Origin of the sequence: Streptomyces sp. NPDC052079, assembly GCF_040680275.1 — a bacterium.
Classification (GTDB): Bacteria; Actinomycetota; Actinomycetes; order Streptomycetales; family Streptomycetaceae; genus Streptomyces.
Map to the genome: position 1 here is coordinate 1 of NZ_JBFAWL010000015.1, position 56,705 is coordinate 56,705.

The following is a 56,705-nucleotide window of genomic DNA, read 5'->3' on the forward strand; positions in this document are numbered from 1 at the left end:
CTCCCGTCCGGGACTGGACTGGACGATTCTGCGCCCGGGGTGGCTGACCGACGACCCCGGTAGCGGCCGCGTCACGCTCGCCGAGCACACCGGCCGCGGCCAGGTGCCGCGCGATGACGTGGCTGCGGTGCTCGCCGCTCTGCTCCACGAGCCCAGGACCGCCGGGCGCATCCTCGAACTGATCAGCGGATCCACCCCGGTCGACGAGGCGGTACGCGCCGTGGCCGGCGGCTGACGCCGCACTCCGCTGCCCGGTCGGCCGTCGACTGGGCACGCCAGTTCGGAAAGCCACGGTGCGCCGCGTCGATCGCGCGCCCTACGTCCTCCGCGCTCAGCGCCGGGAACTCACGAACCCTTTCACCGGTGTACGGGTTGACCGTGGTGATGGGGCTTGACTGGGCAGTGACATGGGCGTCCATGACGCCTCCCTGAAGTCGGGGCAGCTTGGGTTTCCGCGCCAGGACCCGCTCACACGTGCTGATTCGTCCCTTGCCACGGCCTGCCACGGCAAGCTGTGGCACTGGGGTCCTCGGTGGTTCGCGTCACATGCGCGGAGTTGCCGCCCGAGCTCTGCTGCATCGGCGCTCTCCTGGCGTGGCTCCCGGCGAGCTCTCGGCGCAGTCCGCCCGTCCCTCCTGACCGTTCTGCGGCGCATGCGAGACCGGCTGTCTGGGAGGCGCGGACCTGGGCACCCGGTGCGGTGCGCGTGACATGGATCCGCGGCAGGCGGGAGGCCCGAGATGTCTGCGGAATCGGCCGGAACGATTGCTCTGCCCGCCGGTGAGGAGATCGCGGCACTCGGGCAGGGCACCTGGTACCTGGGCGAGGACCCGGCCCGGCGTGAACAGGAGATCGCCGCGCTGCGGCTGGGCGTGGACCTGGGCATGACCGTCGTCGACACGGCGGAGATGTACGGCGACGGCGCAGCCGAGGAGCTCCTCGGGGAGGCCCTCCGGGGGCGGCGGGAGGAGGTCTTCCTCGTCAGCAAGGTGCTGCCCCGCCACGCCGACCGGAGGGGCACCGTCGCCGCCTGCGAGGGCAGCCTGCGGCGGCTCCGTACGGAACGGCTGGACCTCTACCTGCTGCACTGGCGGGGACGGTGGCCGCTCGAGGAGACGCTTGCGGGATTCACCGACCTGATGGAGGCGGGGAAGATCCGTTACTGGGGCGTGAGCAATCTCGACGTCCCCGACATGGCCGAGCTCATGGCCCTGCCCGGTGGCGACGCCGTGGCCGTCGACCAGGTGCTGTACAACCTCTCCCGGCGCGGCATCGAGTGGGATCTTCTCCCCTGGTGCCGTGAGGCCGGGGTGACGGTCATGGCCTACTCCCCGATCGAGCAGGGGCGGATCCTGAAGGTCGAGGCTTTGAGTGCCGTGGCCCGGGCGCTCGGAGCGACGCCGGCCCAAGTGGCACTCGCCTGGGTGCTGGAACAGGGGGTGGCCGCGATCCCGCGTTCCGGATCACCCGACCACGTGCGGGAGAACCGCGGCGCGCTGGACCTCCACCTCCCCACCGAGGCGCTCGACGCCCTCGACGAGGCGTTCCCGCCACCCAGCGGGCCCACGCCCCTGGAGATGCTCTGAGGGAGTTGACAGGATGACGCGCCCGCTCGTCGTCGGAATGGGAGGTTCGCTGCGCACTCCGTCGACCAGCCTCACCGCACTGCGCGTGGCGGTCGAGGGGGCGGCCGATGCGGGTGCCGACACCCGGGTGCTCGACCTCAAGCGGCTGCGTCTGCCGTTCTACACGTCCCAGCACGGGATCCCTCCGTCCGCCCGCCGGCTCGCGGACACCGTTCAGGCCGCCGACGCCCTGCTGTGGAGCAGCCCGACATACCACGGGTCGGTCAGCGGTGCGTTCAAGAACGCGGTGGACTGGCTCGCCCTTCTCGCCGACCACGACCCGCCCTACCTCAGCAACAAACCCGTCGGGATGCTGACGACCGCCGGCGGAGTGCAGGGCCTGCAGGCGATCAACGCGATGGAGTTCATCGTGCGGTCGCTGCGCGGCTGGGCCGTGCCGCTGGTGTTCGCGGTCCCGCGGTCCTCCCGGGTCTTCGACGGCGACGGACGCCTCACCGACCAGGCGGTCGCGGACCAGTTGTGCGGCCTCGGCGCGGAGGTGACCAGGGCGGCCCTGCAGTTCTGGGCGGAGGGCACGTGCGACTACGCGCAGGAGCGGCCGTCCGGTGCCATCCGGGACTGAGCCCGGCCCTGTCACGCAGGGGGCGCCGGTGTCGTGCTTCCTCAGGGCCCGGTCCGCTCCACCGGCCGCTGCTCGCCGCGCGCTTCAAAGCGTCCGGGCGGGAAGTGCGGCAGCACGTGTTCGGCCAGTTCGTCGATCACTTCGGCGACCGGACGGCGGCTGTGCTTGAAGTTGATCATCAGCTGGTCGATGCCGATGTCCTGCCAGGCCCGCATCATCGCCAGGAACGACACCCGGCCCACCGAGAAGCCCTGGTGGATGTGCCGGGGCAGGGCCAGCGGATCCTCGGCCAGATCCAGATAGGTGGCCTGCGCGTACGGCTTGAACCCACCGTCATCGCCCCGAGTCAGCTCCCGCCACCGCTTGATGTTCTCGGCCTGCTGCTGGAGCGGCGGGGTGTAGTACAGCCAGCCGTCCGTGTTGTCGGCGATCCACCGGACGTCCTGCCTGCCGCGTCCCGTCATCAGTACCGGGATCCGCCGGTACACCGGCTTGGGCAGCAGATCGGTGCCGCGCATGTGGCCGAGCTGCGACTCCACGTGCGGAAAACGGTGCTCGAGGACGACACGGAAGTACTCCAGCGACTGACGGAACCTCTCGGCCCGGCCGCCCGGATCCTGACCGAAGGCCGGGAACTCCACGGGCCGGTCACCGGTGGCCACCCCGAGCAGGAGCCGTCCGCCTGACAGCTGGTCCACCGAGGCGGCCGCCTTGGCGGTGTGCAACGGATGCCGTAGCGGCATGACGATGCTGGCGGTCCCCAGTGTGATCGAGGTGGTACGGGCACTGAGCTGCCCCAGGTACACCCACGGGTCGAAGACCTGCCCGGCGTCCCCGAAGCTCGGGTCCAGCAGCGGCACATCACGGACCCACACCGAGGCGAAACCGGCCCGCTCGGCCTGCTGGATCCGCTCGATGTGCCCCGCGAGGGACGGCACGGGCCCTTCGAAGCCCTCCAGGGGCGTGATGGCGCCAACGGTCATCCTGCCGCCGGGATACGCCCTAGCCATGGCCGCGTGCTCGGGGAACGGCCGTTGTGCCTCGCCTTGGACGTCCACGGGGACATCGGCTGACGGAACTGTCGGTTGTGTCATGCGATCCTCCGGCGAATCGGCCGTGTCCGGGTCCGCATCCGTGCGTTGCGCCGTGCTGGGGCGCGTCGTTCCAGGGCCCGTGACGCCCGCCGAGGGCATATCCGTGATGGCCCGGAAATTCCCGAATTCGCCTCGACGAGTGGTCACCGCTACTGCTGAACCACCTACTCCTATCTGACCCAAACGCACAATTTACCGACCCGTCAGGTGAATCCCGTCGCGGGGTTGGTCGCCTGAAGGGGTCGCCTTCTACAACGAGGAAATGGACCTCTATGTCGACGGAGAGATCCGGCACGTCGGATCGCAATTGCCGAGCGAGTTCCAGGACCTCGTGGAGCCGGTTCGCGGCTGACCGGGCGCCTCATCCGCCGACACCGGCACTGGCGGCACGAACCGCGACGAGGATGGTCCGGGGGTTGGCCGGCACCGGGACGCCCTGCACGGCCACGGTCGGTGTTCCACTCACACCCCGCTGGACGGCTGTCGCCGTCACATAGGAGCTCCAGTCCAGGTAGACGCCCTGCCGGACGCACGCGGCGAACGAACTGTCCGCCAGTCCCACCGCGCGGCCGAGCTGGACCAGTTCGTCGTCGGACAGGCCGGGCCCGCCCTCGGGGGGCTGGTTGGCGAACAGCGCGTACAGGTACTCCGTGAAGTGGCCGCCGTCGGACGCGCAGCCTGAGGCCGCCGAGGCACGGGAGGAGTACCGGGTGGTGGACAGGCCGTCGAGAAAACCCATCGGGTGGTAGACGAGACTGATCGCCTCGTCCGCCACCAGCTCGTCGAGGATCGGCCCGCTCCTCTCCTCGAACTGCTTGCAGAACGGGCACAGAAAGTCGATGAAAGCATCCACCTGTACCGGGCCGGCTCCGACGACAATGCCGTCCCCGTTCGGCGAGGCACTGGCCGGAACGCGCGAGGGCAAGCTGATGTGGGGCGTCTGAGTACTCATGCCGGGTCCTCTGTCGTAAAGTCGATGGAATTCGCGTCATAACACGCGACAGGAACGGCAAGCCGGCCATAGGTCAAAAGCCCGCCGCGTGCGCCGGGGCCTCTAATGCGGTTACCGGAAAGGCGCACATGCCGCGCCACCGGCCCCCGTGAGCACGGCCGGTTCCTTCCCCTCGATGATGGAGCCGACCTCGTCGGTCATGGCTCCTCCGACCCGGGGCGCCGACGAGAGCCTCGAAGTCCCGGGGCAACTGGGACATGACCTGGCGGAACCGACCTTGGACAGTTCGGACGCGAGGTCCTCCGCCTCGCCCCGGGTGAGCCGCTCGGCCAGTGTTGCCAGGGTGCTCGGGTGAGGGGCTCCGCCTTTTCCGGGGGGACAGAGGCGCGCCGGGTGATGGTGTCGATGAAGTTGTCGTAGTCCATGAGTGGTTCTTTTTCTGAAGCCTTGCAGCTGTCCGGGGGTGGGTCCTGAGACAGCCACCGAAGGGTGCGGTGTGCGTGGGAGGTGATGCGTGTCAGGGTGTGTGCGCCTCAGCAGAGGCCGAGTGGCATCGGACCTCTTCATCCTTCGGATGCGAGACGCACTCTGCCTGCTCCCAGCGGGAGGAAAAGCAGTGTGCCCGGTACACCTCCCAGCACAAGTGCAGTTCAGCCACGCCTCCAGTTCGATGGACCGTTGGGGGGAACGGCCTGTGCGGCTTTCACCCGCACCCAGGGATGGGCATGACCTCGGACGGTACGGCACGGCCGTCCGAAGGGCCCGCGCATTTCATGCTGCTCTGCCAGGGTAGGAGGAAGCGTTCTTTTTTGGTCTCGGGTGCGGAGGCGCTCAGCAGGGGGCTCTGCGAATCTCGACCGGGTAACAGCCGATGGCGGCGCGGACGTGAGCGAACGACGCCGTCCGGTTCCTGGCGTGTGTCGAAGCTCGAATTCCTCCGCGCCGGACAAGAAGCCGCAGACCGGCCACTGGGAGGACGTGGCCGCGGTGTTCGACCGGCTGCTGTAGCGGTCGCGCCCCGGTGCATGCCGCCGATCGCGACGACGGCTGGACCAAGGTCGCCCCCCACCGGGACGGCATCTCCGGCTGGACGCGCGCACATGTCCGTTCGGGACACCCCGACCGGGCCTCGCGGTCCACGGTCCAGGAGTGGGGATGCGGACCCTGCCGGGTGTCCTTGCCGCTCGCCCCGTACTACCAGCGACTCGTGAAGGGAGCCCTACCGTGACACAGGAACTCCAAGGAATGCGGGTGGGAATCCTGGCCACCGACGGCGTCGAACGCGTGGAACTCGACCAGCCGCGCGGTGCGTTGCAGGGCGCAGGGGCGAAGACCGAGATCCTCTCGCTCCATCCCGGCGAGATCCAGGCCCGCCAGTTCGACCTCAACCCGGCGGGAACCTTCCCCGTGGACCGCCTGGTCGCCGACGCCTCCGTCGACGACTACCAGGCCCTGCTCCTGCCCGGCGGCACCATGAACCCTGACCAGCTGCGCATGGACCGCCACGCGGTGCAGTTCGTCAGGGACTTCATGGCCAGTGGGAAACCGGTCGCATCGATCTGCCACGGCCCGTGGACCCTGGCGGAAGCCGACGCCGTGCGCGGCCGCCGCCTGACGTCCTGGCCCAGCATCCGCACCGACCTGCGCAACGCCGGCGCGGAGGTCGTCGCCGACCAGGAGGTGGTCGTCGACGGGCAGCTGATCACCAGCCGCGGCCCGGCCGACCTGCCCGCCTTCTGCGCCGCCGTCGTGGAGCAGTTCGCCCAGGCGCACCATCCCATGCCCGGCTGAATCAGCGGCCTGGTCGCCTCGACGAGAGCAGGCGGTGCACGGCGGTGGGCCCGCTGGGCCCACCCGCCCCCATCCCACGGGCCGGTCGGCCGTGGCGTCGCTCCGTGCGGCCGCCGGTCCGTACCCTATTGCGGCCGCGTCGACCGCCACCCCCAGGACGGGATCGCCGCAGTGCGCCGTGCCGGCGTGGAGAGGAGGAAGCGGTCCTGCGTCCCGGAGTGCCCAGCCTCGGCCGGTCCGCCGAGCACCCCTGCGGCTGCGGGCGGCGCAGGCGCTGCCGTCCTCCAGCGGACAGCCGACCCAGCGGTCCGGCCCGGGTCGCGGCAACGGCGCTCCGCCTCACCCTGGATAGTCCGCTCCTGGAAGGGGACGCGGCGGTACAGGACCGGCATACGGGTGAGCCCCGGAGGTCGACCGCCGTGTGCGGGTCGCCTCAAGACGCCCACCGCTGTGAAGCGCCACGCGGGGTCGTGTCGGCCCGTCAGTCCCCGTCGCGAGGCTGCCGACTGCCCACGGCAACAGCTCCACCGCCAGGGGGATGCTGAAAGGCCGGACCGAAGGGGGAGTTCCGCGCACCCCGGGGCCGCATCGCCAGTTCACGAGCGCCCCTCATAGCGCCCGTCGGATCAAGGTGTCGACGTGGTTCTGGGCGTCGACACGTACCAGGACCTGCAAGCGGCCGCGATCCTGAACGCGAGACAGCTCCAGGGACGGGTTGTCCCTCCTCATCGGGGACGGGCGGGGATGGTGATGTCGTATTGGGCGATTTTGCGGTAGATGGTCGCCCGGCTCATGCCGAGGGCGTCCGCAGCCTGCGCCACTGTGGTGGCCGGTTCGGTGAGACACCTGACGATCTCGTCCCGTTCCAGGGCCTGTATCCGGCTCAGCCGATGGGGCGTGCCGACGAAGACCTCGCCGGGGAGGTGTCGGAGGTCGACGACGTCGGTGCGGGAAGCGGCGTCGCGTACGATCCGCTGGAGCTGCCCGCTGTTCTCCGGCCAGTGATAGTTGGACAGCGCCTGGGCAGCCGCAGGGGAGAAGGTGACGGGACGGCCCCGGAACCCGCGGGCGAAGTGGTCCGCCAGGGGAAGTATGTCGTCGGGGCGGGAACGCAGGGTGGGGGCTTCCACCACGGCGCCGACCAGTGAGCGCAGGGCTTGGGGGATGCGTGCGTAGTTCTCGGCGGTGACGATGGCCGGGTGCAGGTACGGGTGCTGGTCCGCGGTGTTCCGGCGCGGTCTGCCGGAGAGCAGCTCGGCCAGGTCTTCGGCTGCCCACGCGGGCAGTGTGTGGACCCCTGTGGTGATGACGCAGGTGTCCGTCTTGGCCAGCTCCGGAGCCCAGATCCCCATCCACGGCGTGATGTCGTCGGCCAGCGGCGGACGGGCGCACAGGATGCGTTCCCGGGACCGGACCTGACGCCGGGCGAGGGCCGCAAGGGTCGACTTGCCCGTTCCCGGCTCTCCCACCACGGCGAGGAGCCGGCCCTCGGCCAGGGCGGTACGGGCTTCCGCGACCGCGTCCGTCCAGCGTGAGGAGAGGAGGAGGGACTCGCTCCCCGCCTGGGCTCGGTGCGCGAACACCTGAAACACCTCGCCGCGAGGAGCCGGACGTGGCTTCCTGCCGGTGGTGCGGGCGAGCATCAGGGCGGCCGTGTTCCCTGCCGCCGCCTGCGCCAGTGCCAGGAGCAGCTTCGAGGAGGAGTCCGACCACGTGGTGAGGTTGATGCTGCCCGCGAGTTCCCGGGTGAGGGGGTCGAGCACGGGCACCGCGGCGCAGGTGTACTGCCGCAGGCTGGTGCAGTAGTGCTCCTCGGCGCGTACCAACGAGGGTGCGCGGTCGGCGAGGGCGAGGCCCATCCCGTTGGTGCCGGCGTTGCTCTCGGAGAAGGAGAAGCCGGGGGCGAGGTTGACTCGGTCGAGGGACCGGCTGACCGAGGAGTCGCTGCACAACCGGAACAGCACCAAGCCGTCGCTGCTGGTGAGCATCATGCCGACCGGTTCGTTGGCCAGCGTGTCCTTGAGTCCCTGAAGCACCTCGTGGCCGCATTCGTAGAGCAGGCACTCGGTGTCCACCGTGCCCGTGAAGTCGGGCCGCAGGTCCTCCGGAGTCAGGCCGTACCGTCGGCTGCGCTGCCATGACGCCTGCAGGCGGGGCGTCAGCAGGGCTGTTTCTGCGGCCGTCGCCTCGTCCTCGTGGCGGGCGACGGGCGCCGGATTGCGGTTGTGGTCCACTGCGGCCTCCACACTGAGCCCGTGCGTCGATCTGCGATCAGGCTACGACGCGGGTGCCGGACAGCGTTCCCGGCCGACTGTCTCAAAGTGAGACGGTACGGGCCTGCCCCATCGCCGCGACACTGCCTAACGTCGCTCTCCGAAACACGGTCGTCACCGGGACGGAGACCGACATGTACGCCAAGGACGGCGAGAACTACTTCATCGTGGACGCGCACGTCGCACTGTGGGACGCGCGCCCCTCGAACCAGCTGAACATCCACGGCAAGCAGTTCATCGACTGCTTCTACGACTATCACCGCAACCTCAGCCCGGAAGCTGAGCTGTGGCCGTACGAGGACTTCCTCTACTACGGCGGCCGGCGCCTGATGAAGGACCTCTTCGACGACGGGCACGTCGACCATGCGATCTTCCAGCCCGCCCATCTCGGAGCGTTCTTCGAGAACGGCTTCGGCCAGGCCGAAGAAGCCTTCGCGCTGGCGCAGCAGCACCCCGACCGGCTGACCTACAACCACTGCTGGGACCCACGTCTCGAGCAGAAGGGGATCGAACAGCTCCGCCGGGACGCGGCACGGTTCGGGCTCAAGGGTGCCAAGCTGTACACCGCGGAATGGCACGGCGACTCACGCGGCTACAAACTCGACGACAAGTGGTCGTACCGGTACCTGGAGGCAGCCCAGGAACTGGGCATCAAGAACATCCACATCCACAAGGGTCCGACGATCCGGCCGCTCGACAGGGACGCGTTCGACGTCGCGGATGTCGACAAGGCCGCGAGCGACTTCCCGGAACTGAACTTCGTCGTCGAGCACTGCGGACTGCCCCGCCTCGAGGACTTCTGCTGGATCGCCACGCAGGAACCGAACGTGCACGCCGGTCTCGCGGTCGCCATGCCCTTCATCCACCGCCGTCCCCGGTACTTCGCACAGATCCTCGGCGAGCTCCTGTTCTGGCTCGACGAGAACCGCATCCAGTTCTCCAGCGACTACGCGCTGTGGACTCCCCGCTGGCTGATCGAGAGGTTCGTCGACTTCCAGATCCCCGAGGACATGCAGGGGGAGTACCCGCCGATCACCGTGGAACAGAAGAAGAAGATCCTCGGGCTGAACGCGGCGGCCCTGTACGACATCCCGGTCCCCGCCGAACAAGCCCTGGCACAGCCGGCGGGGGTGTGAGATGGCGGCGCATGCCCCGGCGCGCGAGAAGCGTGCCGCGACACTGGAGGAGCGTGCCCGGCAGGCGCTGGACAAGGTCCTCGATCCCGAGCTGGACGAACCGATCACGGACCTCGGTTTCGTACGGTCCATCGAGGCCGACGGCGATCACCGGCTGACCGTGCACCTGCGGCTGCCGACCTCGTTCTGCGCGCCGAACTTCGCCTACCTCATGGCGTCCGACGCGAAAGACGTCCTGACCGCCCTCCCCGGAGTCGGCGCGGTCACGGTGCTGCTCGACGACCATCACGACTCGGACCTGATCAACCGCGGACTGGCCGCGGACGCCGGCTACCGCGGGACCTTCGAAGCCGAGGCGGAGAAGGACCTCGAGGAACTGCGGCTGATCTTCCGCCGCAAAGCCCACGCCGCCGCCATGGAACGCGCGCTCACCGCGCTGCTGCGGCAGGACACCTCACTCACCGAGGAACGACTGCACGGCATCGTGCTCGGCGATCTCCCGAACACCGAAGCGACACGCGCACTGCTGCAACGCCGCGAGGCCCTGGGGCTCGGCACATCACCATCCGACCCCGCCATGGTCGACGACCATGGACTGCCCTACCCGGCGGGCGAGATCCCGTTGCGGCTGCGCTTCGCCAGGTCGGTCCGCCTGTCGATCGACGGCAACGCGCACTTCTGCCGTGCCCTTCTGCGTACCCGCTATCCGGACGCCGCCCCGGACCAGTCGCCCCGCCCGGAAGACAGCACTCTCATCACCCTCGAAAAGGAGCACACCCCGTGAAGGCAGTCCAGGTCGTCGGATACGACCGCAACCTCGAGCTGGCGGACGTACCGGCTCCCTCGGTCACCGGCCCGTACGACGTGATCGTGAAGATCGGCGGGGCCGGCGTCTGCCGCACCGATCTGCACATCCTCGAGGGCCAGTGGGCCGAGAAGTCGGGCGTCACGCTGCCGTACACGATCGGGCACGAGAACGCCGGCTGGGTGCACGCAGTGGGCAGTGCCGTCACCAACGTCGCCGAGGGCGACAAGGTCATCGTCCACCCGCTGATCACCTGCGGGCTGTGCCGGGCGTGTCGCTCGGGCGACGACGTGCACTGCGAGCAGAGCCTCTTCCCCGGCATAGACACCGCCGGCGGTTACGCCGAGTATCTCAAGACCTCCGCCCGCAGCGTCGTCCGTATCGACGACTCCCTGGAACCCGCTGACGTCGCGGCGCTGGCCGACGCCGGTCTCACCGCCTACCACGCCGTGGCCAAGGCGGCCCGCCGTCTCCGCCCGGGCGACCGGTGCGTGGTCATCGGCGCGGGCGGACTCGGACACATCGGCGTGCAGGTCCTCAAGGCACTGACCGCCGCCGAGATCGTAGTCGTCGACCGAAATCCCGACGCGTTGAAGCTGGCCCTCTCGATCGGAGCGGACCACGGCGTCATGAGCGGCGGCGATCAAGTCGAGGAGGTCCTCGCCCTCACCGGCGGGGGCGGAGCCGAAGCCGTGATCGACTTCGTCGGCGAGGGCGGCGCCACGCGCGACGGCGTGCGCATGCTGCGGCGGGCGGGCGACTACCACGTGGTCGGCTACGGCGAGAACATCGACGTACCCACCATCGACATCATCTCCGCCGAAATCAACTTCATCGGAAACCTCGTCGGGTCCTACAACGACCTGTGCGAACTGATGGTGCTCGCAGCCCGGGGCAAGGTACGGCTGCACACCACCCCATACCCCCTTGACCGCTTCCAGGACGCCCTGGACGACCTCGACGCCGGACGGGTACGAGGACGGGCCATTCTCGTGCCCTGAACGGATCGCCGACTGATAGGCCCTCAGGGAGACCTGCCTTGATCTTCATCACCGCCAAGTTCCACGTTCTGCCGGAATCCGCCGACACCTGGCCGGACACCACCCGCGAGTTCACCCATGCCACCCGCGGCGAGCCCGGATGCTTGTGGTTCGACTGGTCCCGCAGTACCGAGGACCCCACGGTCTACGTGCTGGTCGAAGCCTTCCGCGACGACGAGGCCGGCCTGGCCCACGTCACCTCCGACCACTTCACCAAGGCACGGAGCGCCCTGCCGCCCCACCTCATACGGACCCCGGAGATCGTCAACGTCACGGTCTCGCAGCAGGGTTGGTCACTGCTCGGGGAAATGGCCGTTCCGGTACGGGATTGAGAGGGAACTGCCTGCCTGGCAGGCAGTTCCCGGCAGCACCCCCACCCTGTCTCGCGGATCCGCAGGTTGTCGTTCCAGGCTCCACCCCCGCGACCCCAGGGCGAGGCAACGCGTCCGTGCTGACCTCGCCGGGGCGCCGCGAGCCCCTCTGGCGGGGTCTGTCCAATCAACTCGCCCGTGTTGTCCACGCTGCTCGTCTTGCTGCCGTCGTCCATGACGGATCTGTCAATCCCCTGGCTGCGTAGAGACGTTGGTTATGCGGCCCGGCCTTCCTGATCGGTCCGAGCTCGCGCTTCCTGGATGATCCGTTCGAACTCGGCGGGTGGCTTCCCGCCGGCCGCGCTGTGACGGCGTTTCGTGTTGCAGAAGTCCGCGACCCACGTGGCGGTCTTCAGCCAGGCCTCGGTGCGGGTGGCGAAGGTGTGCCGGTGGATGTACTCGACCTTGAGGACCGAGTGGAACGACTCCGCGGCGGCGTTGTCCAGCGTGGACCCGACGCGCCCCACGGAGTCGGCCTGGCGGTCGCCGCCGCGGTTGCGCCGGCGACACTGGACCTTCGGAGGAGGCGGGCTCTCTTGCTTACGTGAAGCAGGCGTTGAAGGTCGCTGACGAGGTCTACCGGGTGCACGAGCAGATCCACTCCGACATCACACCCAGCGAGGTTGAAGGACAGCAGGGCGGGGCCGTTTCGCGAGGGGCGAGGACGGTGGCTGTCCTACTCGGAGGGCATGAGGTCGCCGAAGCCATCCACGACCACGCGCTGAAGGTCCCCGCCTCAGCCTGGACTCCGGCCGTCGAGACCGATGGCGAGGCCCGTGAGGGGGCCTGGGGCGCCGAACTCACCGGCAGACTCCTGGACGGCTGGCCCAAGGGCATGAGACTGATCGTCCGCAAGGAACGGCCCCATCCCGGCGCCCAGTTGAGAATCACGGACGCGGACGGCATGCGGATCACATGCTTCGCGACCAACACCCCCGACCGGCCGATCGCCACCCTCGAGCTCCGTCCCCGGCTGCGGGCCAGGGCCGAGGACCGGATCCGGGCCGCCCGGGCCACCGGCCTGCGCAACCTGCCTCTCCAGACAACAGCGCAGAACAAGGTCTGGCTCGAGATCGTCCAGATCGCTCTCGATCTGCTGGCCTGGATGCCCATGCTCGCCCTCACCGGCAAGGCCCGCCTCTGGGAACCCCGCCGCCTTGATCAAGCCCGGTACGGCCGCATTCCCGAGCCCAGGGCCTGGGAATGCGGCCGTACCGTGTCCGGTGCCGGACGGCTCACGCGTTGTACTTGGCGAAGATGCGGGTGCCGCCCACCGCCGAGACGACCATCAGGCCCAGCACCACGGCCACGCCGACCACGACGTGGTGGGAGGTGTAGTCGCCGGTGAAGAAGTCCCGCATGGCGTCCACCGCGTAGCGCAGGGGGTTGGCGTCGCCGATGGCCTGGAGCCAGCCGGGGGCGTAGGTCAGGGGCAGGAGGATGCCGGACAGCAGCATCAGTGGCAGCGCGATGCCGTTGAGGACGGGGGCGAAGAGCCACTCCGACGTCAGCTTCATGGCCAGCGCGTAGGAGAGGAAGGCCAGACTGATGCCGACGAGCATCATCAGGGCGATGGCAGCCACGATGCCACCGAACGGCGCGCGCAGGCCGAAGAGCAGGGCGATGAGGACGATGACCACCGACTGGATGAACAGGGCCAGGACGTCCCAGAGGACCCTGCCGAGGAGCAGGCCGAGCCGGCTCGCCGGGGTCACCCGCAGCCTTTCCAGGTAGCCGGAACGGACGTCGGGGATGAGACCGAACCCGGCGTAGCCGGTGGCGAACAGGCCCAGCTGGACCAGCAGCCCGGGGATGTAGACCTGCCAGGCTGCCGGTCCGTCCTGCGGCAGCATCTTGACCAGCAGGGGGCCGAACAGGGCCATGTAGACGAACGGCTGGACGAGGCCGATGAGGAGACCCATCCTCTTCTGGGCCACGGCCGCGGCCTCGTCGCGGAAGATGATCGCCGCGTCGCGGATCGTGTGCATCCTTGGCTCCCCTCAGGCGTGGACGGCGTCCGCGCCACGCTGCGAACGCTGGTCGGTCATGGTCATGAAGACGTCGTCGAGCGTGGGCTTCAGCACCCGCAGGGACTCCACCCGGATGCGCGCGGACTCCAGCGTGCGCAGCAGGTCGACGAGGAGGCGCTCCGCGTCGCGGCAACTGATCGACAGGACCAGGCCGTTCACCGACACCTCGTGGACGTCGCGGTGGGCGGTGAGCAGCTCGGTGGCCCGTGCGGTGTCGCCGTCCACCTCGATCTCGATGGTGTCGTATGAGATGGCGGCCTTCAGGCTCCGCGGGCTGTCCTCGGCGATGATGCGGCCCTTGTCGATGATCAGGACACGGTCGCAGAGGCTGTCGGCCTCGTCGAGGTAGTGGGTGGTGAGGAACACGGTGGTACCGCGCTCGTCACGCAGGCGGCGTATGTGCTCCCAGACGTCGTTGCGGCTCTCGGGGTCGAGGTTGGCGGTGGGTTCGTCGAGGAAGAGCAGCTTCGGCTGGTGCATCAGGCCCAGCGCCATGTCGACGCGGCGGCGCTGGCCGCCGGAGAGGGTCTGAATGACCCGGCTCGCGAGCTCTTCGAGGCCGAGCTGGGTGATCGCCTCGTCGGCGCGGGCCTCGGCCTCGGGGCGGGACATGCCGTAGAGGCGGCCCTGGAGGACGAGGTCCCGGCGGACCGGAGAGCTGGGCTTGGCGCCGCCCGCCTGGGAGACGTAGCCGATGTGCGTGCGGACCTTCGCGGGCTCGTGCAGCAGATCGTGGCCGGCGATGACGGCCGTGCCCGAGCTCGGCGGGAGCAGCGTGGTCAGCACCCGCATGGTGGTGGTCTTGCCGGCGCCGTTGGGCCCCAGGAAGCCCACGATCTCGCCCGCCTGGACGGTGAAGTCGACTCCGGCCACCGCCTCGACCGGGCCCTGCTTGGTGGTGAACGTCTTGGCCAGCCCCTTGGCCTGAATCATGGGTAATGCCCTCCTCGGCGGATACGGTGCGGCCCGCTGGTCGTGCGTTGCGGGTGGTGCGCTCATGCCTGCTGCTTCTCCGTCCTGTCGTGCGTCGTCTTGTCTTCCGTCTCGTCCTGGTCGGTCCATACCTCGCGGCCCTCCTTGGTGGTGAGTTCGGGCCAGGTGAGGGTGCCGTCGTCGACCTCGGCGACGATCCGCCGGGCCCAGTCCCGCTCGGCTTCGGCCATGGTCAGGGCGTATTCGAGTTCGATCACGAACAGCCGCGGCGTGTGCTGGTCCAGCACCGCGGTCCGTGCCTGGCGTGCCTCCTCGATCTGCTCGTCCAGGCGGGCGATGCGTTCCCGCAGGGCCTGGACGGCGCGTTCGGGCCCGAGGGCGCCGAGGTAGCTCACCGCGGCGAGGAAGCTGGGGTACTCCTTCACCGGGGTGCGGACCAGTTCGTCGAGCCAGCTCATGAACTCCTTGCGGCCCAGGTCCGTGTGGGCATACACGGTGCGCTCCGGCCGGCGTCCGGCGCGTTCGGTGCTGTGCTCGGCGATCCAGCCGGCCCGCACCAGGGCGTCCACGACGTCGTAGAGCGAGCCGGTCCTGACCTTGAAGCTGGTGTCCTTGTTGCGCTCCCGCAGGGTCGCGGCCATCTCGTACGGATGCATCGGCTGCTCCAGCAGCAGCCCGAGGACCGCGAGCCCGAGCAGGTTGGACACCGGCCGTTTGCGCACCGCCATCTGCCTACCTCCTTTAGTCGGTTCCGACTATACGGCATCGACTGATGCCGTGGGAGCGCCCTGGCCCGGGAGCAGCCCGCGCAGATAGCCGGCGGTGGGGCCCGAGTCCGGGCGGAGGGTGTCCGGAGGGCCGCAGTGCAGCACGCTGCCGCCGGCCGCACCGCTGCCCGGACCCATGTCGATCAGCCAGTCCGCGGCGGCGGCCAGATGCAGGTCGTGCTCGGCGAGGACCACGGTGTTGCCCGCGTCGATCAGCATGTCGAACGCGTCGACCAGCACCTGCACGTCCGCCGGATGCAGACCGGTGACCGGCTCGTCCAGCACCACGAGTCCGGGCTGCCGCGCGCCCTTGGTGAGCGCGGCGGCGAGCTTCAGCCGCTGTGCCTCGCCGCCGGACAGCACGGTGGCGCTCTGCCCCAGCCGCATGTAGCCCAGCCCCGTCCGCCGCAGCGCCGTGAGCACCGGCCGCAGCGCGGGCGTGTCCAGCAGCTCGCTCGCCTCGTCGACGGTCAGGTCCAGCACCTCGTCGATAGCCAGCCCCTGATAGGTCACCGCCAGCACCTCGGGCCCGAACCGCCTGCCGTCGCACACGTCGCAGGTGACCCAGACGTCGGGCAGGAAGTTCATGTCGACCTGCCGTACGCCGTACCCGGTGCACGGTTCGCAGCGTCCGCCCGGCGAGTTGAAGGAGAACGAGCCCGCCGTCAGCCCGCGGCGGGCGGCGGCGTCGGTGCCCGCGAACAGATTGCGGATCAGGTTGAACGCCTTGGTGTACGTCGCCGGATTGGAGCGCGGTGTCCTGCCGATGGGCTCCTGGTCGACCACGGTCGCCCAGTGCAGCGGGCCCGTCCAGTCCACGTCGCCGACACCCGGCCCGCTCGTCCCGTCGAGCCGGGCCTGCACCGCCCCGGCCACGCCGTCCATGAGCAGCGTGCTCTTGCCGCTGCCGCTCACGCCGGTGAGACAGGTCAGCGCGCCCAGCGGGATGTCGATCCGGTCGGCCCGCACGGTCCGCACGTCGACGTCGGTCAGGCTGAGCATCCGGTCGGCGCGCACCGGGCGCCGGGCGCGCCGCACCCGTCCGCCAGGCATGGCCAGATAGCGGCCGGTCAGCGATTCGGGGACGGCGGCAATATCCCGCGGAGTGCCCTGGGCCACCAGCCGTCCGCCCCCGCGCCCGGCCCGCGGGCCGACGTCGATCACCCAGTCCGCCCGGGAGATCAGCTCGGGATCGTGCTCGATCATGAGGACGGTGTTCCCGGAGCCGCGCAGCTCCTCGATGAGTTCGCCCAGCCGCGCCTTGTCGGCCGGGTGCAGTCCGGCGGACGGCTCGTCCAGGACGAACGCCACCCCCGACAGATCGGTGCACAGCTGGGCCGCCACCCGGGCCCGCTGCAGTTCCCCGCCGGACAGCGTGGGAGCCGGGCGGGAGAGCTGGACGTGTCCGACCCCGAGCCGGACCAGCAGCCTGAGCCGCGCCCGGAGGGCGGGCAGGATCGCCTGCGCCGCCTCCCGCTGGGCCGACCCGAGCGTCGCGGGCAGGCCTTCGGCCCAGTCGAGCACGTCGTTGACCGGGCGGTCGAGGAGTTCGTGCAGGCGCCGACCGCCGAGCCGCACGGTACGGGCGACCACGCCCAGGCCCGTCCCCTCGCACGCGGCACAGGGCTCGTTACGGACGAACGGCTCGTACGTCGCCCGGACGGCGGGACTGGCCGCACCGCTGTACAGCCGCTCCGCCTCGGCGATCGCCCCCGGCCACGGGCGGCTGTCACGGACGCTGACCGCCGTGCCGCTCTTCTTCATGGTCGCCTCGTAGGCGATCTCCACGGCTTCCTCGCCGGTGCCGTGCAGCACCGCCCGCCGGAACTCCGCGGGCTGCTCGTGCCAGGGCAGGGCGAGATCCGCCGCGAAGCGGCGGGCCAGCGCCTGAACCGTCGCCCGCTCGGGAGCGCGCGCCATGGCAAACCACGGCGACGCCCCGTCCAGCAGCGGCCGGCCGGGCTCGGTGATCAGCAGGGCCTCTGCGGACCGGGCCCCGCCTCCGCTGCCGCGGCACTGCGCGCAGCACCCCTCCGGCATGCCCGGGTTGAACTGCGCCGGCTTCAGCACCGCGCCCAGCGTCGGGTCCCAGTCCCTGGCCAGCGGAGGCAGCCGGGCGAAGGCGAGACCGAGATAATCGTCGGCTCCGGTGACGGTGGCCAGCGTGGAGCGCGGGCTGCGCGCCGGAATCCGCTGGTCGACGGCGAGTGTGGGGGGCAGCCCCTCGATCCGGGTCACCTGCGGGCGGTCCCGCGGGGTGATGAACTGCCGTACGAACGGGCTGATCCCTTCCAGATACCGAAGCTGGGCCTCGGCGTGGATGGTGTCGATCAGCAGTGAGGTCTTGCCGCTGCCGCTCACTCCCGCGAACGCGACGACCCGGCCCTTGGGCACGGAGACCGTCAGATCGTCCAGGTTGTGCGTGCGGGCACCGACCACCTCGATGGCGTGCTCCCCGGATCCCATGGCACCCTCCTCGGTCTCTTATATTCGGTTCCGAATAGTGACTAGTCGGGAGCGAATATAAGACCTCGGCTATTAGGGTTTCAAGGCGCTCAGGGTGCGCCCTCGGCGGCCGGCGCGCCCCCGGTGGTCGGCAGGCTCTCGGCCGTCGGCGGGCCGAACCAGTGGGCCAGGCTCGCGCGTAGTTCGTCCGCCGTCGCATCCGGCGAACCGGCCCAGGCGACGTAGCCGTCCGGGCGGACCAGCAGTGCCTGCGCCGACGGCTCGACGGCCGCCTCGCCCGCGACCACGGAGACCCGGTCGGACCACGGGCGCGCCGCCTCCCGCAGATCGGCCCGCCCCGCGAGGTCGAGCAGCAACGGCCGTGCCGTACGCAGCAGTTCGGCCACCGGCATCGGCCCCTCGGGCGGGCCGGCCAGCACCAGGTGGCCGACGAAACGCCCCGCCCACGGATGCGGCCGCGCCGGGGCGGCGGGGGCGAACGTCCCGTACCGCACGTCCGTACCGGTGATCATGCCGGTGAAGTACCGGTTCACCTCGTCCGTGCCGAGCAACTCCTCGACGAAGCCGCGCAGCGGGGTGGTGTGCTGCTCGTCCGGGCGCATCAGGGCGAGCTGTGCCCGCGTGTTGAGCATGACCCGCTCGGCAATCGGATGCCGCTCGTCGTGGTAGGTGTCGAGCAGTTCCTCCGAACCCCACCCGCGGACCCGGGCCGCCAGCTTCCAGCCCAGGTTGAACGCGTCCTGCAGACCGGTGTTCAGTCCCTGGCCGCCGATCGGGAAGTGCACGTGCGCCGCGTCACCGGCCAGCAGCACCCGTCCGCTGCGGTAGCGCTCCGCCTGGCGGCTCGCGTCCCCGAACCGGGACAGCCACGACACCGGTTCGGTCAGCGTCAGGGGAGTGCCCCGCACCCGCGCGACGGCGGCGTTGAGATCCTCCAGGGTCACCGGTCCCCCGTCCGCCGCCGGCGGGTGCCCGTACTCGATGACGACCACCCGGCCCAGGCCGCCCTCCGGCGGGAACGCCAGCACCAGAATGCCGTCCGGGGTACGCTCCCAGCGGCGGGGCACATCGCGCTCGGGAGTGGTCACATAGCCGATCAGGGCGCGGACGGTGGCCTCGGTGCCGGGGAAGCCGATGCCGGCCAGCCGGCGCACCGCGCTGCGCCCGCCGTCACAGCCGACGACATAGCGGGCACGCACCCGGTACGGGCCGCTCGGCCCCGCCACCGTCACCTCAACCCCTTCCGCGTCCTGGCGTAACCCGGTCACCTCGTGACCGCGCCGGATCCCCGCGCCCGCCTCGCGCGCGTGCTCAGCGAGCAGGGCCTCGGTGCGCGACTGCGGCACCAGGGCCGTGTACGGGTGCCGGGTGTCCACCAGCCCGAAGTTCAGGCCCTGGGTGAAGATTCCAGCGAAGGGCAGCCCCTTGGCGACCTGCGTTCCCTCCATGAACCGGTCCAGCAGCCCGCGCAGGTCCAGCGTCTCCACCGTCCGGATGTGCAGGGCCCCCGCCCGGTCGTGACCGGCGGGCTCGACGAGCTTCTCGAGCACCAGGGCCTCCACCCCGCCGGCCCGCAGCTCACCGGCCAGCATCAGGCCGACCGGGCCTCCTCCCACGACCACGACGTCCGTCGTCAGTACGGCGTCGTCCGCGTTGGTGTTGTGCATCATGCGCCTTCCGTGATCGGTGCGCCCGCTACGGGCCACTGGGCGAGCAGTTCCTCGAAGCCACCGGCGACCTGGGCCGGGGACGGGCGGGTCAGCGCCAGGCCGCGCAGTTCCGCGGCGGCCCGCGCGTGCCGGTCGTCGCCGACCAGCTGCCCTGCCGCCGCCACGACGGCGCCCGGATCCGCCTCCGCCTCCCGCGCCTCCAGGTGCACCGCCGCGCCGGTCTCCGCCAGCCGCTGGGCGTTCAGAGCCCGTTCGAAGGTGTCGCTCACGACGAGCTGCGGCAGTCCGCGGACCACGGCACCCAGCGCGGTGTTGGACCCGCCGTGGTGCACGACCGCCGTGCACGAGGGCAGTACGGCGTGCAAGGGCGCGCCGGTCACCGCCCTTACGCTGTCGGGAAGTTGGCCCAGCCGGGCCAGGTCCTCGGCGCGCGCGACGAGCACCACCTCCACGCCGAGCCGCGGCAGCGCGCGCATCGCCCGCATCAGCGGATGGCCGCCCGGCATGCCGTCGGCGAACGTCCCCCAGGTGACACAGACCCGCGGTGCTCCGGGCGGATCCAGCAGCCACGCCGGGACCGTTCCCGGCCGGTCCACGGGGACGTAACGGACCGGGACGACGGCGCCGGGCCCCGGTCGCTGCAGCGGAGCGGGACAGGGGTCGATCAGGACCTCCCGCGCCGACGGCCACGCGCTGCCCGGCACCTCGGCCGTCACCAGCTCGCGCACCCGGTGCCGCAGCCAGGCACCGGGCGGCGTACCGAAGAGGTCAGGACCCCAGAGATGCCGCAGCGTGGGGATGTCCCGTGCGGCGGCGACCGTTTCCGCGGCGAAGGCCACCGGCTCGTGCACCACCGCGTGCGGCCGCCAGCGGTCGGCGAGCGCCGCCAGACCGTCGAGCATGGCGAGGGCCCGGTCGGCGAACATGCGGGGCAGCGCGTCCCGCTCCCGGTAGTACGGCTCGCCGGGCACGCCCCGCACGCTCTCGCGGTGCCGCCGGGCGAAGTCGCCGTCCGCACTCACCCGCACCACGGTCAGCCCGAGCGCCAGCGCACCCGGTGCCGTGTCGGCGTCACAGGCCACCCGCACGTCGTGCCCCGTGGACCGCAGGGCCCAGGCCAGCGGAACCATGGGAGCGAGGTGCGAGGCGGAGACGGACGTCACGAACAAGATGCGCATGAAAGCCCCTGATCCTGGACATCGGGAGACGCACCCGACGCTAGGCAGGAGGCCTAGAGGCCCGGCTGAGGCTGAACGGTGCCGGCCTCCTCCAGCGCCGCTCCAGGGCCGCGCGATCCGCTTCCAGGACCGTGCGGGACAGTGCGGCGCGGACAGTTGCGGGACGCCGCTGCTTCTGTGTCCGAACCGAAGGCAGGTCGCAATGAAGGCGATTGACTGACATGCGCGTACTGGTCTGTTCCACCCCCCTGCTCGGCCACTTCAACCCCCTGCTGCCGCTGTCCTGGGCGCTGCGCGCCGAGGGGCACGAGGTCCTGGTGGCCACGGACGAGGACTTCGCGCCGAAGGTCCTGGAGCGCGGGCTGCCCGTGGCACCGCTGTCGCCCGTGGCGCTGCGGGACGTGATGGCCCGGGACCGGGCCGGCCGCCCGGTGCCCCACACCGCCGAGGCGGACCGGGTCTGGCGCAGCGGCCACGGCTGGGGGCGGCTGGGCGCCCGGCACCTGGCGGAGACGGTCGCGCTCGCCCGGCGCTGGCGGCCGGACCTGATCGTCACCGACCCCGTGGAGTTCGCGGGGCCGCTGGCAGCCGCGCGCCTCGGCATCCCCCGGATCGAGCACGGCTGGGGCATTTGTCCCAACCACGAGTTCGCGCTGGCCGCCGAGGAGGAACTCGAACCCGAACTTCACGCGTACGGGCTCGCCGGGCTGCCCCGGCCGGCCCGCGTCCTCGACACCTGCTCGCCCAGCCTCCAGCACCCCGGCACGGCCGGCGACCGCATGCGCTACATCCCGGTGACCGGCCCCGCCGAGCTGCCCGGCTGGCTGGACGAGACCAGGAAGCTCCCGCTGGTGTGCCTGACCTTCGGCAGTGTGCTGCCGTCCCTGGCACCGGACCGGATGCGGGGCCTGATCAGCCGGCTGACACACACCCTGCCCGCGCTCGGCGTGGAGGTGGTGGTGGCCATCGACCCGGCCGGTGCACAAGGGCTGCCGCCCGCCCCGCCCGGTGTGCTGTCCGTGGGCTGGCAGCCGGTGGACCACCTGATGCCGCGCTGTGCCGTCCTGGTCCACTACGGGTCCTCCGGCATGACGATGGCCGCGACGACCGCGGGGGTGCCCCAGGTGGTGCTGACCGTGCCGATCGCCGACGCCCCGGACAACGCGCGGCGCATCGAGGCGGCCGGGCTGGGCATCGCCCTGCCCGCTCTCGACCTCGACGCCGACCGCGTCGAGGCGGCCTGCCGGGCGCTGCTCACCGACCCGTCCTGGCGGGCCCGCGCTGCCGAGGTCGCCGCGGAACAGGCCGACCGCCCCACGCCCGCCGAAGTCGCGACGGGGCTCACCGCCGCGTACGGCTGAGCCCGGTGCGGTAGGGGGAGTTCCGTCCGGGGCGGATGCGGTAGCCGGTGTTCGGTCCGGGGCCGCCCGCCGCCGTGCGACGGAAACGGGTGCGCCGCCGTCCCGGTGACCGGGACGGCGGCGCACCCGTGTGCGGGCCCGGTCCCGCGTCAGCCGGGCTTGCGGGCCATGAAGAGCCGGTCGTGCGTCATGGTGTCCAGCGGGATGACCTGCTCCACCGTGAAGCCGGCCTCCTCGGCCCAGGCCGTGATGTCGCGCACCCGGTACTCCGATCCGCCGTCGAGGATGACGGAGCACACCAGGCTCTGCAGATAGGCCCCCGCCTCGGAGCGGTCGTCGAGCATCGCGTCGTAGACCAGCAGTGCGCCGCCAGGGGGCAGGGCGCCGAACGCCTGGCCCAGCAGCCGCTTGCGGCTTTCCTCCGGGTGGTCGTGCAGGACGTGCCCGAAGAGGATCACGTCCGCGGCGGGCAGCGGGTCGGTGAAGAAGTCTCCGCCCACGAAGTCGACTCGGCCCGTGGTGCCGCGGGCTGCCATGTGCTCGTCGAACAGCGGCTCCACGCCGGGCACGTCGAAGACCGAGCCCTTCAGGTTCGGGTGGTCCAGCACCAGTTGCGCCGCGACGTTGCCGCGGGCCCCGCCGACGTCCACGAATGTCTTCCAGCGGCTCCAGTCCAGGGCCTTGCTAAGCTCCGCGACCACGAACTGGTTGAAGGTGTCCATGTGGTCGAGGAACCGGCGGGCCCGATCCAGGTCCGGCTGCTCCTCCACCACCGCGCCCGCGGTGATCTCCTTGCCCGAGGTGGCCTTGCCGTCGCGCAGGGCGTCGGCGAAGCGGTTCCACAGCTCGTAGTGGACCCGGCCGTGCTGCAGCACGGCGCCGCCGATGTAGTGCGGGCGGCCCGGGACCAGGAAGTGCTCCGCGCGGGGCGTGTTGGCGTACGTTCCGCCGTCGGCGGTCAGCAGGCCCAGCCCGACCAGTGCGTCCAGCCAGTCGCGCACGAGGTGGGAGTGCAGCCGGCCGTGCTCGCGGATCTCCGCCTCGGTGCACGGCCTCTCGGAGAGGTACTCGAAGAGGCCCACCTCAATGGCGGCGTGCAGCACCCGGGCCCGGGTGTAGGCGACATTTAGCTGGAGGATCTCGCGGGCGTCGGTCGGCGAGGGGGCGACGGCAGGGGTGTTCGTCATCGCGTGCCTTTCGATCGAAGGAGGGACGGTGAGGGATACGGGAGCCGAGAGTCGGAAGCGGGCGGCGGTTCAGAGCCGCTCGGCGAGCAGCAGGCGCAGCGGTACCCCGCCCACCTCGTGCAGCCGGGGCTCCCCGAAGCCGTTGGCCGTCAGCAGGTCCCGGTAGGTCTCCAGCGCGTGCGACTCGCCTTCGTGGGTCCAGGCCAGCATCAGCGCGGCGAACAGGTGGGGCACCGGGTCGGACGCCGGGTCACGGCCGTCCGCGGTGACCGCGACGATGCCGATCCGCCCGCCCGGCCGAGTCACCTCCGCCAGGCGTCGCAGCATCTCGCCCGCGCGCTCGGCGGAGAAGTGGTGCAGCACATTGGTGATGAGAGACAGGTCGTACGGGCCTCCCAGCGGCACATCGAACATGTCGCCGGGGGTCAGTTCGACCCGGTCGAGCACGCCCAGGCGCTCCGCGTGGCCCCGGGAGTGCTCCAGGACGCCCGGCCAGTCGACGGAGCGGACCCGGGCCTGCGGACAGCGCCGGGCCACCGTGTAGCCGTACAGCCCGTGTCCGCAGGCCACGTCCAGGACGTCCAGGCGCTCGCGGCCCGCCGCCCACGGCTCCAGGGTGTCGGCCAGCAGATCGGCGACCAGGGGGGTGTGCGGGGTGGGGGTGCGGGCCAGGTCCGCCCAGAACGGGTAGTCGGGGGTCTCGGCATTGGTGTCCAGCACTGTTCCGCCTCGCCGGACCGCGTCGGAGAGGCGGCCCAGGGCATCCCACTCGTAACGGCTGACCGCGTGCCGGAGGATGTCGCCGAACCACCCGGGGCTGGACCGGACCAGGACCCGGTCGACTCCAGGAGCCAGCCAGAAACGCTCGCCGTCCGTCTTCAGGAGGTCGATCGCGGCGAGCGCCCGCAGCAGGACCCGCGCGCCCCGAACCGGCACATCCAGCCGGGCGGCGATGGTCTCGGCGTCGGCCGGGCCGTCCGCCATTGTGTCGAAGACGGCGAGGTCCATCCCGGCGCACAGCACTCCGGCTCGGCGCACCGCCTGGGCCATGTTGAGCAGAGTGAACTCATCGATCGTGGAAACGGTGGTCTGGGTCACGGTCCCTCTTCCTCAGTGGTGGGCGTGGGAGGTGGCCAGCTCGGCGAGTCCGGCGGCCACCTGGGCGGGAGTGGGCTGGGAGAGCATCTCGGCGCGCAGCCGGTCCGCCGACGTGCGGATGTCCGGGTCCTCGAGGAGCCTGGTCACCGCGGCGCGGATGGCCTCCTCGGCGGCCTGCTCGCCGCGCAGATGGATGCCGGCGCCCGACTCGGCGAGCGCGGCGGAGATGTTGTCCTGGTCGGCCATGTGCGAGATGGCCAGCTGGCCGAGGCCGGCCCGGATCGCGTTGAGCACGGTGCCCGAGCCGCCCTGGTGGACGATGGTGTCGCAGTCGTCGAGCAGCAGGTGCAGGGGCGGCGAGTCGAGGACGCGGACGTTGTCGGGGAGTTCGCCGAGCTGCTCGTGGGTGACGGCGTCGGCGGCGACCACGATCTCGATGTCCAGGCCGTCGAGCGCCCGGACGACCCGCGGCAGCAGGAAGGCCCGCTCGCCCATGATCCGGGTGATCGACCTTCCCCAGGTGAGGCACACCCGCGGCGTGGACTTGTCCGTGCGGCGCAGCTCCGGTCCGGGGGCGCGGCCCGCACCGTTGTACGGCAGGTACTGCACCTGGAGCCGGGCGGGCGAGGCGGGCGGCTGTAGGCTCGGCGGGCAGGGGTCCACGGTGCGCAGTGCGGGATCGCCCTGGACGTCCAGTCCGCGGGCGCGGTACACGTCGTAGAAGCCCGGGAGTTCGGCGAGGATCCGCTCGCTGCCGGCCGAGCCGTAGAAGTCCCAGCCCCACAGGTGGCGGATCCCCGGCACGCCGAGTTCCTGCGCGGCGACGAGGCCCGGCGGGCACATGGTGTCGGCGAGCACCAGGTCCGGTTTCCAGGTCCGGGCGAGGTCCATGACCGGGTCGAGGTTGGCGAGGGCGGCCTGCTGCCAGGTGTCGAAGACCTGGCCGCCGTCGTCGGCCTGGGCAGGTTCCCCCGGCTTCTGACGGGCGTCCAGTTCCTGGGACAGCGTCTTGCGGCGGATGTCCACCATGTCGATGTCGCTGCCGACGGCGGCCATGGGCAGGCCGGACCGGGTGACCAGGTCCGCCATGGACGGCTGGGCCGCCACGAGGACTTCGTGGCCCGCCGCGCGGAACGCGGCGGCCAGCGGCTGGACGACGAAGTAGTGAGTGGGCCACGGGGACGTGGTCACCAGAACGCGCATGGTCTTGCTCCTCCTGTCGGGCGGGAGTCGTCCCCGCCGGGCGAGATTCGTCCCTTCCAGGCGTCCCTACCGGGCGAGATTCGCCAGCTCCGCCACCACGTCGGCCGGTGCGGGCTGGGTGCGGATGCCGTCGGCCAGCCGCCGTGCGGCGGCGCCGTGTGCGGGATCCGACAGGAGGCGGTCCATCTCGGCGCGCAGCAGGAGCACTCCCTCCCGGGCGGCGGGGACGTCCGTGGTCATCAGGTGCCGGGCGGCGCCCGACGCGGCCAGCCGGGTGCCGTTGACCGTGGGCTCGGGCCGGGTGGTGATCAGCAACTGCCGTACGCCCGCGGCCGCGGCGGTCATGCTGGTGCCGGCGCCACCGTGGTGGACCACGAGGTCGCAGGACGGCATCAGCAGGTGCAGCGGCAATCCGACTGCGACGCGCGCGTGGTCCGACAGCGGCGTGTGCTCCAGTGCCCGCGCGGTCTGCTCGGTCACCGCGACGACGACCTCGTCGGCCACCTCGGCGGCGGCTTCCACGCACTGGCGTACGAGTTCGACGACGGTGCCGCCGCGCAGGGCCATGGAGGTGGCACCCCACGTGACGCAGACCCGGCTGCCGGATGGCTCCCGGCGCAGCCAGTCCGGCAGCAGGCCCGGGCCGTTGTAGGGGACGTACCGCATCTGACGGCAGGTCGGCCCGGCCGGGTAGCGGATGCCGGGGGCACTGGGGTCGATCCAGGCACTGGGCTCGGTCCGCACCGTCGCCCCTGCCCGCTCGTACAGCCGGGCGTACTCCGGCAGCGGTTCGCAGCCCATACGGCGCAGCTCGATGCGCTGGAGTCCGGGAGTGCCCCACAGGTGGCTGACGTTGGGCACGCCCAGCGCGGCGGCGACCACCGGGCCGGCGAGGGTGACGGCGTCGTGCACCACCAGGTCGGGCCGCCAGTACCGGCCGAAGCTCAGCAGGTCGTCGAGCATGGCCGAGGCCATGACCGTCTGCATCCGTCCCAGGTTCTCGATCAGCGCGAACTGCTCGTCGTCGAGGAGTTCCGGGTGGCGGGGCCAGTCGTCGGGCCAGCGGCCCTGGACGTGCCAGGCCGCCCGGCTGCGGTCGTTGGACAGGGAGGCGAGGTCCACGTCCTGGCCGACCGGTATCCCGGGCAGGCCGGACGCGGTCACGATCGGCATCAGCGCGGGCGCACTCGCGACCCGCACCTCATGCCCGGCGGCCAGCGCCGCCGACTCCAGCGGGACCATCGGGAAGTGATGGGAGTGCCAGGGGAACGTGGTGAACAGAATGCGCATCCGTAGCGGACCTCTCCGGGAGCGTCGGAAGTAGGGGCGGACCTGTCAGGAGGGACGGGACGGCGGGGCGGTCAGGGAAAAATGAGAGGGGACGGGTCGGCGCGGCGTACGGCGGTCGGCGTACGGTCAGGCACTTGCGACTCGGTGCCCGTCCCCCGTGCCAGGCGTGCCGGCGAGCCGGACGGGCCGGGCCGACCCGTGGGCCGGGCGGGCGCGGATGCACCCGCCTCCGCCTCCGAACCGGAACGGACGGCAGCGCCCTCCGAAACGAACGGCATCGCACCCACCCCCCGGGGGGGCTACTCCTCGTCGTGTACGACGGAGTCGCCCAGGACCTCGTCGATCCTCGCCAGCAGGTCCGTCTCCAGGCGGACACCGGCCGACTTGGCGTTGGCCAGGACCTGTTCGGCGTTGGACGAGCCGATGACGGCCCCGCTGACGCCGGGATTCTGGAGCACCCACGCGAGGGCAAGCTGCGCCGTGGTCAGCCCGGCTTCCTCGGCGAGCGGGCGCAGCCGCTCGACTCGCCCGAGGACCTTGTCGTCATCCAGCCAGCGCCGCATCAACGGGGCCCGGCCACCCTTGGGTACCGTGGCCCGGGATCCGGCCGGCGGCGGGGAGTCCGGTGCGTACTTGCCCGTCAGCACGCCCTGTTCCAGGGTGAAGTAGCAGATCTGGCCGATGCCCAGGTCATGGCAGGCGGGGATCACCTCGGCCTCCGGTGCCCGCCACAGCATCGAGTAGCGGGGCATGTGACAGATCACCGGCACGCCGAGCCGCGCGCCGATCCCGGCCGCCTCGGCGATCCGCTCCACGGGCCATTCCGACATGCCGACATAGAGGATCTTGCCGGCCCGTACCAGGTCGGAGAAGGTCCACATCAGCTCCTCCAGCGGAGTCGCCGGGTCGTAGCGGTGCGCGGTGTAGACGTCGATGTGGTCGACGCGCAGACGGCGCAGCGAGCCGTCGACGGACTCCATGACGTGTTTCCTGGACAGCCCCCGACCGTTGGGCCCGAGCCCGGTCGGCATCCCCACCTTGGTGCACAGCACCAGCTCTTCGCGGGGCGTCCCGGCCAGTGCCCGGCCCAGCAGGTTCTCGGAGCGGAACATGCCGTAGACGTCCGCGGTGTCGAAGGTCGTCACCCCGGCGTCGAGAGCCGCTCTGATCGAGGAGAGCACCACCTCGTCGGGGGTGTCGTCCTGCGGGTACAGCAGGTTGCCGTACACGATCTCGCTCACTGAAAGGCCACTTCGGCCAAGGCTTCGGAAATCCACGGCGACCACGCTCGGCCGCCCGGATCGAAGGCGGCTCGAGCCCTGACGGAACCGCCGTCCGCCCGGGCCGGACCGACCGGGCCTCGAGCGCGCCTCCAGCCCGGGTGCCGACGGTGGCCCGCAGCGCGCTGCCGACGCCTGCGATGGGAGAGACATCCATGACTCAAGCGATCATGAGCAGAAAGCACCCAGCGGTCCCCCCGGACAGCCTCGACGCGCCGGATCTCAGGCGCATCGCCGAATCGGCGGCGGCCGACAGCGGACAGCTGTCCCTGGGTGATGTCCACAACTGGTTCGAGGAGCGCCGCAAGGCCATCCGGATGGATGTGAGGCGCATCTCCTTCGCCGAGCTCCAGCGCTGGGGCTTCCACCCGGTCACCGGGAATCTGGCGCACGACAGCGGCCGCTTCTTCACCATCGAAGGGCTGCGGGCGCGCTCAGAGGGTCCGGATCCCGTCTCCTGGTCCCAGCCGATCATGCACCAGCCGGAAGTGGGGTTCCTCGGCATCCTGGTCAAGGAGTTCGACGGTGTCCTGCACTGCCTGATGCAGGCGAAGGCCGAGCCCGGCAACGGCGAGGGGCTCCAGCTGTCGCCCACGGTGCAGGCCACCCGCAGCAACTACACGGGCGTGCACGAGGGCAGCGCCGTGCGGTACCTGGAGTACTTCACGGACCCCGGCAAGGGCCGGCCGCTGGTCGACGTGCTCCAGTCCGAGCATGGTTCCTGGTTCTTCCGCAAACGCAACCGCAATCTCGTCGTCGAGGCCGTCGGCGACGTGCCCGAGCACGAGGACTACCGCTGGCTGACCCTCGGTCAGGTCCGCCGGCTGCTCGGCGTCCCGGACCTGGTCAACATGGACACCCGGACGGTCCTGGCCTGCCTCCCCGTCGCCCCGCCGGACGGTGCCGGCGCAGGGGTGGCGGCCGACGGTTCCCGCGGGGCAGCCGCGGCCGCCCTGACCGCCTCCCTGTCCGCGCAGGCCCCCGCCGCGCACACCCTGCCCGAGCTGCTGCGCTGGTTCAACGGGCTCAGGGCGCGTAGCGAGGTCGCCGCGCAGCTCGTGCCGCTGACCGCCGTGGACGGCTGGGTGCGCGACGCGGACGAGATACGCCACACCAGTGGACGGCACTTCGCAATCGTCGCCGTGTCCGTGGAGGCCGGCAACCGCGAGGTCAAGGGATGGACCCAGCCGCTGCTCAGCCCGCGCGGCACCGGGGTGGTGGCGTTCCTGGCCAAGCGGATCGACGGCGTCCTCCACGTCCTGGCACGCGCCCACCCGGAACCGGGCTACGTCGATCTCATCGAGCTGGCCCCGACCGTCGAGTGCGTCCCCGACGACCATGCCCATCTACCACCCGAGCAGCGGCCCAGGTTCCTGGACCAGGTGCTCGCGGCCCGGCCGGAGCAGATCCTCTACGACGCCGTACAGTCCGAGGAGGGCGGCCGTTTCTACCGGGCGCTGAGCCGCTACCTGGTGGTCGAGACGGACGAGGACCCCGTTGTACCCGACGACTACCGCTGGATGACGGTGGCGCAGGTGGTCACCCTGCTCCAGCACAGCAACTACTGCAACATCCAGGCCCGCAGCCTCATCGCCTGTCTGCAGTCCGTGTGGTGAGCGCCGTGCCCGAGGACCGTGCCCCGCTCCGCCTGGGCCTGCTGGGCTGCGCCGGCTTCGCCCGGCGCCGCGCCCTGCCCTCGCTCGCCCGCCTCACGGAGATCACCCTCACCGCGGTCGCCAGCCGGGACCCCGCCAGGGCGAAGCTCTTCGCCGGTGAATTCGGCGGCGAACCGGTCGCCGGGTACGAGGAACTGCTCGCCAGGGACGACCTCGACGCGGTGTACATACCGCTGCCCGCCGCGCTGCACGCCCCCTGGGCCGGCCGGGCGCTCGAAGCCGGACTGCACGTCCTGGTGGAGAAACCGGCGGCGGTCACGGCCGCGGAGGCCGGCCGCCTGACCCGTGCGGCCCGTGAGCGCGGCCTGGTCGTGATGGAGAACTTCGGTTTCGTCCACCACACCCAGCAGCAGGCGGCCCGTTCACTGCTGGCCGAGGGCGCCATCGGGGAACTGCGGTCGCTGACGGCCGAGTTCGCCTTCCCTCCGCTGCCGGACACCGACATCCGCTACCAGCCGGACCTGGGCGGCGGTGCGCTGCTGGACGCGGGCGTGTACCCGATCCGGGCGGCCCGGCTGTTCCTGGGCGACGAGCTGGAGGTGACCGGCGCCTCGCTGCGCGAGGACCCCGGCCGCGGAGTGGACGTCGCCGGTGCGGCGCTGCTGACCGGCCCGACCGGGATCAGCGCCCACCTGGGCTTCGGCTTCGTCCACTCCTACCGCTGCGGCTACACCCTGTGGGGCTCGGCCGGACGGATCAGTCTGACCCGTGCCTACAGCGCCCCGGACGACTTCGCGCCGACGCTCACGCTGGAGCGCGACGGACGGGTGGAGGAGCGCCGGCTGGTGCCCGGCCAGCAGTTCACCACGCTCTTCCGGCGGTTCGCCGCCGCCGTCCGCGGCCGGGACGTCACCGGCCCGGCCCACGACCTCGCCCAGCAGGCGCGCCTGGTGGAGCGGATCGCCGCCACCGCGCGGCGCCTCCCTCTGTGACCCGAACCACGAAGAGAAAGGTCGACCACATGGACATCCCTGGCACCGCGCGGGCAGTGACCACCTGCCGGATGTGCGGAGCGCAGGACTGGCAGGAGGTCGTGGACTTCGGCTCCGTCCCCCTGGCGGACAGCTTCCTCGAACCCGCCGAGTCCTACGACGACGAACCGCGCTACCCGCTGGCCGTCATCTCCTGCCGCTCCTGCCGGCTGATGAGCCTGACACACGTCGTGGACCCCGAAGTCCTCTACCGCACGTACCCCTACACCACCTCCGACTCGGAGACCATCAAGAAGCACATGGGGCATGTCGTCGCGGTGTGTGTCGAGCGCTTCGGCATCCCCGAGGGCAGATTCGTCCTGGAGATCGGCAGCAACACCGGCTCCCAGCTGAAGGCGTTCCAGAACGCCGGGATGCGCACGCTCGGCATCGACCCGGCCCGCAACATCGCCGCGGTGGCCAACGAGCGGGGCATCGAGACGCTGCCGGAGTTCTTCTCGGTCGACACCGCCGCCCTGGTGAAGAAGACCCACGGCACTCCCCAGCTGATCCTCGGCCGGCATGTCTTCGCGCACATCGACGACGTGTCCGCGGTCGCCGAGGGCGTGCGCGATCTGCTGGGCCCGGACAGCCTGTTCGCCATCGAGGTGCCGTACCTGGTGGATATGCTGGAGCGCAACGAGTTCGACACCATCTACCACGAGCACCTGTCCTACATCGGCGTCGGCTCCCTGGTCGCCCTCTTCCAGCGGCACGGGCTGCGTGTGGTGGACGTCGAACGCCTCGCGGTGCACGGCGGATCCATCCTGGTGTTCGTCGGGCTGGACGAGGGCACCCGGTCGACGGCGCCCGTCGTGGAGGAGCTGATCGCGCTGGAGAAGGAGCGCGGCCTGTACGAGGACGCCACCTACGAGCGATTCGCCGGGCACGTCGCGGAGATCACCGCCGAACTCACCTCGATTGTCCGCTCACTGCGGGCCGAGGGCAAGCGGATCGCCGGGTACGGGGCGCCCGCGAAGGGCAACACCCTGCTGAACGTCTGCGGGCTCACCGTGGACGACCTGGAATTCTGCTGCGACACCACCGAGTTCAAGCAGGGCTTGGTGCTGCCCGGCACGCACATCCCGGTCCGCAGCCCCGAGTACGCGAAGACCCAGGACATCGACTACTACCTGCTGCTGGCCTGGAACTACGGCGAGGAGATCCTCGCCAAGGAGGGACCGTTCCTGGCGGACGGCGGACGGTTCATCCTGCCCAACCCGCGGCCGTCGATCGTCCCGCCCGGGGCGTGACCGTGGCACGAACGACGGAACGCGCCCTGAGCGTCGTCGTCACCGGCGGTGGTTCCGGCATCGGCCGGGCCACCGCCCGTGCGTACGCCGCCCAGGGCGCACACGTGCTGGTCGTGGGGCGGACCGCCGGGCATCTGGAGGAGACCGCCGAGGGGCAGCCTCGCATCCGGGCGTTCGTCGCCGACCTCGCCGATCGCGACGCTCCCGAGCGGATCGTGGCGGCGGCGCTGGACGCCACCGGCGGGATCGACGTCCTGGTCAACAACGCCGCCGTCCCGTGGCGGGCACGGCTCGGGAAGATCGATCGGGAGCGCGCCGAGCGGCAGGTCGCCACCAACCTGCTGGGCCCGTTGTTCCTGACCCAGAGCACGGTGCCGCACATGCCGGCCGGCGCGACGGTGGTGAACATCAGCTCCAACCCGCCGACGCGCGGCTGGCCGGCCAACTCGGTCTACGGCAGCACCAAGGTCGGCCTGGACTTCCTCACCCTCACCTGGGCCGTGGAGCTGGCGCCGCGCGGGATCAGGGTCGTCTCGGTGGCTCCGGGGCCGACGCTGACACCGGGCCTCGCCCGGGCCAGGTCCGGCCAGCCGCCCCAGCAGCGTGACGACTTCTCCCGCGTCCCGCTGGGCCGCCCCGCCCGGCCGGAGGAGATCGCCTGGTGGATCACCCAGGTGACCCGCCCGGAGGCCGGCTATCTGACCGGTGCGGTGCTGCGCGTCGACGGCGGCCTGAGCGTGGGCTGACCCGACGTGTACGACGGCACCGGGCCCGGGCGCGCGCCCGGGCCCGGTGCCGTACGTCCGCGGCCTCGCGGTCAGTCGTCCACCAGGGCCACCGCGCGGGCCCAGCCCGCCCCGGACCCGACCAGCTTCACCGGCAGGCAGGAGACGGTGTAGCCGAAGTCGCCGGGCAGGGCGTCGAGGTTGTTCAGGCGCTCGATCTGGCAGTACTCACGCCGGCGGCCGGCGAAGTGCGCGGGCCACAGGACGGAGCGGTCACCGGTCTCCCGGTAGCGGCGGATCATATCGCCGAAGGGCGCGTCGAGGCTGAAGGCATCGGTGCCGATGACCCTGACTCCCAGGTCGAGCAGGAAGTCGGTGGCCTCGCCGTCGAGTCCGGTGAAGTCGGTGAAGTACTTCTCGGTGCCCAGGTGCGCGGAGGCGCCGGTGTTCAGCAGGACGATGTCGTACGGCCGGGGGGCGCGGCCGATCCGGGCGATCTCCCGCTCCAGGACCTCGGTTCCCATGGCGCCCACCGGCTGGTCGCGCAGGTCGAGCCGGAGCGCCGGGCGGTGGAACCAGTCCAGCGGCATCTCGTGGATGTGGCGCGGCGTGCCGTACGCGGCCGTCGAGCCGTAGTGGGACGGGGCGTCCACATGGGTCCCGGTGTGGCTGGTGAGCGTGAACGTGTCCAGCGACAACAGTTCGCCCTCCGGCAGCACCGACGGGTCGAAGTCGATGCTGAAGTGGGCCTTCATCTCCTCGCTCATGTGCCGGGCCCCCTCGGCCGGCGTGAGGATCTCGTGGACGACGGGGTCGGGCTCCCAGGCCGTGGCGTCCACGGGCGAGGAGAGGTCGACGATGCGCATGGGTCATCCCTTCGGGCCGCCCGTGCGCTCGGCACGGGCGGTCGGGCCTGTGGTGAACAGATCGGTACGGACCTCCGCCACCGGATGCCCGTAGGCCACCCGGTGGGTGATCTTGCTACCGAGCGGGCTGTGCCGGATCAGCCGGGCGACACCCGAGCGCAGCCGGTCGGCCACCGGCCCGCCGGTCCCGAACATGCCTTTGGCCTGCATCTGCTGCATCCGCATGACGACGTCCACGGCGGGCATCCGGGCGTCGAGGTACGAGGCAAGACGCGCTTGGTGCACATACCCGTCCCGCAGCGCCGCCACCAGCACCGGATGGAGCACGGCCGCGTCCTGAAGGGCGAGGTTGATGCCCTGGGCGCCCAGCGGGCTGTGTGTGTGGGCGCTGTCGCCGATCAGCACGAGGCCGTCGCGCGTCCAGGCGTCGGCCTTCCCGGCGTAGACGTCGAGCAGGCTGAGGTCGGACAGTTCGCTCACGGAGTCCTCGATGAGGTCCGCGAACTGCGGCAGGGCCGTGGTCAGTTCGCGCCGGACCTCGTCGATGCCCCGGGCGGCGAGTTCCGGCCAGCTCCGGTGCGGCAGGGTCCAGCCGATCTGCAACCGGTCGGGGTGGGAGTCGTGCACCAGTACGGGGTTGCCCGCGGTGCGGTGGATGCGGACGTACCCGGTCTGCCGGCCGGGCGCGTGCACCTTGAACCACAGCACGTCGTGCCCGAACGCCTCCACCCGGCCCGCGCCGATCCCTGCCAGCGCACGGGTCTTGGAGAACCGGCCGTCGGCCCCCACGACGACCCGGGCGCGCAAGGTGCACCGGCTGCCCGGGCCGTGGGCGACGGCGCCGGTGATCCGGCCGTCATCCTCCACCAGGGCGCCGATCCGGTGGCCGTCGAGGAAGCGGAAGCCGGGCAGTGCCCGGCACCGCTCCAGGAGCGCGTCGAGTAGATGGCGCTGGGGCATCGCCAGCAGATGGTGGTACGGGGCGGGCAGCCGCCGGTAGTCGATGTCGAGCAGGACGCGGTCACGGTCGACGAGCTGGAAGCCGTTGAGTTCGCACGCCCCGGCGGCGCGCGCCGCGGCGAGGACGCCCAGGTCGTCGAGGATGCGCTGGCCTCCGGGCTGAAGGATCTCGCCGCGGAAGGCACGGTCGAACCGTGCCGACTTCTCCAGGAGGGTGACCCGCACTCCCGAGCGCAGCAGCATCAAGGCGAGGGCGAGCCCCGCGGGTCCGCCGCCGACGACGCAGACGTCGGTGTGCAGCTCCTCGTCGGAGGCGGGCGTGCCGGTGGATGTGCTGCCGGTGGTCTTGTCCATCGCTCAGCCCGCCACCAGACCCAGGCCGCCGTCGACCGTTACGACCTGGCCCTGCAGCCAGCCCGCCTCGTCCGTGCACAGCAGGCTGACGGCGTCGGCGACGTCCTCGGGGCGGGTGAGCCGGCCCCCGGGCGTGCGCTCGGTAATCGCCTTGGCGACCTCGGCCGGAACGGTCCCGTCCCCCTTGTCGACCTTGGCCGCGGCGACCGCGTTGACGGCGATGCCGCGTCCGGCCAGCTCCACCGCGAGATACCGCACGAGGGACTCCAGCGCGGCCTTGGCCACGCCCGCCCCGGCGTACCGGGGCACGACCCGGTGGGCACCGGTGCTGGAGGCGATGATCCTTCCCGAGCGTCCCGCCATCAGCCCGGCCAGCCGGGAGGCCCCGGTGAGCAGGGGACGCAGCGCCACGGCCAGGGAGCGGTCCACCTGTTCCGGTGTGGTGGCGAGGGTGGGCGCGGGCCGGAAGTAGGAGGTGTTGTGGACGAAGACGTCGAGGTGGCCGAAGCGCCGCCCGGCCTCGTCGCACAGCGCGTCGAAGTCGACGGTGACATCGGCCCGGACGGCGTCGGCCCGGCCCGGCAGGCCGGCCAGCGCCCCGACGGCCCGCGCGGCGTTCGCCTCGTCCTCGGCGTAGTCGAGCAGGACGTCGGCGCCGCAGGCGCAAAGTTTTCGGGCGATGGCGAAGCCCACGCCCCGGGTGGCGCCGGTCACCAGCGCGGTGCGGCCGGTCAGGGCCGTGGCTGTGGAGTGGTGCGTGGTCACGGTTCGGCTCCCCAGTGGTCGACGGGCGGCTCAGGCCGCACGGGTGCCGTCGGCGAGCGCCTCGTTGACCAGGGCGAGGTACTGCCCCAGGGTCTCCGCCTCGAACACGGCCTCCTCGTCGAGGGCGACGCCGTGATCGCGCTCGATGCGCGCCGTGGTCTCCAGGACGGCGACCGAGTCGTAGCCGAGGTCGGCGAAGGAGACGTCGAGGGCGGCCGTGGACAGTCCGTCGTTCTCGCTCTCGCCCGCGCACTCGCGCAGCACGGCGGTGAGGTCTTCCAGGTGCATCTGCTGGGACATGGGGTGATCCCTCTCTGGGTCTCGATGGCTGTGGACGGCTGCCGGACGGTCGGTTGGGGGGCGGTCAGGGCACGGCCCGCACGACGGCCGCGGCGTTGAATCCGCCGCGGCCCCTGGCCAGCACGAGGGCGGCGCGCAGCGGCAGCGGCCGGGGGCGGCCGATGACCAGGTCGACGGGACAGTCGTCGGCGGGTTCGGTGACGTTCACTGTGGGCGGTACGACCTGGTCGCGCAGTGCCAGCAGGGCGGCCGCCAGGTCCAGGGAGGCGCCGCCGGCCGAGAGCCGCCCGGTCATGGTCTTCGGCGCGGTGACCGGCACTCCACGGGCGCCGAACACTCGGATCAGGGCATCGGCCTCGGCGCGGTCGGCGGCGCGCTCGCCTGCGGCGTCGGCGAACACGACGTCCACCTGGTCCGGGGTCATCCCGGCGTCGGCCAGGGCGAGTTCGGCCGCCCGTGCGAGCTGCGGGGTGCCGCCCCGCCCGGGCGGCGGGTCGAAGGTGGCCGCGTACCCGGCGAAGACACCGTGGACGCGGGCGCCGCGGGCGCGGGCCGCGGCGGCCCGCTCCAGCACCAGGAGGGCGCCTCCCTCACCGACTACCTCCCCGTCGGCGTCCGCCGAGAACGGCAGGTAGGCACGCGCCGGGTCGTCGCCGGTGGACAGCCGGCCGCCCGCCAGATGGGCGGTCCAGCCCCAGGGGCACAGTGCGGAGTCGACGCCTCCGGTGACCATCAGTTCGCTGCCCCGGCGCAGCAGGCGGCGGGCCTGGGCGACCGCGTCGAGCCCCCCGGCCTGCTCGGTGACCAGCACGCCGCCGGGGCCGCGCAGGTCGTGGCCGATCGAGATCTGCCCGGTGTTGACGGCGTAGAACCAGGCGAACGACTGGTACGCGCTGACGTACTGCCCGCCCTTGCTCCACAGAGCCTGCAGCTCCCGCTGCCCGAACTCGAACCCGCCCGCCGAGCTCGCGGTGCTGACCCCGGCCGCGTACCGGGGCAGCCGCTCCAGGTCGACGCCGGCGTCCTCGACGGCCTCCCGGGCCACGGCGAGCGAGAGCCGGGTCACCCGGTCGGTCTGGGGCAGCAGCCGGCCCGGAATGTGGTCGGTGTCCACGAAGTCGCGGATCTCGCCGGCGAGCCGTGCCGGATAGCGGCCGGGGTCGAAGCGGCTGAGCCTGCGGATCCCGCTCTCGCCCCTCAGCACGGCGTCCCACCAGGCCTTGACGGACAGCCCGTTGGGCGCGGCAACACCGATGCCGGTGATGACCGCCTGCGAGGTGTCGGCGCTCATACCGCCACCCGGCGTCCGGGTGCCGTCAGCACCATGGCGCTCTGGAAGCCGCCGAATCCGCTGCCCACGCTCAGGACGGTGTCGGTGCGCTGCTCACGGGCGGTGATCGGGGTGTAGTCGAGGTCGCAGGCCGGGTCCCGGTCGTGCAGATTGGCCGTCGGAGGCACCGTGTCGTGCTCGATGGCCAGCGCGCTGGCGGCCACCTCCAGGGAGCCGATGGCACCGAGCGAGTGCCCGATCATCGACTTGATGGAACTCACCGGGATCCGGTAGGCGTGGTCTTTGAGACTCCGCTTGAAGGCGGCGGTCTCGTGCCGGTCGTTCTGCTTCGTGCCGGAGCCGTGCGCGTTGACGTAGTCGACGGCCGTGGGGTCCAGGCGTGCCTCGTCGAGAGCGGTGCGGATCGCCTCCGCCATCTCGATGCCGTCGGGCCGCAGCCCCGTCATGTGGTACGCGTTGCAGCGGCTGGCGAACCCCGAGATCTCGGCGTAGACGTGGGCGTCGCGGCGGCGGGCGTGTTCGAGGCTCTCCAGGACGAGTACGGCACTGCCCTCCCCGAGCACGAAGCCGTTGCGGCTGCGGTCGAACGGCCGGGACGCGGTGGCCGGGTCGTCGTTGCGCGGCGAGGTGGCCTTGATGGCGTCGAAGCAGGCCACGGTGATCGGCGAGATCGGTGCCTCGGTCGCGCCGGCGACCATTACGTCCGCACTGCCCTCTCGGATCAGCGCGACGGCATGACCGAGGGAGTCGAGACCGGAGGTGCAGCCCGTGGAGATCAGCGCCACGGGGCCCTGCGCACCGGTGCTCCAGGCAACCTCGGCGGCCATGGAGCTGGGCACGAAGTAGTCGAAGAGGTGGTCGACGGCGCGGCTGTGGTCGACGTACCAGTTGGAGCCACCATCGCTCACGACGTTGTACTGGGTGTCCAGACCCGTCGTGCAGCCGACGGCGCTGCCGAGCGCCACGCCGGTGCGCGACGGGTCGATGCCGCCGTCCAGGCCGGCGTCGGCGACGGCCTCGCGGGCACTGACGAGGGCGAACTGGGTGGCGCGGTCCAGGCGTTCGGCCTCGGCGGGGCCGATGCCGTGCCGGGCCGCGTCGAAGTCCACCTCGGCAGCGATCCGGGAGCGGAACGCGGAGGCGTCGAAGAGACTGATTCTCCGGGTGGCCGTACGGCCCGCGGTGAGCTGCTCCCAGAACGCCTCGACGCCCACCGCTCCCGGGGCCACGACCCCGATGCCGGTGATGACGACGCGACGGCTCATCGGCCCTCACCGCCTACTGTCCCCGTGGTCATGGGTCCTCTCCTGCTGGTCGGGGCATGCCGTTGTGTGCTGTCTTGCAGGCTTCGCGAGCCCCCTCGAACCCGGCTCGAAGCGCACAGGAGTCCCGGTCGGGGCCGGGGAGGGGGCGTGCCGGGGCCGGGCGGTCAGCGCAGGTCGTCGCGGGTGACCTCGCGGGACCGCACGAGCAGCCGGCCGCCCTCGCGGACCAGCACGTCCGTGCAGGTGCAGACGCGGTGCACGCGGGACTCTCCGCCGCGCGACGAGGCGTACACGGTGGTGTACGAGTGGACCACCGCGGAGCCGTCCCGCTGCGGCCGGACGTCGAAGACGCCGGGCCAGTGGCGGTGCTGCTCACCGGCGGAGGCCAGGGACTCGGCGGTGCGCCGCACCGAGGCCGCCAAGGACTCCCGGCCCACCACCGGTGCCGGCAGGGTCGGCACCGAGAATGACGCGTCCTCGGTGAAGTCGGCCGCCCACTCGTCGGCGGCTCCCCCGTCGAGAAGCTGCATGTGGCGGGCATAGAACTGCTGGATCTCCGCGTACAGGGAGCCGAACCCGGCGGAGGAGTACGGCTGTGTCTCGGTCGGCGCGGTCACGGTGTCTCCGATTCATGAGGAAGGAACGACGGTGTTGCGTGCGGGCCATCGTGTGCGGCACCGGTCGAGCCGCGTTCGAGCCGCCCTACAGCCCGGCCGCCTTCCGCCACGGCATCCAGCCGGAATCCAATGCGCCTCAAGCGCCGCGGCCCAGCGTGGTTGCCCGCGCGCCACGCAAGGTGACGCGTCAACGGCGCAGGAGGACACACGCGATGCCGAACAGCCAGCAGTACTCCGTCCGGGACGAGATCCTCGTCGCCGCCCCGGCCGAGCGGGTCCGCTCACTGGTCGACGACGTCGTCGGCTGGACGCAGCTGCACGCACCCGCCGTCCACGCCCACGTCCTCCGGGACGCCGGCGACGAGCGGCTGATCCGGCACTGGGCCGTCACCGGCCGGGATTCGGTCCGCACCTGGACGGCACGCCACACCAGGTCCGCCGACGGCAGCCGGATCTCCTTCGCGCACGTGGCGCCCGAGGCGCCCTTCGCGTCCATCGAGGGCGCCTGGACCTTCCAGGAACGGGACGGCAAGACGCGGGTCGAGATGCGTCACGACTTCACCCTGTCCGAGGGCTCGGCCGGCCTGGCGGACGAGCTGACCGCCCGGCTGCGCGAAGGCAGCCGCGCGTATCTGAGCACCCTCGGCCACGCCGCCGAGAACCACGTGGAGCTCGACCGCCTGATCATCTCCTTCGCGGACTCCCTGTTCATCGCGGGTGACATCAAGGACGCCTACGACTACCTGTGGGAGGCGGACAAGTGGGAGGAGCGCATCCCCCACATCGTCAAGCTTGACCTGGAGGAGCCCGCGCCCGGAGTCCAGTTTTTCGACATGCTTACCTCCACCCCCGACGGCTCCTCGCACCGCACCCGCTCGGTCCGGGTCACCGTCGAGCCGGACATCATCGTGTACAAGCAGACGGAGCTGCCCGCCCTGCTCGACGGACACACAGGGCACTGGAAGTTCACTCGGACTCCCGAGGGCGTCATCGCCGAGGCCCGGCACACTGCGACCATCAAGCCGTCGGCCCTGCACATCCTCGGCGAGGGCACCACGGTCCAGGACGTGCGCAACTACCTGCGCCGGGTGCTCAGCGCCAACAGCGTCAGCAACCTGCGCCTGGCCAAGGCGTACGCCGAGGAGCGCGCCGGTGTCTGAGGCCCCGCCTGGGTCGGCGGTTCCGCTGGACGGACTGCTGCGCCGGGCCGCCGAGCGGCACCCGGAGCGGACCGCCGTCCGCGACGAGCGCGGAGCCGTGGACTACGCCGGACTCGACGCCCGCGCCGACCTCTTCGCCCGCGCCCTGCTGCGGCTGACCGGCGGCCGGCCGACGGCCGTCGGCGTGGCGAGCGTGCTGGACCCGGTGTTCGCGGCGGCCTTCCACGGCACCAGCCGCAGCGGCAACCGCGTCGTGCTGGTCAACCCGCTGGTGCGCGAGCCCGTCCTGGAGCACGTCTTCCGCACGGCCGGCATCGAGATCGCAATGGTCTCCGCCGAGACCGCGGCCCGCCTGGCGGCCGTCCGCGCCGCTCTCCCCGGCCTGCGGGAGGTCTACGTGGTCGACGCGGACCGAACCGGGCGGACACCTCAGGGGACTCGCCCCCTCGACGACCTCCTCACCGAGGACGGCACGACCGCGGCCGCGCTGCCCGACCCGGCCGGCGTCGACCTGGACTCCGTCGTCTGCCTGCAGTTCACCAGTGGCACCACCGGTCCACCGAAGGGCGTCCGGCTCACCCACCGCAACCTCGTGACCAACGCCGCCCAGGCGGCGCACGCGCTCGGCCTCGACGCCGGCAGCGTCTGCCTCAACCACCTGCCGCTCTACCACGTCATGCACCTCAACTCGGCCGTGTACGCGGGCGCCACCCAGGTGCTGTGCCACGATCCCGACCCGGTGGCCTCGGTCGCCGCGGCGACCGACGCCGGGGCCACCCACTACTTCGGGCTGCCGGTACGGCTGACCCGGCTGGCGGCGGACCCACGGCTGGCGTCGGTCGTCCCCGGGCCCGAGCTGAGGCTGGTGGCCTCCGGCGGCTCCCGGCTCGCCCCCGCCGTTGTGGCCCGCCTGCGCGAGCGGCTCGGCGTGCCGGTCATCCAGGGATACGGGCTCGCCGAACTCTCGCCGCTCAGCCACAACGACCGTCCGGAGCGGAGCAAGCCCGGCTCGGTCGGCCCGGCCGTCCCCGGTACCGAGTGCCGCATCGTGGACCTGGAGACCGGAGCTGCCCTCGGCCCCGGCCGGCCGGGCGAGGTCCTGCTGCGCGGACCGCAGCTGATGGCCGGGTACCTCGGCCTGCCGGACGCCCCGGACATCGATGCCGCGGGCTGGTTCCACACCGGCGACGTCGGCTACCGGGACGAGGACGGCTGGCTGTTCCTGGTCGACCGCATCAAGGACGTCTTCAAGGTCGACAACGAACTCGTGTCGCCGAGCGAGATCGAACAGGTCCTGCTGCAGGACCCGGACGTCGCCGACTGCGTGGTGGCCGACCTGCCCGACGAGTTCAGCGGCGCCGTCGTCTGGGCCGGCATCGTGCCCGCCGGTGACGGGCCGGCGGATCTGAACCCGATCGTGGCCCGGGCCAACGCCCTGCTCTCCGACCACCAGCGCATCCGCCGCGCCGAACGGCTCACGGCCGTACCCCGCTCCCCGAACGGCAAGACCGAACGACGCGCACTGCGCGAGCGGCTGCGCGCCTAGTCCTTCGGCAGTTTCCCTTCCCGATCCGACCAGGAGAACCATCGTGGTGACCTTCGTCAACAAGCTGACCGTCAACGGCGACATCGAGGAGTTCCTCAAGATCAAGCGGTCGCTGACCGAGTTCATGTCCGCCCAGCCCGGATACCGCAGCTCCACCACGCTGCGCCACGTCGGTCGGCCCAACGTGTTCATCGAGCTGGCCGAGTGGGACGACGCCGCCTCCCACCAGGCAGCCGTGCGCAGCAAGGAGTTCCAGGCGCGGGTCAAGGGCCTCGGTGCGCTGGCGAGCGTGGACCCGGGGCTCTACGAGGAGGCCGCCGAGGACGGGGCCGGCCGTGGCTGACCCGATTCAGGTGCTCGTGGCGGGGGCCGGCCCGGTCGGTCTCACCGCCGCCCATGAACTCGCCCGGCGCGGGCTGCGGGTGCGGCTGATCGACGCCGCGCCCGGGCCCGCGGCCACCAGCCGCGCCGTGGCCACCCACCCGCGGACCCTGGAGACGTACGACCAGATGGGCGTCATCGAGGAGATCCTCGAAAACGCCCAGCAGATCCGCGCGTTTACCATGTTCAGCCAGGGCCGCCGGCTGGTGCGGCTGGACGCCGACTACGCGACCATGCCGACGCGCTTCCCGTTCACGGCGATCGTCGAGCAGGTGGACACCGAGGCCGTGCTGCGCTCCGCGGTGGCCCGGCTCGGCGTGGACGTCGAGTGGGGGACGCGGCTGACCGGTTTCTCCCAGGACGCGGGGGGCGTGGACGTCACGCTCGAACACGCCGGCGGGAACACGGAGTCCACCCGGGTGCCCTGGCTGGTCGGCTGCGACGGCGGCCACAGCACCGTGCGCAAACTGCTCGGGCTGCCCCTGCTCGGCGAGTCCAACGAGACCTGGATGCTGGCCGACGCCCCCGTCGACGTGGACCTGCCGCGCGACAGCATCTACTGGGTCCACACCGGCTCCCAGGCCCTGATGATGGTGCCCTTCCGCCGCGGCGGCCGGTGGCGTCTGCTGGACACGACCACCGCCGAGCCCGGCACCGACGCCGCCGTGATCGCCGACCGCTTCACGCGCAAGCTCGGCCCCGGCCTCGGCCGGTCCGCCAAGGTGCGCACCCCCACCTGGACGTCGGTCTTCACCTTCCAGCAGCGGATGGTGCCGCGCATGGGCGAGGGCCGGGTCTTCGTCGCGGGTGACGCCGCCCATGTGCACAGCCCGGCCTCCGGGCAGGGCATGAACACGGGCATCCAGGAGGCATACAACCTGGCCTGGAAGTTGGCGCTGGTCGCCGGGGGACACGCGGAACGACAACTGCTCGACAGCTACAGCCTGGAGCGGGTGCCGATCGGCGAGCGGCTGCTCGGCTCGACCAAGAAGGCGACCTTCCTGGTGCAGCTGAAGAACGCCTTCGCCCCGATCGCCCTCCCCGTCGTCTTCGGCCTCATCCGCAACGTCCCGCCGCTGCGGAGGAAGGTGCAGCGCCAGGTCCTGGGCGGCATCTCCGGACTCCAGATCGGCTACCCGGACTCACCGCTGACCTGGCCCGCCGCCGGCGCCGGGCCGCGTCCGGGCACCCGCGCCTCGGTGGGATCGGGCGCCGCCCCGGCCGACCCCGGCTGCCGGGCCTGGGCGGAGGAACTGCGCGACACGCGGTGGACGCTGGCGGTGACGCCGGACGCGGTGGCCGGGGCGCCGACGGCGAACACCTGGTTGTCCGTGCGCACGCTCGGCGACGGCCGGCAGGGGCCCGGCCCGCTTGCCGATCCGAACGGCCGGCTGCGCGCCGCGCTGGGGCTCGCGTCCGGTGGCTGGCTCCTGGTCCGCCCGGACGGCTATGTCGCCGCGCGCGGCCGGGGACCCGGCGGCGGGAACCTGCGGCAGGCCCTGGCCGCCGCGGGTCTGCGCGACGAACAGCACGTTCTCCCTCACTCGTGAAGGATCGTCGAACACGCATGGACATGGGACTGACAGGCCGCAGGGTGCTCGTCACGGGCGGGTCCTCCGGGATCGGTGCGGCCATCGCGCGCGCCTACGCGGAGGAGGGGGCGCGGGTCGCCCTCACCTACCGCGGCGGCGGCGAGGCGGCCGAACGGTTCGCCCGTGAACTCGGCGCGGGCCGGGACGCGGCGATGGCGGTGCGGTACTCACTCGGGGAGCCGGACACCGTGGAGTCGGCCGTCGCCACGGTGACCGAACGCTGGGGCGGGGTGGACGTGCTCGTCGCGAACGCGGTGCGCTGGGCTCCCCGGCGGGCGCCCGGCACCCGATTCGAGGAGGTCGCGCCCGCGGACTGGCGGGGTTTCCTCGACGACAACCTGGCGCCGACCCTGCGTACCGTGCAGCTGGTGGTGGCCGGGATGCGGGCGCGGTCCTGGGGCAGGATCGTGCTCATCTCCTCGCATGTGGCCCTCGACGGCCACCGCGGGCAGGAGTTCTACGGCGCCGTCAAGTCGGCGCTGCACGGCTTCGCCCGCAGCTTGGCCTGGGACGTGGGCCGCGACGGTGTCCTGGTGAACGTCGTGTGCCCGGGGCTTACCACCACCGAGCGGGTGCTCACCGGGCTGCCCGACCAGATCCGCGAGCGCGAGCTCCGCTCGACCCCCACCGGCCGGCTCAGCAGCCCCGAGGACATCGCCGGCGCCGTGCTCTTTCTGGGCTCGGCGGCCAACGCCAACACCACGGGCCAGACCCTCACGGTCTCCGGCGGCCGCTGACCTGCCATCCCCTTGCCAAGGCCGGCAACACGACCACGGCCTGGGCGGCTCCGGCACGTCCGGACGCCCAGGCCGTGAACAGCCCCCGGCCGAGGCCGCGGCGTCCACAGAGCAACCGTGGGCCGGACGGGAGCCGGGCGCGGTTCACCGGGTCCCGTCCGGCCCGTGGGGCCGCGCTCTCGGGGCCGCCGCAGGCGGCATGCCGACGGGTGGTCAGCCGTAGCGGCCGCCGTCCCATGGTTCTCCCGGCGCCGGCTCCTGCGGTGGTCGGCCACGGTTCGCCGGCGCGCCGGTCGTGAAGCAGCCCACCTGACCGAGGGCCGCGAGGACCTGCGCCTCCTCGTAGTGCACGACGCCGGCGTGCAGCGCGCCAAGGCGGACCAGGCTCTCCCACAGGTCGCGCAGCACCCCGCTCATCAGGCGGCCACCGCCCCCGTGCGCCGCGCCAGCGGCTCCCACCAGGCGCGGTTGTGGCGGTACCAGGCGACGGTCTCGGCCAGCGCGTCCCCGAACTCCCGGGCAGGCCGGTACCCGAGCTCACGCCGGATCTTCGTACAGTCGACGGAGTAGCGTCGGTCGTGCCCCTTGCGGTCGGTGACGTACCGCACGCGGTCCCATCCGGCGCCACAGGCGTCCAGGAGCAGCTGCGTCAGCTCCTTGTTGGACAGCTCGGTGCCGCCGCCGATGTTGTACACCTCGCCGGCCCGGCCGCCCGTGCGGACCAGCTCGACCGCGCGGACGTGGTCGTCGACGTGCAGCCAGTCGCGTACGTTGGTGCCGTCCCCGTACAACGGCACCTCGTGTCCGTCGAGCAGACTGGTGACGAACAGCGGGATGACCTTCTCCGGGAACTGATGGGGCCCGTAGTTGTTCGAGCAACGCGTGACGCGCACGTCCAGACCGTGGGTGCGGTGGTAGGCCAGTGCCACGAGATCGCTGGACGCCTTTGCCGCGGAATAGGGCGAGTTGGGGCTGACCGGCGCCGTCTCCGGCCAGGACCCGGCGTCCATGGAGCCGTACACCTCGTCGGTGGAGATGTGCACGAACGTCTCGATCCCCTGCCTCAGCGCCGCGTCGAGGAGCGTCTGGGTACCGGTGACATTGGTGCGTACGAAGTCGGCGGCGCCCAGGATGGAGCGGTCGACGTGCGACTCGGCGGCAAAGTGCACCACTTGGTCGTGCGCTGCGACCAGGTCGTCGACCAGGGGTGCGTCGCAGATGTCGCCCCGGACGAACCGGAACCGGTCGCTGCCGCTCACCTCGGTGAGGTTGGTGAGGGTCCCGGCATACGTCAGCTTGTCGAGCACGGTGACCGTCACGTCAGGCACGCCGCGCGGACCGAGCAGGGTCCGGACGTAATGCGAGCCGATGAAGCCGGCCCCGCCCGTCACCAGGATGGATGTGGTGGTCATGAGGAGATCTGCACCTCGCTGTGGTCGCCGAGAACGAGCCGGTTGCCGGCCGGCTTGCACGGGGCGGGGGCCACGGTGACACTGCGGCCGATGAGCGACCCCCTCACCCGCTGGACGCCCCGCACTCGTGAGTCGCGCAGCACGATCGAGAACTCGATCTCGCTGTCCTCGATCCGGCAGTCCTCGGAGACGGACGTGTACGGCCCGATGTAGGAACCGCTGATCACCGTGCCCGCCCCGATCACCGCGGGACCGACGATCCGCGAATTGCTGACCCGGGCACCGGCCTCGATCCTGACGCGGCCGATCACCTCGCTCTCCGCGTCGACCGGACCCTCGGTGCACGGCTCGACGCCCTCCAGCACCGTCCGGTTGACCTCCAGCATGTCCATGACGTTGCCGGTGTCCTTCCAGTAGCCGTGGATCACGGTGGACCGCACGTGGTACCGGCTGTCGATGAGCCACTGGATGGCGTGGGTGATCTCCAGTTCCCCCCGCCACGACGGCTCGATGGCGCGCACGGCTTCGTGCACGAGCGGGGTGAACAGATAGACGCCGATCACCGCCATGTCGCTCTTGGGGTGCGTCGGCTTCTCCTCCAGGCGTACAACCCTGCCGTCCCCGTCCAGCTCGGCGATGCCGAAGGCCGTCGGATCGGGAACGGGGGTCAGCAGGATCTGCGCGTCGGGCCGGTCCGCACGGAACTCGTCCACCAGACCGGCGATGCCGCCGACCACGAAGTTGTCTCCCAAGTACATGACGAAGTCGTCGTCACCCAGGTAGTCGCGGGCGATCAGGACCGCGTGGGCGAGTCCCAGGGGTTTCTCCTGCGGCAGGTAGGTCACCTGGAGGCCGAACTTGGAACCGTCGCCCACCGCGTCCTCGATCTCGCGGGACGTCTCACCGACGACGATCCCGACGTCGGTGATCCCGGCCTGCGCGATGTCCTCCAGGACGTAGAAGAGAACGGGCTTGTTCGCCACCGGCACCAGCTGCTTGGGCGATGTGTGGGTGATGGGCCTCAGGCGCGTGCCCGAGCCACCGGACAGAACGAGTGCCTTCATGTCATGGACGCTAGGCCCGGCCCCTGGAAGCCCACTCGGGCGCCGGTCGACGGGCTCGTGGAGTCAGTAGCGGTAGTGGTCCAGCTTGTACGGGCCCTTGACCTACGGATTCCGAGGTGAACAGATGGCGGGACATGTCACTCCAGGCGGTGGTGGCTGGAAACCCGGGGTGCTGGGACCCCGGGTGCTGGGCGACCGGGCCGGGAAGGGCCCGGGTCAGGGAAGGAGCGTGCTGGGGAGCGGACAAGGAACGCTCGAATGCCGGTCAGTTCCCGGTGTTGGTCACTCGCCCTGCCGCGCGGGGCGTGCGCCTCGCCGGGCGGAGCGTGCGGCATGCCTGACCGAGGAGCCGGGGCAGTTCCGGGCCTCGGACGATGAAGTGGTCCCCGGAGACCGTGCGCAGCCGCGTGGGCCCCTCGCTCCAGCGGCTCCAGCCCTCCGCGACCGCGGGCGACGCCATCGGGTCGTCGTCCGCGGCGACGACGAGCAGCGGCGCGGTCAGCGGATCCGCCGATGAGGGTGTGCACGCCGCGGTACGCAGGGCGCGGGCGAGCGTCAGGTCGTCACGCAGCACCGGCCGTACGGCACGGTCCCAGATCCCGCCGGCTTCGGTGCCGGGCGTGCCGGGAGGTACGACGCCCATCAGATCCAGCGTGCGCAGGAGTTCGGTATCCGGCACGCCGAGGGCGTACGCCGGTGCGGGCGGCAGGTGAGGCGGCGGGCAGGCGCCGACCGCGAGCAGTGCAGGGCCGGGCCGGCCCGCCTCGTGCAGGGCGCGGGTGACGGTGTAGGCGACCAGGGCGCCGAGGCTGTGCCCGTACAGGACGAACGGGGCCGTCCGGGCGCCGCCGAACAGCCGCATCACATCGTCGAGCAGCGCCTCGCGGGTGGTGACCCGGGGTTCGTGGCGGCGTCGGTCGCGGCCGGGCAGCAGCACCGGGATGGGCACCACGCCGGGGCCGACGCGCGCCGCCCACCCGTGGAAGGCCGAGACGCCCGCCCCGGCATGCGCGAAACAGTAGAGACGTACCGGCTGTGCGGCGGCCACGGATCCTCCTCGCCTGCGCGGAACACGAGCGCGTACGAGGGTTGTCGACCGTCCTTGACAGCGCCTCGAGGGCGGCCCGAAGCACCAAGGGGAACGGCGCTACGCGGCACTCGGCCCGTGATGTCGGTCCGGCGCCCAGGGGACCCACCAGTTCTGGGCGGCGCCGTCCTCGCGCGACGACGCCGAGCTGAGGACCACCTGCTGAGTGCGCTGAACCTGCTCGGACGGCTCCAGGCCGAGATCGTCCATCAAATTCTTCCGGAGCCGGTGGAAAATACCGAGAGCCTCCGATCGGCGTCCGGCGAGGTGGAGCGCCCGCATGTATTGGTCGTGGATGTTCTCGTTGAGCGGCTGCTGGGCGGTCAGCGTGACCAAGTCGCCTATGGCGTCGTCGTACCTGCCCATTTGCAAGTCGGCTTCGATGCGGCATTCCAGTGCGATCTGGTGCTCCGCCTGTAACCCCCTCACCTTCGGTCCGAGAATGGAGCCGGTCGGCACGTCCACCAGAGCAGGCCCCTGCCAGAAGCTCAATGCCTTACGCAGCAACTGGGAGCCTCGACACGGGTCTCCCTGAGAAAGTGCAATTCTTCCCTCTGTCGAGAATTCGTTGAACTGGCGAAGGTCGAAGGGCGCCATGGGCAGGCGCAGAAGATAGCCGCCCTGCCGGGTCAGCAGAATATCCCGGACCACTGGGGACTCGTCTTTGAAAGCTTTCGATATGAGCTTTCGAAGATGCAGGATGTATGTTTGCAGGGTTGTTTTCGCACTGCGCGGCGGACGCTCCGCCCACAGTTCGTCCACAAAGCTCGATGCCGTCACCACCTGCCCTTCATTGAGCGCCATGAGTGCGAGAACCTGCATCTGCTTCGGCGCGGTAGGAGTGACGTCGACGCCGTTGACACTTAGCCGTAAGGGGCCGAGGACAGACATGGTCATTTCTGTCACACCTGCCGACTCCACGGACATATCAAGCACCTCCATCAATGTGAGACCATCTCTGACGATCGCGGTCCTTATTGACTGGGGTGCAGCCTTGGGTGACTCCCCATGGAGTCGCCCAAGGCTGCATCGAGCTTCCCCCGTCCGTCAATGACGCTACACCAGACTTCGAGGAAGATCCAGAAGTTCGAGATGTTATTGTTTTCAATCATTCCTCTAGGGGTACTCAAGTTGCCTTTGACAGTATGGATCACCCACCTCATTCATCGAATGCGCCACATCCAATAAGTCGAGATTCAATTGCGGCATCCTTCGTGGTGCGCGCACATAGTTTTACTAATCCTTTGCTGAATAGACGTTTGACGGGTTTCCGGAACATGCCGACGCCGGGAAACTCCAAGACCCGGCCGGATGACAAGCGGAAGGGTGGCCGTTCTGGATGACAGGCGCTCGTCGCGGTGGTGGCCTCGGTCGTGCCGGGCAGCAGGTGGAAGGCAGCGTGGACTTCGGTGGTGGCATGCCAGAGCCTGGTGTGGGCGGTGGCCAGATGACGTCCGGCGGCCGGGTGAGGAGCCCGGGTGTGGTCGGCCAGCCGGTCCAGAAGCTGGAGCAGAGCGGTGAGGTCTGCGTGCAGTACGTTGAGGTGCAGACGGTCCACGGGCCTGGGCGGGTCTGCGTCCGACGGAGCCAGGGCTCGTGCGTGGTGGCGGATGCCGGCGCTCGCGGCGCGGAGGTAGGGGTGCGCGCCGTCGGCACGCGGGGGAGAGGTCAAAGGTGGTGGTCCTTCCCGCCGGTAGGCAGGGCGGCGACGGGCCTCCCGTCGCGGATGATCGGGAGTGCAGTGGCCCAGGGCGCGCACGGACGCGGCTGGTTCACAGGGTGGTGCGGGCGAGCGGGATCGCGGAGAGGGCGAAGGTGTCCGGTTGCTGGTAGTTGAGCCTGCGGGGATCGACTCCGGATGTGACGGCGTGGGTCTCGATCTGTGCGCAGGCGGCGTCCAGGAGGGCGTCGGTCTCGGCGGTGACGGTGACCAGGCCGGTCAGGGCCACGTCCGCGTGCCCGGCGATGAGCTGACGTTCACAGGTCTTGACGTCGGCGTACTCGACGGAATCCTCTTCGGAATCGACCTGCCCGCGGCGTGCACGCCCGTTGGCGTCAGCGATGATCGCGGCCTTCTTGCGCTGGACGTCCCGCAGTGCGGACTCGAGCCCCTGCGGCACGTAGATAAGGGAGAGGCTGCGACGCACGCCCGCCGTGAACATCAGCCCGTGCAGGAACCCTGCCCCCAGCTCGGTCCTCGGCCAGTTTTCCACCCAGTACTTCGCGTGCCGCGCGCTGTCGGTGGCAAGGCGGTCGTACTCCTCGGAACTGCACGACGGGACCGGCGGCTGCAGGATCGGCCTCGGCGCGGCCGGTCGCGGACCACTGCTGGTGCGCAGCGAGCGCCTTCAGGTCGTAGGCGGTGCTCGCGAGAGTGGGCGAAGCCGTCCCTCTGCCACTTGACGGGGCATCAGAAAAGTCGGCAAGTGGTCAGCGTGAGTCCAGAAAAACCTGGGGAAAGCTGCCCGGACATGCGACTCGTTGTAGGGTGTCGACACAGCCCTTGACCTGCAAAGACAGGCAGGGAGCAGGCATACCGGGAGTTTCTTCATGTTTCGTACGGTATTCAAGTCCAAGACCTAGCGTTTGGTTGTTTTTGCAGGTCATAGGCTTGATGGCCCCGCTCGGGTCAGCAAACGGTCAGCATCGGGCGCGGGAGCGTCCCAGCTTGCTGACCAGGTGGCCGCTATGACGGGGGACCTGGACACAGGTGCCTGGCTCCAGCTTGGGAGGTTCGCTGCGTTACTCGACAGCACGTCCGCGGCGCGGGTCCTGAGTGAGTGGGCTGTCGGGGTCGAAGCGGCGTGCCTTATGGATGCCGCCTGCCCCCTCCGGCCGCTACCGCGACCTCGGTCGCCCCGGTGTCCTTTTCGTCCCCTGCGCCGGCGCCATGGGCCTCGGCTTCGCCGCCGTCGTCACTTCCGGCAGAGAGACCGAAGCCGCAGCCGGTCCCACCGGGGCGACCCTCCGCGTGACCTGCTGCGTCATGATCACCCGCGCCCGCGGGCGGGCTGGTCCGGGCCTGCGGGGCAGCCGGTTGCCGCGCCACCCGGGGCCTGCGCGGGTAGGCGATGATGCGCTAAGCGCGCCCTGGCTGAGACGTCCGAGGGAGGGGCGGGCGGTGCCCGACCCGTACATACGACAGGGAAGCCCTGTATCCGCCATGTCACCGCCTCCCAGCAGCGATACTGGATGCATGGACACGACGATCACCGCCCCCCGCGCCGAGGTGCTGCGGGACCGCTACCGTGGCCGCCTGCCCGAGCGCTTGCAGGAACTGGCCGGCCCCGTCGAGGGCGACGTGGACCTGCCGCTCCACATCGTCTGGTCCGGTCGGACGAGCTACAGCCTGGACCGTCCGAAGTCCCGCATGACGCTCTACCGGACCGTCCTCGCCGAAGGACTGCGTGAGGACCTGGTGGCCCTCCTGCACCACCGGCTGCTCATCGAGCAGTGGCCCGTGCTGCGGCGCTTGGTCAGTCCCTACATCCGCGAGGTCTGGGAGGACGCCTTCCCCGAGCTGCTCCACAATGCTCCGGCCGATACGACCGCCGCGTGAAGCTCACTCCGCTCCACGAGCGTCTCCTCGCCGACATCCTCGACCTCGGCTCTCCCTACCCTCTGGTCCTCACCGGCGGATACGCCGTGCAGGCCCACGGCCTGGTCGAACGCTTCAGCCGTGACCTCGACGTCGCCACCGAGAATCCCGCTCCGATGCGGGAGATCGTCGCCTCACTCACAGCAGGTCTCAGCGCGCGCGGATGGCGGACCACGCACGTCCAGACCGATCCGCTCAGCGGCCGGTTCCTCGTCACCGATCCGGACACCGGCGAGGAGTGCGAGGTCGACGTCCTCAAGGAGGCGTTCTGGGCTCCGCCTGCCCAGACCCCCTACGGTCCCGTTCTTTCCCTCGACGACGTGATCGGTACCAAGGTCCGTGCCCTCGCCGACCGCGGCACCGTCCGCGACCTCATCGACGTCCAGGCTGCCTCCCGCCACCGCTCCACCGCCGACCTCGAATCCCTGGGCCGCCGTCGCGCCCACGACGAGTTCAGCCTCGAGGACCTCCGGGACCGGCTCGTCGGCGCGGACTGGTACGAGGATGAGGACTACACCGCGTACGGGCTCACCTCCCGGCAGATCGAAGAACTCAAGGCGTGGGCGCTGGAGTGGGCGGAGGATCTGGGGGCGCGGATCCATGACGAGAACGCCTGAGCTTGGTTTGATCTCGCTGGGCTTGCTGTTCTCTGGTAGGGACGGTTTTGGCGCGCTTGCCGGACGAGCCGCTATCGCCCGGACGTTGCGATACTCCCGGCGGACCGGGCGGGGGTGAGGCGGTGCGGTCCCGCGAAAGGTACTCAGGGCCAGTGGAGGGCTTTAGTGCGGTAGCGTCCGCGCGCAGACTGTCTGACCGGGCCGCAGGGGACAGGGGAGACGGTGGCACCGAGGCTGGGTGGCGAGACGGACAAGTTCGGCAACCGCTATGAGGGAGCCTGGACGATCAGACATGCCCTGTACGTACTGCTGGGCTCGGGTACGTCGCTCTGCGTTGAACCGGGTGGGCCGCTGGGCGACGGGGTCGAATTCGTCTACCAGCACGACCACGGAAAGGAGGTGCACCAGGTCAAGCGTCAGAATCGCAACGCGAACAGCTGGAATGTGACCTCCCTCCGTGCCAAAGGAGTGTGGGAGAGTCTGCGTTCGCATGTCGAAGCGGGTCGAACGTTCCACTTTGTCTCTGTGGTTCCCGCCCGTGCGATCGATGAACTCGCAGATCGCGCCCGCCGCTCCGACGATCTTGCCTCCTTCGAGGCCGAGTGGCTGACGGACGAACTCCGGGGATCCTTCGACGCCCTCGCCTCGGGGGGCATCTACGGCTCGAGCGCGACGGCTTGGAGGATGTTGAGAGGGATCCGGGTGGAGTGGCACGACGAACGGGACCTCGTGCACACCAACGCTGTCCTGGCTGAACAGGTCCTGGCCGGAGCACCGGGCCGCCTGGCGGCGCTCGCCCTTGGCCAAGTACTGCTCGACAACTTGGGAACCACACTTGACGCCGCGGCTCTCACCACTCGGCTAGCGCAGTACGGACTGCGGCGCGTCGTGCGGGCCGACGCTGTTGCTGTGTCCGACACCGTGAGAACGGTGACGCGACGTTGGGCGGCGGGCGTCGAACGTGCGCTGCTCCGGCCCACGATCCCCCGTGAGGAGGCAGTCTGCCTCGTGGCGGAGGTCATGGAGGGTGCCAGGCCGCTCGTCCTGCTGACCGGGACCGCGGGCGGCGGGAAGAGCGCCGTACTGCACCAGACCTTCACCGCCCTCGACGAGGCGGCCACTCCAGTGCTCGCCTTCCGTCTCGACCGTCTGGAACCCTTCGGCTCGACCCATGAGTTGGGACAGCGCGTCGGCCTGCCCATGTCCCCGGTCGGCGCTCTCGGCGCCGTGGCGGCCGGGCAGCCCTGTGTCCTCGTCGTGGACCAGCTTGACGCCGTCAGTATGGCGTCGGGACGTATCCCGGCAACATTCGACGCAGTGGCCGACCTGGTGGACGAGGCTGCGGCATATCCCGGCATGCGAGTGGTCCTGGCCTGCCGTTCGTTCGATGTCGAGGCCGACGCCCGCATCCGCAGGCTCACGGCCTTGGAGCATTGCACACGCATTACGGTTTCGGATCGCTCTCCGACGCCCAGGTCGACACCGCCGTCACAGGCATGGGCCTGAACGTCTTCCGACTGGCCCCGCAGCAACGGGCGTTGCTGCGCTCACCACTGCATCTCGTCCTCCTTGCCCAGGTCGTGGACCAGGAGAAGGCCCTTCTCTTCCACACCACCCGGCAGCTCTTCGACGCCTTCTGGGACACCAAACAGGCGGAGTGCGCCCAGCGTCCGTCCGTGCGTTTCCACGACGCGGTCTCGGCCGTCGTCGCCGTCATGAGCGCGCGCCAGCGGCTGTCCGTGCCGCACAGCGTGCTCGACACGGACAACTTCGCCGCCAGCCGGAAGGTACTGGAGTCGGAACACGTCTTTGTGCGCGATGGCCGTCAGCTGGCTTTTTTTCACGAGAGCTTCTTCGACTACGCCTTCGCCCGCGAATGGATCCGGCGCGAAGAGAGCTTGGTTGCTTTTCTCGCTGATGGGGAGCAGGAGTTGTTCCGTCGCGGACAGCTTCGGCAGGTGCTCGATCACCTGAGAGATCTCGACCCGGAACGGTTCGCCGAGGAGGCTGAGGCACTGCTGACCAGTCCGGCCATCCGCTACCACCTCAAGCACCTGACCCTGGCCGTGCTACGCAGCCTGGACGCTCCCACCGCCACCGAGTGGGGCGCCGTCGCTCGTGTGCTGGACACGCGCCCGCCCTTCCGCGACCGCCTCGTCGACATGCTCGGCACGCCTGCCTGGTTCCGTCGCGGGGATGACGAGGGGGTCTTCGAGAACTGGCTCGTCAGTGCCGATGCGAGAGAACAGGAGTGGGCGGTAAGGCTGTTGGTCACAGTCGCCGATACCTTACCCGATCGGGTAGCCCGTCTTCTGGCACCGCACGCCGCTGACCCCGGGTACGGTGCGTTGCTGATTCGCATTGTTCCCCATGCCCGCCTTGTCGGCAGCCGATCGCTCTTCGACCTCCTGCTCGACGGCGTGCGAGCGGGCCTCTTCACCGGCGTCGAACACATCCTTTGGGATCCGGCGGGCGACTTGGCGGATGAAGAACCCACTTGGGTGGTCGAGTTGCTGGGCACACTGTTGACGGAACGCCCGGACGCCCTCGCACTCGACGACCAAGGCAGGGTGGCGGTACTGCTGAACCGGGACTACACGGCGCTCAAGACGGTTACCGCCGCCGCTGCCGGCGCACCGGGGGAGTTCTGCGTCCGGGTGCTGCCGGTCCTACTGGCAGTCATGAGGCTGACCGCTTACCCGGTACGGACGGGGCGGCCCGTCCATGACCGCCACTTCTCGCACCGTCATCCCGGCGATGAACCCAGCGACTTGGGTGATGCCCTGCTGCAAGGAGCGGCGGAAGCTCTGCGGAGTACGGCAGGCCGGGACGCCGCGCGAGCGCGTCAGCTTGTGGAACAGTTGGTGAGTGAACCGTACGAAGCGGCGCAGTGGCTGCTCTACCAGGTGCTGGCCGCGGGGGGACCCGGCCTCGCCTCGTGGTCTGCCGAAATCCTTCTCCAAGGCAGACACCGTCTGCTGTCCGGCTACACGGGCAATGCTGTGTGGGGCGCCCGTGAGGTCCTTCGCACCATCGGCGGTGCCCTGCCTGACAACATTTTTGGGCGGCTGGAGCGGACCCTGCTCCATCTGCGTCTTCCTCCGGAGGAAAAACTCTCACCCTGGCACGAGTTCACCCTGTTGACGGCGCTTCCCGAAGAACGGCTCTCCGAGCGGGCGACGCGCCGGCTCGGGGAACTCCGTCGGTTCTACGGCGACCGACGAGAGCCGGATGAACCGGAGGGAGTGACGGGTGGGTTCGTCGGACCACCCATCCCGGCGAACGCGGCCCAGCACATGAGTGACGACCAATGGCTGAGGGCAATGAGGAAGCACAACCGGGACCGAGCCGACTGGAAGACCCATACCGGCGGGGCGCACGAACTGTCTCACGTGCTGCGGAGCATGACGGTGGCGGACCCTGGTCGATTCGCGCGGCTCGCCGTGCGGATCGACTCCGGGACGCACCCGGCCTACGGCGCATCGATGCTCCTAGGCTTTGGGGAGGCCGAGCCGTACGACGATCCGGAGGCCGTCTTCGCGGCGGTGCGCCACTTCGCGAACAGGGGCAGGCCGGAGCAGGACCGGTGGCTGGGGCACGCCCTGCGGAAGTACCTCGACCACGTGCCGCTCGATCTGGTGGAGGCGATCCTGAGCCGCGCTCTCGACTCGGGTGAGTCGAGAGACGCCGACGATCTGTCCGGCGCGGACGGGGATGATGCGACGCGTGACCTGCTCACTGCCGGGATCAACACCGTACGGGGGAGCGCGGCCGAGAGCCTGGGCGATCTGCTCGTCCACGACGCGGACGGATCTCGCGCCGCCTTGATCGTCCCCCACCTGGGTCGACTGGCGGCTGACCCCTCCCTTGACGTCCGGGCGTGCGTGGCCCGCGTGTTGCATGCCGTGATCCGTCACGACCGCCCGGCAGCGGCCGATGCCTTCGCGGTGCTCGCCCAGGCCCCCGACCACCTGCTGGCGTCACCGTACGATCGGCCGGACGTCCGTGGCGTCCAGCAACGGGGGCCAGGCAGCCGCCGAGCCGAGGCGGCCCCGGGGGTGCCAGGTGCCGGTCACCGTCACCCAGGTGTCGGTCTCCGGTGCCCCCGCGCCGCGGACCTCCGCCTTGACCGCCGTCGCATCGGCCGCGCAGCACGCCACGCGCAGCCGGGTCACGTACCAGGTGCCGTCGTCGTCGCGGGTGACGAAGCCGGTTGAGGCGCACCGTGCGGCCCCGCAGTGAGTAGCCGCTGTCGTACGCGGCCCGGGAACCGAACTCGGCCACGCTCAGTTCCACCGGGTCACCGGCGGGCAGCGCGGGGAACGTGCCGACGAA

The 56,705-nt window shown here is 70.9% G+C and carries 50 protein-coding genes and 3 pseudogenes (1 of these 53 running past the window's edge); 22 read left to right on the forward strand and 31 right to left on the reverse strand.

Features of this window, described 5'->3' with window-relative positions:
- A partial coding sequence (locus AB0L56_RS21340) for an NAD(P)H-binding protein (protein WP_365425355.1) occupies window positions 1-235 on the forward strand: 235 nt, incomplete at its 5' end.
- Here the strand turns inward: AB0L56_RS21340 and AB0L56_RS21345 are convergent.
- Entirely contained in the window at window positions 183-419 is a 237-nt protein-coding gene (locus AB0L56_RS21345; protein WP_365425357.1) for an aldehyde dehydrogenase family protein, read from the reverse strand. The two genes, AB0L56_RS21340 and AB0L56_RS21345, sit on opposite strands and share 53 nt — an antisense overlap.
- Window positions 420-740: 321 nt before the next feature.
- Between AB0L56_RS21345 and AB0L56_RS21350 the strand changes: the two genes are divergently transcribed.
- Together AB0L56_RS21350 and AB0L56_RS21355 are read left to right on the forward strand one after the other, a co-directional pair.
- Window positions 741-1,586, forward strand: coding sequence for an aldo/keto reductase (locus tag AB0L56_RS21350; RefSeq protein ID WP_365425359.1), 846 nt, complete (start codon window positions 741-743; stop codon window positions 1,584-1,586).
- 13 nt (window positions 1,587-1,599) lie between these two features.
- On the forward strand, window positions 1,600-2,208 hold the full coding sequence (locus AB0L56_RS21355; protein WP_361028261.1) for an NAD(P)H-dependent oxidoreductase: 609 nt from the start codon (window positions 1,600-1,602) through the stop codon (window positions 2,206-2,208).
- A 41-nt stretch (window positions 2,209-2,249) separates the two neighbouring features.
- Here the strand turns inward: AB0L56_RS21355 and AB0L56_RS21360 are convergent, their stop codons facing one another.
- The gene (locus AB0L56_RS21360; RefSeq protein WP_365425362.1) at window positions 2,250-3,401 is read right to left on the reverse strand and encodes an LLM class oxidoreductase; all 1,152 of its coding nucleotides are present in this window, start codon (window positions 3,399-3,401) and stop codon (window positions 2,250-2,252) included.
- A 262-nt stretch (window positions 3,402-3,663) separates the two neighbouring features.
- The gene (locus AB0L56_RS21365) at window positions 3,664-4,254 is read right to left on the reverse strand and encodes a thioredoxin domain-containing protein (protein ID WP_361028267.1); all 591 of its coding nucleotides are present in this window, start codon (window positions 4,252-4,254) and stop codon (window positions 3,664-3,666) included.
- A gap of 1,224 nt (window positions 4,255-5,478) precedes the next feature.
- Between AB0L56_RS21365 and AB0L56_RS21370 the strand changes: the two genes are divergently transcribed.
- Window positions 5,479-6,045 carry a type 1 glutamine amidotransferase domain-containing protein gene (locus AB0L56_RS21370; RefSeq protein ID WP_361028273.1) on the forward strand — a complete coding sequence of 189 codons (567 nt, stop codon included), beginning with the start codon at window positions 5,479-5,481 and terminating at the stop codon, window positions 6,043-6,045.
- A 725-nt stretch (window positions 6,046-6,770) separates the two neighbouring features.
- On the opposite strand, the gene AB0L56_RS21375 is transcribed toward AB0L56_RS21370, so the two are convergent.
- Window positions 6,771-8,279, reverse strand: a complete 1,509-nt coding sequence (locus AB0L56_RS21375) for a GAF domain-containing protein (protein WP_365425364.1) — start codon at window positions 8,277-8,279, stop codon at window positions 6,771-6,773.
- A gap of 173 nt (window positions 8,280-8,452) precedes the next feature.
- Between AB0L56_RS21375 and AB0L56_RS21380 the strand changes: the two genes are divergently transcribed.
- Genes AB0L56_RS21380 through AB0L56_RS21395 form a run of 4 tightly spaced genes read left to right on the forward strand, consistent with a single transcriptional unit; the run spans window position 8,453 to window position 11,631 of the window.
- Window positions 8,453-9,454, forward strand: a complete 1,002-nt coding sequence (locus AB0L56_RS21380) for an amidohydrolase family protein (protein ID WP_361028279.1) — start codon at window positions 8,453-8,455, stop codon at window positions 9,452-9,454.
- A 1-nt stretch (window position 9,455) separates the two neighbouring features.
- Entirely contained in the window at window positions 9,456-10,238 is a 783-nt protein-coding gene (locus tag AB0L56_RS21385; protein ID WP_365425367.1) for an iron-sulfur cluster assembly protein, read from the forward strand.
- Window positions 10,235-11,260, forward strand: a complete 1,026-nt coding sequence (locus tag AB0L56_RS21390; protein ID WP_361028285.1) for an NAD(P)-dependent alcohol dehydrogenase — start codon at window positions 10,235-10,237, stop codon at window positions 11,258-11,260. The genes AB0L56_RS21385 and AB0L56_RS21390 overlap by 4 nt, the downstream gene beginning before the upstream one ends.
- Before the next feature lie 38 nt (window positions 11,261-11,298).
- Window positions 11,299-11,631: a putative quinol monooxygenase gene (locus AB0L56_RS21395; protein ID WP_365425369.1), complete on the forward strand. Its 333-nt coding sequence runs from the start codon at window positions 11,299-11,301 to the stop codon at window positions 11,629-11,631.
- Window positions 11,632-11,885: 254 nt separating this feature from the next.
- On the opposite strand, the gene AB0L56_RS21400 is transcribed toward AB0L56_RS21395, so the two are convergent.
- A complete protein-coding gene (locus AB0L56_RS21400) occupies window positions 11,886-12,137 on the reverse strand; it encodes an integrase core domain-containing protein (protein ID WP_365425371.1) in 252 nt (83 codons plus the stop codon).
- A gap of 260 nt (window positions 12,138-12,397) precedes the next feature.
- Between AB0L56_RS21400 and AB0L56_RS21405 the strand changes: the two are divergent.
- A pseudogene (locus AB0L56_RS21405) lies at window positions 12,398-12,829 on the forward strand (transposase); the annotation flags it as partial.
- Between the two features lie 76 nt (window positions 12,830-12,905).
- Here AB0L56_RS21405 and AB0L56_RS21410 read toward each other — a convergent pair.
- The 6 genes from AB0L56_RS21410 to AB0L56_RS21435 form a co-directional block, all read right to left on the reverse strand.
- The gene (locus tag AB0L56_RS21410) at window positions 12,906-13,658 is read right to left on the reverse strand and encodes an ABC transporter permease (protein ID WP_361028293.1); all 753 of its coding nucleotides are present in this window, start codon (window positions 13,656-13,658) and stop codon (window positions 12,906-12,908) included.
- A 12-nt stretch (window positions 13,659-13,670) separates the two neighbouring features.
- Window positions 13,671-14,633, reverse strand: coding sequence for an ATP-binding cassette domain-containing protein (locus AB0L56_RS21415; protein WP_365425373.1), 963 nt, complete (start codon window positions 14,631-14,633; stop codon window positions 13,671-13,673).
- Window positions 14,634-14,695: 62 nt separating this feature from the next.
- Window positions 14,696-15,361 carry a PadR family transcriptional regulator gene (locus AB0L56_RS21420; protein WP_365425375.1) on the reverse strand — a complete coding sequence of 222 codons (666 nt, stop codon included), beginning with the start codon at window positions 15,359-15,361 and terminating at the stop codon, window positions 14,696-14,698.
- 27 nt (window positions 15,362-15,388) lie between these two features.
- Window positions 15,389-17,866, reverse strand: a complete 2,478-nt coding sequence (locus AB0L56_RS21425) for an excinuclease ABC subunit UvrA (RefSeq protein ID WP_365425377.1) — start codon at window positions 17,864-17,866, stop codon at window positions 15,389-15,391.
- Between the two features lie 89 nt (window positions 17,867-17,955).
- A complete protein-coding gene (locus AB0L56_RS21430) occupies window positions 17,956-19,536 on the reverse strand; it encodes an FAD-dependent monooxygenase (protein WP_365425379.1) in 1,581 nt (526 codons plus the stop codon).
- The gene (locus tag AB0L56_RS21435; protein ID WP_361028307.1) at window positions 19,533-20,714 is read right to left on the reverse strand and encodes a nucleotide disphospho-sugar-binding domain-containing protein; all 1,182 of its coding nucleotides are present in this window, start codon (window positions 20,712-20,714) and stop codon (window positions 19,533-19,535) included. Before AB0L56_RS21435 ends, AB0L56_RS21430 begins: the two co-directional genes overlap by 4 nt.
- Before the next feature lie 221 nt (window positions 20,715-20,935).
- On the opposite strand from AB0L56_RS21435, the gene mtmGII reads away from it, so the two are divergent.
- Complete coding sequence (mtmGII, locus tag AB0L56_RS21440; protein WP_365425381.1) at window positions 20,936-22,075, forward strand: 3A-deolivosylpremithramycin B:dTDP-D-olivose D-olivosyltransferase MtmGII; 1,140 nt, start codon at window positions 20,936-20,938, stop codon at window positions 22,073-22,075.
- A 149-nt stretch (window positions 22,076-22,224) separates the two neighbouring features.
- Here mtmGII and mtmMI read toward each other — a convergent pair whose 3' ends face one another.
- From mtmMI to AB0L56_RS21465, 5 genes are all read right to left on the reverse strand, one after another.
- Window positions 22,225-23,262 (reverse strand): demethylpremithracinone o-methyltransferase, encoded by a 1,038-nt coding sequence (gene mtmMI / locus AB0L56_RS21445; RefSeq protein ID WP_365425383.1) that lies wholly within the window; start codon window positions 23,260-23,262, stop codon window positions 22,225-22,227.
- Between the two features lie 69 nt (window positions 23,263-23,331).
- Window positions 23,332-24,360, reverse strand: a complete 1,029-nt coding sequence (locus AB0L56_RS21450) for a class I SAM-dependent methyltransferase (protein WP_361028316.1) — start codon at window positions 24,358-24,360, stop codon at window positions 23,332-23,334.
- Window positions 24,361-24,372: 12 nt separating this feature from the next.
- A complete protein-coding gene (gene mtmGIII, locus AB0L56_RS21455) occupies window positions 24,373-25,563 on the reverse strand; it encodes a mithramycin biosynthesis glycosyltransferase MtmGIII (protein ID WP_365425385.1) in 1,191 nt (396 codons plus the stop codon).
- A gap of 66 nt (window positions 25,564-25,629) precedes the next feature.
- Window positions 25,630-26,853 carry a mithramycin biosynthesis glycosyltransferase MtmGIV gene (gene mtmGIV, locus AB0L56_RS21460; RefSeq protein WP_365425387.1) on the reverse strand — a complete coding sequence of 408 codons (1,224 nt, stop codon included), beginning with the start codon at window positions 26,851-26,853 and terminating at the stop codon, window positions 25,630-25,632.
- Between the two features lie 299 nt (window positions 26,854-27,152).
- The gene (locus AB0L56_RS21465; protein ID WP_361028324.1) at window positions 27,153-28,094 is read right to left on the reverse strand and encodes an aldo/keto reductase; all 942 of its coding nucleotides are present in this window, start codon (window positions 28,092-28,094) and stop codon (window positions 27,153-27,155) included.
- A 209-nt stretch (window positions 28,095-28,303) separates the two neighbouring features.
- Between AB0L56_RS21465 and AB0L56_RS21470 the strand changes: the two genes are divergently transcribed.
- From AB0L56_RS21470 to AB0L56_RS21485, 4 genes are read left to right on the forward strand one after another with little or no spacing between them, the layout of a single operon-like run.
- Complete coding sequence (locus AB0L56_RS21470) at window positions 28,304-29,749, forward strand: NDP-hexose 2,3-dehydratase family protein (protein ID WP_365425389.1); 1,446 nt, start codon at window positions 28,304-28,306, stop codon at window positions 29,747-29,749.
- Window positions 29,746-30,741, forward strand: coding sequence for a Gfo/Idh/MocA family oxidoreductase (locus AB0L56_RS21475; RefSeq protein WP_365425391.1), 996 nt, complete (start codon window positions 29,746-29,748; stop codon window positions 30,739-30,741). The genes AB0L56_RS21470 and AB0L56_RS21475 overlap by 4 nt, the downstream gene beginning before the upstream one ends.
- A gap of 29 nt (window positions 30,742-30,770) precedes the next feature.
- Entirely contained in the window at window positions 30,771-32,033 is a 1,263-nt protein-coding gene (locus tag AB0L56_RS21480; protein ID WP_365425393.1) for a class I SAM-dependent methyltransferase, read from the forward strand.
- Window positions 32,034-32,035: 2 nt separating this feature from the next.
- Entirely contained in the window at window positions 32,036-32,779 is a 744-nt protein-coding gene (locus AB0L56_RS21485; protein WP_365425395.1) for an SDR family oxidoreductase, read from the forward strand.
- A gap of 71 nt (window positions 32,780-32,850) precedes the next feature.
- On the opposite strand, the gene AB0L56_RS21490 is transcribed toward AB0L56_RS21485, so the two are convergent.
- The 7 genes from AB0L56_RS21490 to AB0L56_RS21520 form a co-directional block, all read right to left on the reverse strand.
- Window positions 32,851-33,624, reverse strand: coding sequence for a cyclase family protein (locus tag AB0L56_RS21490; RefSeq protein ID WP_361028339.1), 774 nt, complete (start codon window positions 33,622-33,624; stop codon window positions 32,851-32,853).
- A gap of 3 nt (window positions 33,625-33,627) precedes the next feature.
- A complete protein-coding gene (locus tag AB0L56_RS21495) occupies window positions 33,628-34,938 on the reverse strand; it encodes an FAD-dependent oxidoreductase (protein WP_361028342.1) in 1,311 nt (436 codons plus the stop codon).
- A 3-nt stretch (window positions 34,939-34,941) separates the two neighbouring features.
- The gene (locus AB0L56_RS21500; protein ID WP_365425397.1) at window positions 34,942-35,703 is read right to left on the reverse strand and encodes an SDR family oxidoreductase; all 762 of its coding nucleotides are present in this window, start codon (window positions 35,701-35,703) and stop codon (window positions 34,942-34,944) included.
- Window positions 35,704-35,733: 30 nt separating this feature from the next.
- Window positions 35,734-36,003, reverse strand: coding sequence for an acyl carrier protein (locus tag AB0L56_RS21505; RefSeq protein ID WP_361028348.1), 270 nt, complete (start codon window positions 36,001-36,003; stop codon window positions 35,734-35,736).
- A gap of 64 nt (window positions 36,004-36,067) precedes the next feature.
- Window positions 36,068-37,294, reverse strand: coding sequence for a ketosynthase chain-length factor (locus AB0L56_RS21510; protein WP_361028351.1), 1,227 nt, complete (start codon window positions 37,292-37,294; stop codon window positions 36,068-36,070).
- Window positions 37,291-38,559 carry a beta-ketoacyl-[acyl-carrier-protein] synthase family protein gene (locus AB0L56_RS21515; protein WP_365425399.1) on the reverse strand — a complete coding sequence of 423 codons (1,269 nt, stop codon included), beginning with the start codon at window positions 38,557-38,559 and terminating at the stop codon, window positions 37,291-37,293. The genes AB0L56_RS21510 and AB0L56_RS21515 overlap by 4 nt, the downstream gene beginning before the upstream one ends.
- Window positions 38,560-38,723: 164 nt before the next feature.
- The gene (locus tag AB0L56_RS21520) at window positions 38,724-39,176 is read right to left on the reverse strand and encodes a nuclear transport factor 2 family protein (protein ID WP_361028357.1); all 453 of its coding nucleotides are present in this window, start codon (window positions 39,174-39,176) and stop codon (window positions 38,724-38,726) included.
- Window positions 39,177-39,388: 212 nt separating this feature from the next.
- Between AB0L56_RS21520 and AB0L56_RS21525 the strand changes: the two genes are divergently transcribed.
- Genes AB0L56_RS21525 through AB0L56_RS21545 form a run of 5 tightly spaced genes read left to right on the forward strand, consistent with a single transcriptional unit; the run spans window position 39,389 to window position 44,592 of the window.
- Window positions 39,389-40,336, forward strand: a complete 948-nt coding sequence (locus AB0L56_RS21525; RefSeq protein WP_365425402.1) for an aromatase/cyclase — start codon at window positions 39,389-39,391, stop codon at window positions 40,334-40,336.
- Window positions 40,329-41,882 (forward strand): class I adenylate-forming enzyme family protein, encoded by a 1,554-nt coding sequence (locus tag AB0L56_RS21530; protein WP_365425403.1) that lies wholly within the window; start codon window positions 40,329-40,331, stop codon window positions 41,880-41,882. The genes AB0L56_RS21525 and AB0L56_RS21530 overlap by 8 nt, the downstream gene beginning before the upstream one ends.
- Before the next feature lie 43 nt (window positions 41,883-41,925).
- Window positions 41,926-42,225: an antibiotic biosynthesis monooxygenase family protein gene (locus AB0L56_RS21535; protein ID WP_365425405.1), complete on the forward strand. Its 300-nt coding sequence runs from the start codon at window positions 41,926-41,928 to the stop codon at window positions 42,223-42,225.
- Window positions 42,218-43,813: an FAD-dependent oxidoreductase gene (locus tag AB0L56_RS21540; protein WP_365425407.1), complete on the forward strand. Its 1,596-nt coding sequence runs from the start codon at window positions 42,218-42,220 to the stop codon at window positions 43,811-43,813. The genes AB0L56_RS21535 and AB0L56_RS21540 overlap by 8 nt, the downstream gene beginning before the upstream one ends.
- A gap of 17 nt (window positions 43,814-43,830) precedes the next feature.
- Window positions 43,831-44,592 (forward strand): SDR family NAD(P)-dependent oxidoreductase, encoded by a 762-nt coding sequence (locus tag AB0L56_RS21545; RefSeq protein ID WP_365425409.1) that lies wholly within the window; start codon window positions 43,831-43,833, stop codon window positions 44,590-44,592.
- Between the two features lie 213 nt (window positions 44,593-44,805).
- Here AB0L56_RS21545 and AB0L56_RS21550 read toward each other — a convergent pair whose 3' ends face one another.
- The 7 genes and pseudogenes from AB0L56_RS21550 to AB0L56_RS21580 all read right to left on the reverse strand — a co-directional run.
- Window positions 44,806-45,009, reverse strand: coding sequence for a hypothetical protein (locus tag AB0L56_RS21550; protein ID WP_361028374.1), 204 nt, complete (start codon window positions 45,007-45,009; stop codon window positions 44,806-44,808).
- Complete coding sequence (gene rfbB / locus AB0L56_RS21555; RefSeq protein WP_365425411.1) at window positions 45,009-46,004, reverse strand: dTDP-glucose 4,6-dehydratase; 996 nt, start codon at window positions 46,002-46,004, stop codon at window positions 45,009-45,011. Before rfbB ends, AB0L56_RS21550 begins: the two co-directional genes overlap by 1 nt.
- On the reverse strand, window positions 46,001-47,068 hold the full coding sequence (locus AB0L56_RS21560; protein ID WP_365425413.1) for a glucose-1-phosphate thymidylyltransferase: 1,068 nt from the start codon (window positions 47,066-47,068) through the stop codon (window positions 46,001-46,003). The genes rfbB and AB0L56_RS21560 overlap by 4 nt, the downstream gene beginning before the upstream one ends.
- A 265-nt stretch (window positions 47,069-47,333) precedes the next feature.
- The gene (locus AB0L56_RS21565; RefSeq protein ID WP_361028386.1) at window positions 47,334-48,116 is read right to left on the reverse strand and encodes an alpha/beta fold hydrolase; all 783 of its coding nucleotides are present in this window, start codon (window positions 48,114-48,116) and stop codon (window positions 47,334-47,336) included.
- A 99-nt stretch (window positions 48,117-48,215) separates the two neighbouring features.
- Window positions 48,216-49,052 carry an AfsR/SARP family transcriptional regulator gene (locus tag AB0L56_RS21570; protein WP_361028389.1) on the reverse strand — a complete coding sequence of 279 codons (837 nt, stop codon included), beginning with the start codon at window positions 49,050-49,052 and terminating at the stop codon, window positions 48,216-48,218.
- Window positions 49,053-49,314: 262 nt separating this feature from the next.
- On the reverse strand, window positions 49,315-49,914 hold the full coding sequence (locus AB0L56_RS21575; RefSeq protein ID WP_365425416.1) for a DUF6238 family protein: 600 nt from the start codon (window positions 49,912-49,914) through the stop codon (window positions 49,315-49,317).
- Between the two features lie 13 nt (window positions 49,915-49,927).
- Window positions 49,928-50,519, reverse strand: a pseudogene (locus tag AB0L56_RS21580) (SCO6880 family protein); the annotation flags it as partial.
- Window positions 50,520-51,351: 832 nt separating this feature from the next.
- Here AB0L56_RS21580 and AB0L56_RS21585 point away from each other — a divergent pair.
- The 3 genes from AB0L56_RS21585 (at window position 51,352) to AB0L56_RS21595 (ending at window position 53,876) form a co-directional block, all read left to right on the forward strand.
- Complete coding sequence (locus AB0L56_RS21585) at window positions 51,352-51,714, forward strand: hypothetical protein (protein WP_365425417.1); 363 nt, start codon at window positions 51,352-51,354, stop codon at window positions 51,712-51,714.
- Window positions 51,711-52,370, forward strand: coding sequence for a nucleotidyl transferase AbiEii/AbiGii toxin family protein (locus tag AB0L56_RS21590; protein ID WP_365425419.1), 660 nt, complete (start codon window positions 51,711-51,713; stop codon window positions 52,368-52,370). Before AB0L56_RS21585 ends, AB0L56_RS21590 begins: the two co-directional genes overlap by 4 nt.
- 222 nt (window positions 52,371-52,592) lie before the next feature.
- On the forward strand, window positions 52,593-53,876 hold the full coding sequence (locus tag AB0L56_RS21595) for a hypothetical protein (RefSeq protein WP_365425421.1): 1,284 nt from the start codon (window positions 52,593-52,595) through the stop codon (window positions 53,874-53,876).
- A gap of 2,474 nt (window positions 53,877-56,350) precedes the next feature.
- Here the strand turns inward: AB0L56_RS21595 and AB0L56_RS21600 are convergent.
- Window positions 56,351-56,705 (reverse strand): annotated as a pseudogene (locus AB0L56_RS21600) (TIGR03943 family protein) (it continues 361 nt past the right edge of the window).

Bases quoted from the DNA above. Each gene is read 5' to 3' on its own strand.
- AB0L56_RS21510 (WP_361028351.1), bottom strand. From the start codon at position 37,294: ATGAGCGCCGACACCTCGCAGGCGGTCATCACCGGCATCGGTGTTGCC.
- AB0L56_RS21550 (WP_361028374.1), bottom strand. From the start codon at position 45,009: ATGAGCGGGGTGCTGCGCGACCTGTGGGAGAGCCTGGTCCGCCTTGGC.
- AB0L56_RS21350 (WP_365425359.1), top strand. From the start codon at position 741: ATGTCTGCGGAATCGGCCGGAACGATTGCTCTGCCCGCCGGTGAGGAG.
- AB0L56_RS21470 (WP_365425389.1), top strand. From the start codon at position 28,304: ATGAGCAGAAAGCACCCAGCGGTCCCCCCGGACAGCCTCGACGCGCCG.
- AB0L56_RS21570 (WP_361028389.1), bottom strand. From the start codon at position 49,052: ATGACCATGTCTGTCCTCGGCCCCTTACGGCTAAGTGTCAACGGCGTC.
- AB0L56_RS21495 (WP_361028342.1), bottom strand. From the start codon at position 34,938: ATGGACAAGACCACCGGCAGCACATCCACCGGCACGCCCGCCTCCGAC.
- rfbB (WP_365425411.1), bottom strand. From the start codon at position 46,004: ATGACCACCACATCCATCCTGGTGACGGGCGGGGCCGGCTTCATCGGC.
- AB0L56_RS21380 (WP_361028279.1), top strand. From the start codon at position 8,453: ATGTACGCCAAGGACGGCGAGAACTACTTCATCGTGGACGCGCACGTC.
- AB0L56_RS21430 (WP_365425379.1), bottom strand. From the start codon at position 19,536: ATGATGCACAACACCAACGCGGACGACGCCGTACTGACGACGGACGTC.
- AB0L56_RS21480 (WP_365425393.1), top strand. From the start codon at position 30,771: ATGGACATCCCTGGCACCGCGCGGGCAGTGACCACCTGCCGGATGTGC.
- AB0L56_RS21345 (WP_365425357.1), bottom strand. From the start codon at position 419: ATGGACGCCCATGTCACTGCCCAGTCAAGCCCCATCACCACGGTCAAC.
- AB0L56_RS21560 (WP_365425413.1), bottom strand. From the start codon at position 47,068: ATGAAGGCACTCGTTCTGTCCGGTGGCTCGGGCACGCGCCTGAGGCCC.
- mtmMI (WP_365425383.1), bottom strand. From the start codon at position 23,262: ATGACGAACACCCCTGCCGTCGCCCCCTCGCCGACCGACGCCCGCGAG.
- AB0L56_RS21415 (WP_365425373.1), bottom strand. From the start codon at position 14,633: ATGATTCAGGCCAAGGGGCTGGCCAAGACGTTCACCACCAAGCAGGGC.
- AB0L56_RS21585 (WP_365425417.1), top strand. From the start codon at position 51,352: ATGGACACGACGATCACCGCCCCCCGCGCCGAGGTGCTGCGGGACCGC.
- AB0L56_RS21525 (WP_365425402.1), top strand. From the start codon at position 39,389: ATGCCGAACAGCCAGCAGTACTCCGTCCGGGACGAGATCCTCGTCGCC.
- AB0L56_RS21545 (WP_365425409.1), top strand. From the start codon at position 43,831: ATGGACATGGGACTGACAGGCCGCAGGGTGCTCGTCACGGGCGGGTCC.
- AB0L56_RS21490 (WP_361028339.1), bottom strand. From the start codon at position 33,624: ATGCGCATCGTCGACCTCTCCTCGCCCGTGGACGCCACGGCCTGGGAG.
- mtmGIII (WP_365425385.1), bottom strand. From the start codon at position 25,563: ATGCGCGTTCTGGTGACCACGTCCCCGTGGCCCACTCACTACTTCGTC.
- AB0L56_RS21420 (WP_365425375.1), bottom strand. From the start codon at position 15,361: ATGGCGGTGCGCAAACGGCCGGTGTCCAACCTGCTCGGGCTCGCGGTC.
- AB0L56_RS21505 (WP_361028348.1), bottom strand. From the start codon at position 36,003: ATGTCCCAGCAGATGCACCTGGAAGACCTCACCGCCGTGCTGCGCGAG.
- AB0L56_RS21435 (WP_361028307.1), bottom strand. From the start codon at position 20,714: ATGCGCATCTTGTTCGTGACGTCCGTCTCCGCCTCGCACCTCGCTCCC.
- AB0L56_RS21425 (WP_365425377.1), bottom strand. From the start codon at position 17,866: ATGGGATCCGGGGAGCACGCCATCGAGGTGGTCGGTGCCCGCACGCAC.
- AB0L56_RS21410 (WP_361028293.1), bottom strand. From the start codon at position 13,658: ATGCACACGATCCGCGACGCGGCGATCATCTTCCGCGACGAGGCCGCG.
- mtmGII (WP_365425381.1), top strand. From the start codon at position 20,936: ATGCGCGTACTGGTCTGTTCCACCCCCCTGCTCGGCCACTTCAACCCC.
- AB0L56_RS21355 (WP_361028261.1), top strand. From the start codon at position 1,600: ATGACGCGCCCGCTCGTCGTCGGAATGGGAGGTTCGCTGCGCACTCCG.
- AB0L56_RS21365 (WP_361028267.1), bottom strand. From the start codon at position 4,254: ATGAGTACTCAGACGCCCCACATCAGCTTGCCCTCGCGCGTTCCGGCC.
- AB0L56_RS21385 (WP_365425367.1), top strand. From the start codon at position 9,456: ATGGCGGCGCATGCCCCGGCGCGCGAGAAGCGTGCCGCGACACTGGAG.
- AB0L56_RS21515 (WP_365425399.1), bottom strand. From the start codon at position 38,559: ATGAGCCGTCGCGTCGTCATCACCGGCATCGGGGTCGTGGCCCCGGGA.
- AB0L56_RS21360 (WP_365425362.1), bottom strand. From the start codon at position 3,401: ATGCCCTCGGCGGGCGTCACGGGCCCTGGAACGACGCGCCCCAGCACG.
- mtmGIV (WP_365425387.1), bottom strand. From the start codon at position 26,853: ATGCGCATTCTGTTCACCACGTTCCCCTGGCACTCCCATCACTTCCCG.